Annotated in this window: 48 protein-coding genes, 3 tRNA genes and 3 pseudogenes (2 of these 54 cut by a window edge); 18 read left to right on the forward strand and 36 right to left on the reverse strand. The window is 35.3% G+C overall.

The annotated features are described in order from the left end of the window. The 3 genes in view from FYC62_RS07515 to FYC62_RS17090 are tightly spaced (at most 25 nt apart) and all read left to right on the forward strand, a layout consistent with a single transcriptional unit that may run on beyond the window. On the forward strand, window positions 1–531 hold the 3' end of the coding sequence (locus FYC62_RS07515; RefSeq protein ID WP_039450572.1) for an ABC transporter ATP-binding protein. The gene continues 1,296 nt to the left of window position 1, outside the view; only the last 531 of its 1,827 coding nucleotides appear in the window; its start codon lies beyond the left edge, outside the window; the stop codon is at window positions 529–531. 25 nt (window positions 532–556) lie between these two features. Continuing rightward, window positions 557–1,960 carry an MBL fold metallo-hydrolase RNA specificity domain-containing protein gene (locus tag FYC62_RS07520; RefSeq protein WP_149074511.1) on the forward strand — a complete coding sequence of 468 codons (1,404 nt, stop codon included), beginning with the start codon at window positions 557–559 and terminating at the stop codon, window positions 1,958–1,960. 14 nt (window positions 1,961–1,974) lie between these two features. Continuing rightward, a complete protein-coding gene (locus tag FYC62_RS17090) occupies window positions 1,975–2,121 on the forward strand; it encodes a hypothetical protein (protein ID WP_168199408.1) in 147 nt (48 codons plus the stop codon). Between the two features lie 82 nt (window positions 2,122–2,203). Here FYC62_RS17090 and FYC62_RS07525 read toward each other — a convergent pair whose 3' ends face one another. The 4 genes from FYC62_RS07525 to rpe all read right to left on the reverse strand — a co-directional run bounded on the left by FYC62_RS07525 (window position 2,204) and on the right by rpe (window position 7,563). Next, window positions 2,204–3,151, reverse strand: coding sequence for a D-2-hydroxyacid dehydrogenase (locus FYC62_RS07525; protein WP_149074512.1), 948 nt, complete (start codon window positions 3,149–3,151; stop codon window positions 2,204–2,206). Between the two features lie 111 nt (window positions 3,152–3,262). Then, complete coding sequence (serC, locus tag FYC62_RS07530) at window positions 3,263–4,330, reverse strand: 3-phosphoserine/phosphohydroxythreonine transaminase (protein ID WP_149074513.1); 1,068 nt, start codon at window positions 4,328–4,330, stop codon at window positions 3,263–3,265. 145 nt (window positions 4,331–4,475) lie between these two features. Continuing rightward, complete coding sequence (locus FYC62_RS07535; RefSeq protein ID WP_149074514.1) at window positions 4,476–6,899, reverse strand: TonB-dependent receptor; 2,424 nt, start codon at window positions 6,897–6,899, stop codon at window positions 4,476–4,478. Next, the gene (gene rpe, locus FYC62_RS07540; RefSeq protein WP_039450561.1) at window positions 6,892–7,563 is read right to left on the reverse strand and encodes a ribulose-phosphate 3-epimerase; all 672 of its coding nucleotides are present in this window, start codon (window positions 7,561–7,563) and stop codon (window positions 6,892–6,894) included. The genes FYC62_RS07535 and rpe overlap by 8 nt, the downstream gene beginning before the upstream one ends. An 82-nt stretch (window positions 7,564–7,645) precedes the next feature. Here rpe and FYC62_RS07545 point away from each other — a divergent pair, with 82 nt between their 5' ends. After that, complete coding sequence (locus FYC62_RS07545; protein WP_052176840.1) at window positions 7,646–8,191, forward strand: YceI family protein; 546 nt, start codon at window positions 7,646–7,648, stop codon at window positions 8,189–8,191. Window position 8,192: 1 nt separating this feature from the next. Here FYC62_RS07545 and FYC62_RS07550 read toward each other — a convergent pair whose 3' ends face one another. Both FYC62_RS07550 and pnp read right to left on the reverse strand, forming a co-directional pair. Then, the gene (locus FYC62_RS07550; protein WP_149074515.1) at window positions 8,193–9,497 is read right to left on the reverse strand and encodes a Gfo/Idh/MocA family protein; all 1,305 of its coding nucleotides are present in this window, start codon (window positions 9,495–9,497) and stop codon (window positions 8,193–8,195) included. A gap of 215 nt (window positions 9,498–9,712) precedes the next feature. Further along, window positions 9,713–11,872 carry a polyribonucleotide nucleotidyltransferase gene (gene pnp, locus FYC62_RS07555; RefSeq protein WP_149074516.1) on the reverse strand — a complete coding sequence of 720 codons (2,160 nt, stop codon included), beginning with the start codon at window positions 11,870–11,872 and terminating at the stop codon, window positions 9,713–9,715. A gap of 247 nt (window positions 11,873–12,119) precedes the next feature. Between pnp and FYC62_RS07560 the strand changes: the two genes are divergently transcribed. Then, the gene (locus tag FYC62_RS07560; RefSeq protein WP_149074517.1) at window positions 12,120–13,817 is read left to right on the forward strand and encodes a T9SS type A sorting domain-containing protein; all 1,698 of its coding nucleotides are present in this window, start codon (window positions 12,120–12,122) and stop codon (window positions 13,815–13,817) included. 171 nt (window positions 13,818–13,988) lie between these two features. On the opposite strand, the gene FYC62_RS07565 is transcribed toward FYC62_RS07560, so the two are convergent. The 25 genes and pseudogenes from FYC62_RS07565 to FYC62_RS07685 all read right to left on the reverse strand — a co-directional run bounded on the left by FYC62_RS07565 (window position 13,989) and on the right by FYC62_RS07685 (window position 40,586). Continuing rightward, a complete protein-coding gene (locus FYC62_RS07565) occupies window positions 13,989–14,675 on the reverse strand; it encodes a DUF4397 domain-containing protein (protein ID WP_039450552.1) in 687 nt (228 codons plus the stop codon). 171 nt (window positions 14,676–14,846) lie between these two features. Continuing rightward, entirely contained in the window at window positions 14,847–16,478 is a 1,632-nt protein-coding gene (locus tag FYC62_RS07570) for an ATP-binding protein (RefSeq protein ID WP_168199409.1), read from the reverse strand. A gap of 290 nt (window positions 16,479–16,768) precedes the next feature. After that, window positions 16,769–17,112: pseudogene (rplT, locus tag FYC62_RS07575) on the reverse strand (50S ribosomal protein L20). Between the two features lie 74 nt (window positions 17,113–17,186). Continuing rightward, a complete protein-coding gene (rpmI, locus tag FYC62_RS07580) occupies window positions 17,187–17,387 on the reverse strand; it encodes a 50S ribosomal protein L35 (protein ID WP_081987616.1) in 201 nt (66 codons plus the stop codon). Window positions 17,388–17,418: 31 nt separating this feature from the next. After that, complete coding sequence (gene infC, locus FYC62_RS07585) at window positions 17,419–17,964, reverse strand: translation initiation factor IF-3 (RefSeq protein WP_039450546.1); 546 nt, start codon at window positions 17,962–17,964, stop codon at window positions 17,419–17,421. A 33-nt stretch (window positions 17,965–17,997) separates the two neighbouring features. Further along, window positions 17,998–19,923, reverse strand: coding sequence for a threonine--tRNA ligase (gene thrS / locus FYC62_RS07590; RefSeq protein WP_149074520.1), 1,926 nt, complete (start codon window positions 19,921–19,923; stop codon window positions 17,998–18,000). A gap of 517 nt (window positions 19,924–20,440) precedes the next feature. After that, complete coding sequence (locus FYC62_RS07595; RefSeq protein WP_149074521.1) at window positions 20,441–21,247, reverse strand: glycerophosphodiester phosphodiesterase; 807 nt, start codon at window positions 21,245–21,247, stop codon at window positions 20,441–20,443. A gap of 152 nt (window positions 21,248–21,399) precedes the next feature. Continuing rightward, window positions 21,400–21,888, reverse strand: coding sequence for a cupin domain-containing protein (locus FYC62_RS07600; protein ID WP_149074522.1), 489 nt, complete (start codon window positions 21,886–21,888; stop codon window positions 21,400–21,402). Window positions 21,889–21,913: 25 nt separating this feature from the next. Further along, window positions 21,914–23,521, reverse strand: a complete 1,608-nt coding sequence (locus FYC62_RS07605; protein ID WP_149074523.1) for an MFS transporter — start codon at window positions 23,519–23,521, stop codon at window positions 21,914–21,916. Window positions 23,522–23,551: 30 nt separating this feature from the next. After that, the gene (locus FYC62_RS07610; protein ID WP_149074524.1) at window positions 23,552–23,905 is read right to left on the reverse strand and encodes a hypothetical protein; all 354 of its coding nucleotides are present in this window, start codon (window positions 23,903–23,905) and stop codon (window positions 23,552–23,554) included. A 413-nt stretch (window positions 23,906–24,318) separates the two neighbouring features. Next, window positions 24,319–24,405: transfer RNA gene (locus FYC62_RS07615), tRNA-Ser, on the reverse strand. 7 nt (window positions 24,406–24,412) lie between these two features. After that, the gene (locus FYC62_RS07620; RefSeq protein ID WP_149074525.1) at window positions 24,413–24,655 is read right to left on the reverse strand and encodes a GIY-YIG nuclease family protein; all 243 of its coding nucleotides are present in this window, start codon (window positions 24,653–24,655) and stop codon (window positions 24,413–24,415) included. 162 nt (window positions 24,656–24,817) lie between these two features. Beyond that, on the reverse strand, window positions 24,818–26,827 hold the full coding sequence (locus FYC62_RS07625; RefSeq protein ID WP_149075876.1) for an HD family phosphohydrolase: 2,010 nt from the start codon (window positions 26,825–26,827) through the stop codon (window positions 24,818–24,820). Between the two features lie 220 nt (window positions 26,828–27,047). Then, window positions 27,048–27,677 (reverse strand): hypothetical protein, encoded by a 630-nt coding sequence (locus FYC62_RS07630; protein ID WP_149074526.1) that lies wholly within the window; start codon window positions 27,675–27,677, stop codon window positions 27,048–27,050. Between the two features lie 23 nt (window positions 27,678–27,700). After that, complete coding sequence (gene ruvB / locus FYC62_RS07635) at window positions 27,701–28,723, reverse strand: Holliday junction branch migration DNA helicase RuvB (RefSeq protein WP_149074527.1); 1,023 nt, start codon at window positions 28,721–28,723, stop codon at window positions 27,701–27,703. Window positions 28,724–28,938: 215 nt separating this feature from the next. Next, window positions 28,939–30,012 (reverse strand): SGNH/GDSL hydrolase family protein, encoded by a 1,074-nt coding sequence (locus FYC62_RS07640; RefSeq protein WP_149074528.1) that lies wholly within the window; start codon window positions 30,010–30,012, stop codon window positions 28,939–28,941. Continuing rightward, on the reverse strand, window positions 30,009–30,746 hold the full coding sequence (locus FYC62_RS07645; RefSeq protein ID WP_149074529.1) for a polyprenol monophosphomannose synthase: 738 nt from the start codon (window positions 30,744–30,746) through the stop codon (window positions 30,009–30,011). The genes FYC62_RS07640 and FYC62_RS07645 overlap by 4 nt, the downstream gene beginning before the upstream one ends. A 78-nt stretch (window positions 30,747–30,824) precedes the next feature. Continuing rightward, window positions 30,825–31,379, reverse strand: coding sequence for a peptide MFS transporter (locus tag FYC62_RS17790; protein WP_149074530.1), 555 nt, complete (start codon window positions 31,377–31,379; stop codon window positions 30,825–30,827). Next, window positions 31,376–32,323, reverse strand: coding sequence for a peptide MFS transporter (locus FYC62_RS17795; RefSeq protein ID WP_149074531.1), 948 nt, complete (start codon window positions 32,321–32,323; stop codon window positions 31,376–31,378). Before FYC62_RS17795 ends, FYC62_RS17790 begins: the two co-directional genes overlap by 4 nt. A 71-nt stretch (window positions 32,324–32,394) precedes the next feature. Next, complete coding sequence (locus FYC62_RS07660; RefSeq protein WP_149074532.1) at window positions 32,395–34,173, reverse strand: peptide MFS transporter; 1,779 nt, start codon at window positions 34,171–34,173, stop codon at window positions 32,395–32,397. A gap of 220 nt (window positions 34,174–34,393) precedes the next feature. After that, window positions 34,394–35,290: a hypothetical protein gene (locus FYC62_RS07665; protein ID WP_149074533.1), complete on the reverse strand. Its 897-nt coding sequence runs from the start codon at window positions 35,288–35,290 to the stop codon at window positions 34,394–34,396. After that, window positions 35,291–36,469: an acetyl-CoA C-acyltransferase gene (locus tag FYC62_RS07670; protein ID WP_149074534.1), complete on the reverse strand. Its 1,179-nt coding sequence runs from the start codon at window positions 36,467–36,469 to the stop codon at window positions 35,291–35,293. Window positions 36,470–36,753: 284 nt separating this feature from the next. Beyond that, window positions 36,754–38,391, reverse strand: coding sequence for a phospholipase D-like domain-containing protein (locus tag FYC62_RS07675; RefSeq protein WP_149074535.1), 1,638 nt, complete (start codon window positions 38,389–38,391; stop codon window positions 36,754–36,756). A gap of 178 nt (window positions 38,392–38,569) precedes the next feature. Further along, the gene (locus tag FYC62_RS07680) at window positions 38,570–39,277 is read right to left on the reverse strand and encodes an RloB family protein (protein ID WP_149074536.1); all 708 of its coding nucleotides are present in this window, start codon (window positions 39,275–39,277) and stop codon (window positions 38,570–38,572) included. Beyond that, window positions 39,252–40,586 (reverse strand): AAA family ATPase, encoded by a 1,335-nt coding sequence (locus FYC62_RS07685; protein ID WP_149074537.1) that lies wholly within the window; start codon window positions 40,584–40,586, stop codon window positions 39,252–39,254. Before FYC62_RS07685 ends, FYC62_RS07680 begins: the two co-directional genes overlap by 26 nt. A 416-nt stretch (window positions 40,587–41,002) precedes the next feature. Here FYC62_RS07685 and FYC62_RS07690 point away from each other — a divergent pair, with 416 nt between their 5' ends. The 11 genes and pseudogenes from FYC62_RS07690 (at window position 41,003) to FYC62_RS07740 (ending at window position 51,993) form a co-directional block, all read left to right on the forward strand. After that, complete coding sequence (locus tag FYC62_RS07690; protein WP_149074538.1) at window positions 41,003–41,803, forward strand: type II toxin-antitoxin system antitoxin SocA domain-containing protein; 801 nt, start codon at window positions 41,003–41,005, stop codon at window positions 41,801–41,803. Beyond that, complete coding sequence (locus FYC62_RS07695) at window positions 41,787–42,143, forward strand: hypothetical protein (protein WP_149074539.1); 357 nt, start codon at window positions 41,787–41,789, stop codon at window positions 42,141–42,143. The genes FYC62_RS07690 and FYC62_RS07695 overlap by 17 nt, the downstream gene beginning before the upstream one ends. Before the next feature lie 84 nt (window positions 42,144–42,227). Continuing rightward, a complete protein-coding gene (locus tag FYC62_RS07700) occupies window positions 42,228–42,350 on the forward strand; it encodes a DUF2188 domain-containing protein (protein ID WP_149074540.1) in 123 nt (40 codons plus the stop codon). A 1,609-nt stretch (window positions 42,351–43,959) separates the two neighbouring features. Then, window positions 43,960–45,047: pseudogene (gene mnmA / locus FYC62_RS07705) on the forward strand (tRNA 2-thiouridine(34) synthase MnmA). Between the two features lie 18 nt (window positions 45,048–45,065). Beyond that, window positions 45,066–45,743 (forward strand): hypothetical protein, encoded by a 678-nt coding sequence (locus FYC62_RS07710; protein WP_149074541.1) that lies wholly within the window; start codon window positions 45,066–45,068, stop codon window positions 45,741–45,743. A 99-nt stretch (window positions 45,744–45,842) separates the two neighbouring features. Next, window positions 45,843–48,404, forward strand: coding sequence for a type I DNA topoisomerase (topA, locus tag FYC62_RS07715; protein WP_149074542.1), 2,562 nt, complete (start codon window positions 45,843–45,845; stop codon window positions 48,402–48,404). Between the two features lies 1 nt (window position 48,405). Then, entirely contained in the window at window positions 48,406–48,813 is a 408-nt protein-coding gene (locus tag FYC62_RS07720) for a hypothetical protein (RefSeq protein ID WP_039447263.1), read from the forward strand. A gap of 237 nt (window positions 48,814–49,050) precedes the next feature. After that, window positions 49,051–49,755, forward strand: a complete 705-nt coding sequence (locus FYC62_RS07725) for a 3'-5' exonuclease (RefSeq protein ID WP_149074543.1) — start codon at window positions 49,051–49,053, stop codon at window positions 49,753–49,755. Between the two features lie 72 nt (window positions 49,756–49,827). After that, window positions 49,828–51,062: pseudogene (locus FYC62_RS07730) on the forward strand (nucleoside recognition domain-containing protein). Between the two features lie 13 nt (window positions 51,063–51,075). Further along, window positions 51,076–51,441: a methylglyoxal synthase gene (locus FYC62_RS07735; RefSeq protein ID WP_039447270.1), complete on the forward strand. Its 366-nt coding sequence runs from the start codon at window positions 51,076–51,078 to the stop codon at window positions 51,439–51,441. A 93-nt stretch (window positions 51,442–51,534) separates the two neighbouring features. Next, a complete protein-coding gene (locus tag FYC62_RS07740; RefSeq protein ID WP_039447272.1) occupies window positions 51,535–51,993 on the forward strand; it encodes a PA2169 family four-helix-bundle protein in 459 nt (152 codons plus the stop codon). Window positions 51,994–52,140: 147 nt separating this feature from the next. Here the strand turns inward: FYC62_RS07740 and FYC62_RS07745 are convergent, their stop codons facing one another. Further along, window positions 52,141–53,532 carry an alpha-L-fucosidase gene (locus FYC62_RS07745; protein WP_240534858.1) on the reverse strand — a complete coding sequence of 464 codons (1,392 nt, stop codon included), beginning with the start codon at window positions 53,530–53,532 and terminating at the stop codon, window positions 52,141–52,143. Window positions 53,533–53,862: 330 nt separating this feature from the next. Here FYC62_RS07745 and FYC62_RS07750 point away from each other — a divergent pair. Further along, a tRNA-Lys gene (locus FYC62_RS07750) sits at window positions 53,863–53,938 on the forward strand. A gap of 52 nt (window positions 53,939–53,990) precedes the next feature. Then, window positions 53,991–54,066: transfer RNA gene (locus FYC62_RS07755), tRNA-Lys, on the forward strand. Window positions 54,067–54,151: 85 nt separating this feature from the next. Here the strand turns inward: FYC62_RS07755 and FYC62_RS07760 are convergent. From FYC62_RS07760 to FYC62_RS07775, 4 genes are all read right to left on the reverse strand, one after another. Then, on the reverse strand, window positions 54,152–55,192 hold the full coding sequence (locus tag FYC62_RS07760) for a hypothetical protein (protein ID WP_149074544.1): 1,041 nt from the start codon (window positions 55,190–55,192) through the stop codon (window positions 54,152–54,154). Between the two features lie 120 nt (window positions 55,193–55,312). Next, window positions 55,313–55,639 (reverse strand): metal-sulfur cluster assembly factor, encoded by a 327-nt coding sequence (locus FYC62_RS07765; protein ID WP_052176701.1) that lies wholly within the window; start codon window positions 55,637–55,639, stop codon window positions 55,313–55,315. Continuing rightward, complete coding sequence (locus FYC62_RS07770; RefSeq protein ID WP_149074545.1) at window positions 55,626–56,915, reverse strand: hypothetical protein; 1,290 nt, start codon at window positions 56,913–56,915, stop codon at window positions 55,626–55,628. Before FYC62_RS07770 ends, FYC62_RS07765 begins: the two co-directional genes overlap by 14 nt. Further along, a protein-coding gene (locus FYC62_RS07775; RefSeq protein ID WP_149074546.1) for a DUF2249 domain-containing protein crosses the window boundary here: on the reverse strand, window positions 56,908–57,671 show its 3' portion. 61 nt of this gene lie beyond the right edge of the window; the window shows 764 of its 825 coding nt (coding positions 62–825); the start codon falls outside the window, past its right edge — the gene reads right to left on this strand; it ends in the stop codon at window positions 56,908–56,910. The genes FYC62_RS07770 and FYC62_RS07775 overlap by 8 nt, the downstream gene beginning before the upstream one ends.

The raw sequence follows: 57,671 nt of genomic DNA on the forward strand, positions 1-57,671 counted from the left end.
GCCAACAATTATGCTTTAACAGATATAAGACAACAGGTAGCTATTGTTCCACAAGATGTAATTTTATTTGGTGGAACTATATTAGAAAACATAGCTTATGGTAAGCTAAATGCTACTAAAGACGAAATTATTAAAGCTGCACAACAAGCTAATGCCCACAGGTTTATTATTGGTTTTCCAGAAGGTTATGATACTGTTGTGGGCGAAAGAGGCGTAAAACTATCTGGCGGACAAAGACAAAGAATTGCTATAGCTAGAGCTTTATTAAAAGACCCTGCTATATTAATTTTAGATGAGGCTACTTCTTCTTTAGATTCAGAGTCTGAAAGACTGGTTCAAGAAGCCTTAGAAATATTAATGAAAGGTAGAACATCCATCATTATTGCCCATAGGTTATCAACCATAAGAGAGGCTAATAAAATTATTGTTTTAGACCAAGGCAAAGTTGTAGAAAGTGGTTCTCATGAAGAACTTATTAAGAATGAAGAAGGTTTATACAAGCATTTAAGTGCACTTCAGTTTGAAGTATAAACCCCTTTAAAGCAAGCTATTATTTATGAAATTAACTGTTTGGGGTGCTGCGCAGCAAGTTACCGGGAGCATGCATTTGCTTGAGGTAAATAACTATAAAATCTTGATAGATTGTGGTTTAGATTATGAAAATGATGTTAACCTGCTAGAGAATATAAATTTTCCTTTTTTACCCTCAGAGATAGATTTGGTAGTGCTTACACATGCACATATAGATCATTCTGGTAATTTACCTACTTTAGTGAGGTTAGGCTTTGAAGGGCAAATTTTATGTACACCACCAACAGCAGATTTAACACAATTGCTCTTAGCAGACTCTGTAAATATATTTTTGGGTAAACTAAAGAAAAAACCTTTTAAAAAACGCTCTAAAAAATATCACCACGATAACCAGCAGCAGCAGCCTTTATATCTTCAAAAACATGTCATGGATACGACCGATAGGATGGTAACCATTGGTTTTAATAAACCTTTTCAGATAAGAGAAGATATAGAGATACAATTTATCCCTACCGGGCATTTGTTGGGTGCTGCAGCTGTACATTTTAAAGTAACAGAAGCTGGCCAAACAAAAACCATAGCCTTTACAGGCGATATAGGCCGAAAAAATTATCCGGTACTTATCAATCCAGAAACTTTACCAGAAACAGATTTTCTGGTAACAGAATCAACCTACGGAGGGCGTTTACATACAGCAATAGAAAGTATAGAAGAAACCCTCATTAAGGTAATTAAAGAAACCTGCATTAACCAACCTGGCCGTTTAATTATTCCGGCTTTTAGTGTAGGCAGAACTCAATCTTTGGTTTATACGCTGAATAAAATCTTCTCAAAAAACTTATTACCACCAGTGCCAATTTTTGTGGATAGCCCTATGGCAATTATGGCTACTGATATTTATAGAAAACACCAGCGTTATGTAAATGATGATGCTAAATCTTTTTACCAAAAAAATGGCGATGAGTTTGAATTTGCCAATTTATCTTATGTAAAAGAGCTTAAAGAAAGTAAAGAAATATCTAACCACTTTGAGCCATGTATCATCATTTCATCAGCAGGGATGCTTGAAGGCGGCAGAATACAAGATCACCTGTTCTATAATATCCAGAATTTTTATGCCACCATCTTATTTATAGGTTATTGTGCTAAAAATACTTTAGGTTATCGCTTACTCAGAGGCGATGCTGTTGTAAGGTTAAGAGGAAGAGATTTATCTGTTTTTGCTACCATTAAGAAAACAGACCAACTGAGCGGACATGCAGACCATAAGGGTATTATGGAGTATATCAAAGCGGTTCCAAAGGAAGGACTTAAGAAAATATTCTTGGTACATGGCGAGCAGGAAAGTATGCTAGCCTTGCAAAGCGCTTTAGAAGATGATGGCTATAAAGCTGTAATTCCAGAAAAAGGAATGATATTTGAACTTTAGAAGAAAAATTTGAGATGAAGAAAAGATTGTTTCAAACACTCAACAAATTAAATAAACTTGTTTTACCTAGTTTATATAAAAAAGATCCATCTAAACTAAGCAAGTTTGAACAGGCTCTAACAGGTTACAGGTATTGGGTATTGTTAAAAGCTTTAGATTAAATCCTTTATGTTCATGCCTAGACATAAAAAAGCCAGATATTTCAAAAATATCTGGCTTTTAACTTTATGATAAAAAAGGATTTTATCCTTTTAAAACATCAATAACTAAATTAGCAAGTTCTACCCCTATTCTTTCTTGAGCCTCGTTAGTAGAAGCACCAATATGTGGAGTTAAAGAGATTTTTGCATGTTGTAAAATAGAAGCTCTTGGCGTAGGTTCATTATCAAAAACATCTAAACCAGCAAAAGCAACTTTACCACTATCAAGCGCTTCAATTAAAGCTTCTTCATCTATAGTACCACCTCTAGAGCAGTTTACAATACCTACACCTGTTTTCATTTTCTCAAACTCTTCTTTTCCTAAAAGAGGTTTCTCTATGAAAGGTGTATGGATACTGATGAAATCAGCTTCAGCAATTAAAGCTTCTAAACTTACTTTTTTTACAGGAACTTCAACTTTGATATTTCCAGAAAGCTCTAAAGTTAAAGAGGCAGGCACATCGCTTAAATCATAAGCTAAAACATCCATACCTAAACCTAAAGCAACTTTAGCAGTTTCTCTACCAATTCTACCAAAGCCTATGATACCAATGCTTTTACCTCTTAACTCGCTACCTTTTGCATAAGCTTTTTTAAGGTTATTAAATTGAGTAGCTCCCTCAACAGGCATTTTACGGTTAGCATCGTAAACAAATCTTACACCATTGAAAAGGTGAGTAAATACCAACTCGGCAACAGATAATGATGATGATGCTGGCGTATTCACTACTGCCACACCTTTGCTTCTTGCATATTCTACATCAATATTATCCATACCAACGCCACCACGACCAATAACTTTGATGTTAGGACAAGCATCAATAAGCTCTTTTCTTACTTTGGTTGCACTTCTTACCGTGATACCATCATAAGCATTTAATTTAGCAGCTAATTCTTCTTGTGGGATGTTTTGGGTGTCAACTTCAATTCCGGCTTCTTCCAGTAGTTTTTTTCCTATTGGGTCTATACCATCATTTGCTAAGATTCTCATGTTGTTTTTATTTTGGATTTGAGTTTTAAGATTTGATTATTGAGATGTGAATTAGGATAGCTGAGACCATTTAAGAACCTCAAATACCTTATCTCACATCCCAAATCTATTTTATTTATGCTTTTCAGCAAATTCTTGCATAGCCTCTATCAATACGTGAACGCTAGTAATAGGTAAAGCATTGTAAATGGATGCTCTAAAACCACCAACGCTTCTATGGCCTTTGATACCTATACAACCTTTTTCTTCTGCAAGCTTTAAGAAATCTTTCTCTAATTCTGGATTTTCCATCACAAAGCAAACGTTCATTCTAGAACGGTCTTCAACTGCTGCTGTTCCTTTAAAGAATGGGTTTCTATCAATTTCTTGATATAAGGCATCAGCTTTAGCGATATTTTCTTTTTCTATTGCAGCAATACCACCTTTAGATTTTAACCATTTTAAGTTCAATAAAGAAACATAAATAGAGAAAACGGGCGGCGTGTTGTACATAGACTCTCCTTCAATATGTACTTTATAATCTAACATAGAAGGAATAGTTCTGTTAACTTTACCTAAAATCTCGTCTTTTACAATTACCAAAGTAGCGCCAGCCGGACCAATATTTTTCTGAGCACCAGCATAGATCAAATCAAAATCTGCAACGTTAATATCTCTGCTGAAGATATCAGAAGACATATCGCAAATTACAGGAACATTTGTTTTTGGAATATCAAAAAGCTCTGTACCATAAATGGTATTGTTAGAGGTGATGTGGAAATAAGCCGCATCTTCAGGGATACTGTATCCTTTAGGGATGAAATTAAAGTTAGCGTCTTTAGAAGATGCCACAATTTCTACCTCACCAAATAATTTAGCTTCTTTAATTGCTTTTTTAGCCCAAACTCCAGTCTCTAAATAAGCAGCTTTTTTACCTTCTTGAAGTAAATTCATAGCTACCATGGCAAACTGTAAACTTGCGCCACCTTGTAAGAAAAGAACCGAATAACCTTCCGGTACATTCATTAATTCTTTAACAATTTTAATAGCATCTTCTGATACAGCAATAAACTCTTTACTACGGTGTGATATTTCCAGAATAGACAAGCCTGTATCATTAAAATTTAATACTGCTTGTGAAGCTTGTTTAAATACTTCTTGTGGTAAAATACATGGACCAGCGCCAAAGTTATGTTTCATTTGTTTGAGTTGTTTGTTTGGTTTTTATATCGGATTCTAAAATTAAACACCGCTTTAAGCAATGTGTTTAGAATTAAGTTTCATTTTTATTCTTAACGTTTTAAGGCTCAAATTTAAAACAATAAAACGTTTCTGCGGTGTAAATTTAAAATTTTGCAATAATCTTAAAATTTAGCTGTCTAGATGTTAAAAAATTAGGAATTGCGTAACGGTTATTATTCACATCTGTTAACCATAAGTAAGAAACTGTATTATTGATATTGAGTAAGTTAAATACCTCTGCATAAACGATGAAAGAATTGAAATAGGTATCAAACCATTTAAATCTTTTAATACTTTCTTTATCTAAAATATCCTTAGAAAAACCTATGTCTACCCTTCTGTATGGTGGTATGGTAAAATTTGTGGTAAAATTATTGGTTCTTGGTGGCCAGCTTGGTAATCTGGAACCATAAAGTAAGCTTAAATGTACTTTATAAGTTGGGCTGTTGAATAGCCTATCCTGAAAAAATATAGAGAAATTTACGCGTTGATCTGTTGGTCTTTTGATAAAGCCCGGAAAAACAACTTGCTGATTTCCATTGGCATCTGTTTTGGTGAAAGAATCGCCATTGATATCCTCTTCTGTTTTCATTAAAGAAAGTCTAAAAGAGGATTCTAAATCTCTCACAAACTCGCCGCTGATTGAGAAATCTAAGCCCGCAGCATAACCTTTTGAGGTTAAACCGGCATTGTATCTTACGCGAAGATTTTCTAATTCGTATGGGGTAAGCTGCAATAAAGCTTTATAATACACCTCGGTATTAAACCTCAGATTGGTTCCCATAGACTTAAATTTATAATCTGAAGAAGCTATAAAATGTAAAGATTTTTGAGATTTAACATCGGGATTTATCTGACCATTAAAACCTCTTAACTCCCTGTAAAAGGGCGTTTGAGCATAATAACCACTGGCAAACCTATAAAGGATGTCTTTTTCTTTTTTAGGGTTATAAGTTAACACTAACCTTGGGCTAGGTAATAACTCTTTAGTAAAACTGTTATAATTAAACCTTAAGCCACTTGCTAAAGTAAAATGCGCACCAATATCAGAGGTATTTAAGATATAACCAGAAATTCTGTTGGTAGTTAAGGTATTACTTGCGTTACGATAGTCTAATATCGGAAAGCCATTTGCCTGATTATTGGGTAAGGTATAGCCGGCAGAATCTAAGTAATTGAATTCTAAAAGTTCATCCTTAATAAAATCTTGCTGAAATCTTAAACTGGTTTCCCAATGCGAATTGTTTTTAGAAAAATAGTATTTAATATCACTAGCTATAACACGGGCATCCATTTGGTTTCTGCCATAATCTTGAAAGGCACCTATACCGCGGTTTGCTACCACGTTACCAAAGCCTCCTCCTAAAAAATCAGTTTCTACTTCATCAAATAAATAAGAACCAGTTATATCAAAATTTTCTCTTTCAGACATGATAAAAGCAGAGTTTATCCATTTTAACTTAGCTTTATCATTAAGCTTATAATTAAAAGTAAGTGCCCCAACCAGATTGGTATATTGGTCTATTTCCTGACCTTCGTAGTTTACCCTTAACCTTAAAGTTTGCTGTAAAGTACCAAAAGTAGTTTCTCTAGATTGTGGAAATAAACTAAACTCGCTGCTGTTGGCAATACCTAAAAACTCTACATTTAAACGCGTACTTGCTTTATAGTTGATGAGGGTTTGCAAATCATAAAAACGTGGATCATAACTTCCCCTAACAGGCTGGGCATTAAGTACAAACCTATTTCTCTTATTTCTAAAACTAACCGCTACATTAAACTTTTTCTGCGCAAAAAAAGTACTTGCAGATACGCCATTGGTACCTACGCTAATCACACTTGCAGCCGTATCTCTTGTTTTATAATTTACGTCTAAAACGGATGATAATTTATCACCATATCTAGCAGAGAAACCTCCTGCGGAAAATTTTACATTAGCTATTAAATCTGGATTAATTAAGCTTAAACCTTCTTGTTGGCCATTTCTAACCAGATAAGGTTTAAAAATTTCTACATCATTGATATAAATGAGGTTTTCATCAAAATTACCCCCACGTACAGAGTATTGCGAGCTTAATTCATTATTGGTAGAAACGCCGGGTAATTGTTTTAACATGGCCTCAAAACTTTGGGCTACATTTGGCGAAAGCTCAAAATTACGGGCATTAATGCTGGTCATCCCTTCTACCCTAGCGCTTTGGTCGTTCACTACAACAAGATCTAGCATTTGCTTATCTTTTACCAAAACAACGTTAAGAACCGTATTTTTATCTAATTTAAGATAAGAAACATTTGGATTATATCCTGATAATGAAAAAGTTAAGGTATAAGTTCCGGGTTTTAGATTGATGGTATATTCTCCTTTAATGTTAGATACCTTTTTGATATCTGCATCTTTTACGCTAATCTCTACACCGCTTAAAGATTCTGATTGTGCATTACTTATTTTTCCAGAAAGCCTTAAGGTTTGCTGTGCAAAGACATTTACAGAAAACCCTAAAAGTATAGCTAGAAGAAAACTACGCATGGAAAGTATCAGGAGATATATGCTTTAATTCTGCTATAGCATGTAATGGATCTTCGGCTGCAAAAATAGCATTACCTGCTACCAGAACATTGGCACCAGCCTTTAATAAGGCTAAAGAGTTGTGATTGCTTACGCCACCATCTACCTCTATGTATAAGTCAGGATTTTTCTCATCGGCCATAGCCCTTAACTGCTGTATTTTATGATAACTGTTAGCAATAAATTTTTGTCCGCCAAAACCCGGATTAACCGTCATGATTAAAGCTAAATCTAATTCCTCAATGACATTCTCAAGCAAAGAAACTGGCGTATGTGGATTGATAGCAACACCCGCTTTACAACCCAATTCTTTAATTTTATGGATGGTTCTATCCAGATGATCACAAGCTTCATAATGTACAGTAATCACATTGGCGCCTGCTTTTTGAAAATCTTCCAGATAACGGTCTGGATTGGTAATCATCAAATGCACATCTAAAGGTTTTAATGCATAGTTTTTAACCGCTGCAATAACTGGGAAACCGAAAGAAATATTGGGCACAAAAACGCCATCCATAACATCTACATGTATCCAATCTGCATCGCTATTGTTAAGCATTAAGATGTCTTGTTTTAGATGAGCAAAATCTGCTGATAAAATAGATGGTGCAATTAAATGATTCATGATTCAAATATAATAAATATGCTTTCTTATAAAACTTTAATCATGAGCTAAACGTATTTATAAAAGGAAAAAACATCCAATCATGAAATATCTTGCTATCACCCTTAGCTTTCTTTTTTCACCCTTCTTGCTTAAAGCACAAAGCTTCAAGACAGATAAATTATCAGTACATTTTTTTGCCGCCGCCCCTGTTGCAGATATTGATGCCCTTACAAATTCTGCAAATGCCATTTTAGATATAAAACGTAAAGAAATAAAAGTGAACATACCTATAAGCGCTTTCAGTTTTAAGAAAGCTTTAATGCAACAGCACTTTAATGAAAAATATATAGAAAGCGACAAATATCCCTCAGCAAGCTTCAAAGGTAATTTTAAAGATGATTTAACCCATAAACCTGACGGAACCTATCTTATTTACGTAGAAGGTAAATTTAACCTTCATGGCGTAGATGTTCTGCAGGTTATTCCATGCAAAATTACCATTCAAAAAAATGTACTAACTGTAAATAGTAGCTTCGTATTAAATACCAAAGATTTTAAAATTGAACCACCTAAAATCTTAACCAAACCTATTGGTGAGAAAATAGAAGTTACAGTTAACGGAAATTTAAATAAAGCTATAAACTAGTTTAGCTTAATTTAAAACCCTTTTTTAAATCTCTGCCTCTTAATTGATTTGCTTCTTGGTCATTAGTAAATAATTCCTTTTCGGGATTCCATTTAAGAGGTCTTTTTAGCTCATAAGCGATATTGGCGATATTACAAACACTTGCCGTTCTATGTCCAATTTCAACATCACAAATAGGTTTACTTCTATTTTTAATGGCCTCTAAGAAATCTTGATAATGATTGGTACTATGATAAATACCTAGGCTTTTGGCATCAATTACCGTATTTTGCAAAGAAGCAGGATTCACTTCTAATTTTTTTCGCTGCACCATAATGCTACCTTCTTTACCATTAAACTGAATGGCATTACCTATTCCGAAGTTTTCATGCGTCATTTTTAACCCATTGGCATACTCAAAGGTTAAAAATTTATGATTTTCATCTGGTGGAGTTACAGCTACAGGTCCGCTATGATCCATATTTAAAGCCCATTGTACAATATCAAACATGTGCGCACCCCAATCTGAAACCATACCGCCTCCAAACTCTTTATAATCTCTCCATTTTGCCCAAAAAGAGTTGATATCTGGATTTAATTTATCATTGAAATGGCTATAATTTTTATTAGGTCCTAACCATTTCTCCCAATTTAAATCTGCTGGTACTTCTTCTTTAGGTAAATTATAAGCTAGTGGTGGCGGACCAACACTTACTTTAATGTTATCAAGTTCGCCAATATAACCTCCTCTAATTAAAGCAACTGCCTGTCTAAACTCGTCCCAAGAACGCTGCATGCTTCCTGTTTGAAAAACACGATTGTATTTTCGGGTTGCATTAACCATGGCTCTTCCCTCTTCAATAGTGAGCGATAATGGTTTTTCGCAATAAATATCTTTACCTGCTTTAGCTGCTGCAACTGCTTGTACAGCATGCCAATGGTCTGGGGTGATGATGACTACAGCATCAATATCTTTTCTTTCAAGGATTTGCTGGTAATCTTCATAAACATCGCAGCCTTTATATTGGCTTGCACCCTTTTTATCAGCATAAAACTTATTTGTTTCTTGTGCAAAAAAATCAAGTTTTCTTTTGTAAACATCACTTGCCGCTACGATTTGTGCTTGTTCCTGACCAGCGAATGCTCGTCTCAATGTAATCGATTGCTTTCCGGTACCAATAAAACCTAAATTAATCTTATCACTGGGTGCTACAAATCCTTTACCTAATACAAAACGAGGCACAATCATAAAGGCTGATAAGGTAGCTGCGCTGGCTAGAAACTTACGTCTAGAAACGTTTGAAACTTCTTTTTCTTGATCTTTCATTTAATCTTTTTTTAGGTTTGATGATGCTGATATCAATGATGAAGCTTCGCTTTTTTGATATTTATAGTCATCAAACGTAATGGTTTAATAATGGCTGATGTCTAATATATAAATTATTAAAATAAATTCAACCCACTTATTACAAGATTATTAAAATAAAAAAACCCGCTCTATTAAAACAGAGCGGGTAAAAAATCAAAAAAAATATATTTTTATTAAGCCTGCGGCGCTTCTTCTGCTGGTGCAGCGTCTGGCTTAGGCGGACGAGGTAATAAAGCTTTTCTAGAAAGTTTTAATTTACCTTGCTTATCAATGTCTAGTAATTTAACCCTTACTTCATCTCCTACTTGGAAAATTCCGTCCATAGTTTCGTAACGTTTCCAATCAATCTCAGAAATGTGCAATAAGCCATCTTTACCTGGCATAATTTCTACGAAAGCACCAAATGGCATAATAGACTTCACTTTCCCTTCGTAAACTTCACCAACTTCTGGCTTAGCTACGATGTTTTTGATTCTTCTAACGGCTTGGTCTATAGCGTCTTTATTATCAGCAAAAATCTGGATAACCCCTTTATTGTCTTTTTCTTCAATAGAGATGGTAGCACCAGTTTCACGTTGCATTTCTTGGATGATTTTACCACCGGGACCAATTACAGCGCCAATAAACTCTTTGTCTATCGTCATGCTGATGATACGTGGAGCATGTGGTTTAAAATCTTCACGAGGAGCAGACATGGTTTTTTCCATCTCGCCAAGGATATGTAAACGACCTTCTTTAGCTTGGTTTAACGCTTCTGTTAAAACCTCATAAGATAAACCATTAACTTTTAAATCCATTTGGCAAGCGGTAATACCATTTCTTGAACCTGTAACTTTAAAGTCCATATCTCCTAAGTGATCTTCATCTCCTAAGATATCAGATAAGATAGCGTATTTACCAGTTTTATCATCAGAAATTAAACCCATAGCGATACCAGAAACTGGTGCTTTAAGTTTAATACCAGCATCCATTAAGGCTAAAGTACCAGCACAAACAGTTGCCATTGAAGAAGAACCATTAGATTCTAAAATATCAGAAACTACACGGATGGTGTAAGGATTTTCCTCATCACCAGGTAATACTTTCTTAATAGCCCTCATGGCTAAGTTACCATGACCAATTTCTCTTCTACCTACACCACGGTTAGGACGAGCCTCACCTGTAGAGAAAGCAGGGAAATTATAGTGTAATAAGAATTTGTTATAACCGTTGATGAAAGCACCATCAATTAACTGCTCATCATCTTTAGCACCTAAAGTAACGGTAGTTAAAGATTGTGTTTCGCCACGTGTAAATACAGCCGAACCATGAGCAGAAGGCAAATAACCAACTTCGCTCCAGATAGGACGAATTTGTTTTGTATGACGTCCGTCTAAACGGATACCTTCATTCAATAATAAAGCTCTTACAGCATCATACTGAACATCATGGAAATATTTCTTAGCTAAAAACTTAGTAGTTTCTGTAGCATCTTCACCTAAAGCTGCTAAAACTTCGTCTTGTAATGCCTTAAAAGCAGCAGAACGATCGTCTTTACCTGCACCAGATTTTGCTACAGCATAAACTTTATCATAAGTATCAGCAGTAATTTTAGCTTTTAAGTCTAAGTCGCTATTCTCGTGAGAATAAGTTCTTTTTACAGTTTTACCAACTAGCTCTCCCAACTCTACCTGAGCCTGAACTTGAACTTTAATAGCAGCATGTGCAAATTGTATCGCTTCTACCAATTCAGCTTCCTGAATTTCGTCTGCTTCACCTTCTACCATGTTAATATCCTGAGCAGAACCGGCAACAATAAATTCTAAAGTTGCTCTTTCTAAATCAGAACGAGAAGGATTAATAACCAATTCGCCATCAATTTTAGCTACACGAACTTCTGAAATTGGGCCATTGAAAGGGATATCAGAAACTGCAAGAGCTGCAGAAGCTGCTAAACCTACCAATGCATCAGGCATGATATTTTTGTCTGATGAAATTAAGGAAATCATTACCTGCGTATCTGCATGGTAATCTTCAGGGAATAATGGGCGTAAAGCTCTGTCTACCAATCTAGAAATTAAAACTTCATAATCAGATAATCTAGCCTCGCGACGTAAAAAACCTCCAGGGATACGACCAGCTGCCGCATATTTCTCCTGGTAATCAACGGATAAAGGAAGGAAGTCGACACCTTCTTTTGCATCTTTATTTGAAACAACAGTGGCTAAAAGCATGGTATCACCTTGTTTCACGACTACTGAACCATCAGCTTGTTTAGCTAATTTACCAGTTTCGATCTCAATGATACGGCCGTCGCCTAAATCAATCGACTTTTTAAAAACATTTAAACTCATATGTATTATTTAATCGGCACAAAAATAGTCTTTTATATCTGTTATTCAGTGAGGTGTAAGTTTTTTTTATGTTACAAGATGTTATTTCAATTTTCAGAATCTGTTATACTCTTTTAATATTCATCAGGTTAATCCTATTTGAGGGTTAATCTTGCTTTTTCAGACTCTACTGTTATCCTATCAGGATGACTCAGGTTGCCGCACATATCTTTCTCAAGTATTTTCATGGCAACCAAATTATAAACACATGAAAAAAACTTTACTTTCTTTAGGACGACTTGTCCTTTTATCTTCTTTAACTATACTACCTTTTATATCTCAGGCTCAGGTTGAGGGAGAATTTAGGACAAGATCTACTTACAATGCTAGTTATACAAGCACTTCTGGTTGGCAAATATTTAATGCTGCAACAGGCTGGACAAATACATCAAGCGTACCTGGAACTGGATCTATAGTTACCATTAGAGATGGAGTTGTAATGACTTCTAACTTTGGTTCTACTAACATTTCAACCACTCCCCCAGGTATCTTAGGGAGTATTTTAAATATTGGGGAAGGTAATGCGGCAGCTATTACTTCTACTATTGATGGTGCTGGAGCTGTTACAGGTTTAACTATAGTAAATCCTGGTCGTTTATCTAGCAAGCCTAACACAAGCGCTACAGCTCACTCAGGCTTAGTTTTTGCCGGCTCCACACCTACAACCCCAGCCGCAGCAATAATAACAAGTTATACCATAACAGGGTCAGCTATTAATTTCGGAGGTAGCGGTTATACTAATGCAACAACGGTCACCTTTGCTCCACCAGCTGCAATTGCAGGGCAACAAACTTCTGCATCTCCACTAGTAACTGCTACTGGGGAAGCTATAATTTCAGGAGGAGTTATTACTGGCATTAACATTACTAATCCAGGTTCGGGATATACAAATTTCCCCGCCATTACAATAACTGATACTGGTGGTGGAACAGGAGCATCTTTTAGCGCTCAATTAGGTGTACAAGAAGTGTTTATTTCTACTGCAGGCTCTGGTTATGCTACAGCACCAGAAGTTATTGCGGGCAGTTCCTTTATGGTAGGTGGTGGTTCAAATAGATTTTTATTGGTTGAGAATCAATTAAATTTTAGAGCAGGTGCAAAATCTATAACTAATAATCCAGTAGGCACATCTCAAACACTATTTATAGGTGGAAATTTAACAGCTGTTACACCTATCAGTTTTAGAACTGTGAATGCAACTTTTACAGGCAATACCAATGTTACTTTCAATAAAGCGGGTACTTCTACTGCAACTGGAAATTTTACTTTTAATAATTTAAGCGTAAGTGCTAATACAACTGTTAATGTGGTAGGCAGCTATACTGTTCTAGGTACCACCAATTTAAATGGAAGCGGAGTATTACCTGTAGATTTAATTTCTTTCGATGCTAAAAAAGAGATCAATAAAGTAAATATTAATTGGCTTACTGCTTCTGAAGTTAATAATGATAAGTTTGAGATTTTAAAATCAAGCAACGGTAAGGACTTTACCTTATTAGCTACTGTTAAAGCTAAAGGGGCTTCTAGTTATACTGTTGTAGATAATTTCCCTTTTAATGGTAGCAACTATTATAAATTATTGCAATATGATTTAAATGGCAAAGTAAATGAAAAAGGGATAAAAGCTGTTAATTTTGATTTAGGAAATCAAAAAGATGCTTCAACAATTTATCCTAACCCAATTGCAGCATCTGGTACAGCTACAATTAAATTTAGAACAGATTTAAAGCCTAAAAAATTAAGTTTAATATCCTCTCAAGGTCAGGTTGTTTATGCTGAAACGCTTAAGCAAGAAAGCGGAGCATCTACATCATTGCAATTAAAAGACCAGCTAACACCTGGTGTTTATTTCTTAAATATGGAGGGAGATTTTTCAAAAGAAGTTTTAAAATTAATCGTACAATAACTACGGATAAATAAAAGCTATAAACAAGTAGAGGCTGTCTCAAAAATAGTATCTGTCACATTGAGCGGAGTCGAAATGTTCTCTGATATGCTTAGAAAAGGCTTCGGCTCCGCTCAGCCTGACACGAAATGGTAATTTGAGACAGCCTCTACTTGTTTATTAAAAACGCTCTTAATTATGCGTAATTTGTCTTACAGTTATACTTTGCGTTGAAGAACCAGTAACGTAAACCGTATAAATTCTACCTTCAGCAAAAGAGCTTAAATCAAAACTACCTAAGTTTTGAGTGCCTCCAGCAGCATAAACTTGTAAAGAAAGTATTCCGGGTTCTATATTCATAAAGTTACTCGCATTATCTTTAGCTAAATTGGCTGCTAAATTAGCACCTGAAGAACGTCTGATATCGACATTTGCAGGAGCTGCATCACTTAAATGAACAAATCTTACTTTTGCTTGTCCGCCAGAAGGGGCAGCTAAATCATCCTTATAAAGTTTAACTCTGGCTTGTTGCCCATCCCCTGCTAAGAAAGCCGTATATGAACTCCCATTATCAACATCAAATCTTCCACTTGCGTAGGCTGTGCTAGCGCCTTCATTTCTAAATTCTAATTGCAGATTATTTCCAGAATTTGTGGTGATGTAATCAGAAGAATTGTTAAAGGCTAAATCGCCTTGAACGATAGCGCTATTGGCTAAAAATACACTCTGTGGTGTTGAAGTAGAAGAAGCATTAACCACTTTAATTCTTGCTGAACCGGTTTCATCTACATCGTCTTTTTTACAAGAAGTAAAACCTGCGGCAACTGCTAAAAGCAATGCTCCGCTTAAAATCTGTTTTAAAAAATTGTTCTTTTTCATGTTCGTTAATTTATTTGTTACAAAGCATTGCCAAACAAATAACGAACCCCTATTCAAATTAAGACTTGATATTAACCTAAGGATGAATGTTTAAATTGATAATTAGCTTAATGATTAGTGTTATAGAAATTTAAGCTAAGCTAAAAAACAGGTGTTTCCTTTTTTAGACAACTACAACCAAGTTATAAGTTTTTGATAAAGTTCTATAGGCTTAAAAGGTTTAGATAAATAATCGTTCATACCTGCCGCTTGTATATCTGCTAATAAATTTTCTGAAACCGTTGCCGTAAAAGCTAAGATAGGAATTTGCGATTTTCGGCTATCTTGCATCGCTCTTATATGCTTTGCCGTTGCATAGCCATCTAGCTCTGGCATGTATAAATCCATCAAAACAATATCAAAACTGTCTTCTCTAAGCTTTTCTAAAGCTTCTCTTCCATTTTCTGCAAATACTGGCGTATTATTCCATTTATTTAAAACCTTTTGTAAAAGTAACCTATTCATGACATGATCTTCTGCTACAAGAATCCTGATTTCACTTAAATCTTTATCTAGCAAATCAAGCTCTATGCTCAAATCATCAGTACTTTGGTCTATCAATAAGTTTAAATTAAAATAAAAATTAGAGCCTTTATAGGGTATACTTTCTAAATGTATATCGCTATCAAAAAGGCTGAGTAATTTTCTTACAATGGCAAGGCCTAGTCCTGTTCCTCCATAATTTCTAGAAATACTTGTGGTTGCTTGCCTAAACGGTTCAAAAACCACTTGCTGTTGTTCTTTACTGATTCCAATTCCTGTATCCGCTACAGAAAAAACAACGCCAATTTGCTCAGTATCCTGATGAACTACTTTAAGACTAACAGTGACGCTACCTTTTGCAGTAAATTTAAGTGCATTTCCAATTAAGTTATATAAGATTTGTGTTATTCTGGTAGCGTCTGATAGTACAGGCAAGTTCTGTAATTGCTCATCTATAGAAACCTTTAAATCTATATGCTTTTGCTCAAACTGAAACTTCATGGTAGAACAAACATCACTTACCAATTCGTAGAGGTTGACTTTTTGTAGGTCAAGATTGAGTTTATCCGAGCTTAATTTATTAAAGTCTAAAATATCATTAATTAAGGCATGTAGGCTCATGGAAGAAAATTTCAAAATTCGAAGATTTTCTTCGTTGTCATCACTCTTAGGGTTAGCCAAGAATAAATCTGTTATACCAATAACTGCATTAAGTGGAGTTCTTAGTTCATGAGACATGGCAGATAAAAAGTCTGATTTAGATTGTGCTGCTTGATTGGCCTCTTTTGCCGTAATCTCTAACTTTCTATTGAGTTCTATTTGTTTGGCAATATTAGCCGAAAATGCCTGATTGAAAAAATAATGAGCTACAATAACAGTGAGGAAATTTAAAGCCACCAAAATTTCATAGCCTGGAGAAGCTAAAGGAGCAGAAACGTATTCATTTAAGACCCATTTAATATCATAAACCAGATTAATCATGATGGGTAGACAAGCTAATATAGAAGCTATAATAGCTACTCTAGAGCCTATCAAATAAAAACTGCTCATGATAAGCATAAAAGTAAACTGTATGGCTACCAAATTTAAGCTCCCAGATACCATCAATACATTAGACCAAATAACGATTAAGCCCATCCAAACCATCATATGACTTATTCTAGATAAACTAGTTTTTCTGGATAGTAGCAGTTTAAGAAGTAAAAAATAAATAATACCAAAAAAAACAGACCTGTTTAACTGAAAATCTTGTTGATAATACCAAGCGGTAAAGAGTACCACAAGTACCTTACTTAAAGATAGTACGAGTAAGGAAAATAAAATTTTTATTTTAACTCTTTCTAAGGAATCTGATTCCGTAGATAGTAGTTTTTTTAAGGACAGGTTTAAAATTGAGAGATTGTTCATGAGCGCTACCCACGAATATAAGTATTTCTCAAATTAAGAAAATAACATTTTAGAAATATAGTTAATCATTTAACTAAAAAGCGAGAGCGAAAATTTCATTCCAAAAAAAAGAAACCAAATAAATTTGATTCCTTTTTCTTTAATCCCTAAAACGTGATCTTTTTTTATTTTACTGTATCAACAATAGCTTTGAAAGCTTCTGGATGATTCATTGCTAAATCAGCTAAAACTTTTCTGTTTAAACCTATGTTTTTTGCAGCTAATTTCCCAATTAATTGAGAATAAGAGATACCGTACTGACGGGCTCCAGCGTTGATACGCTGAATCCATAAAGCTCTGAACTCTCTCTTTTTAACTTTTCTGTCGCGGAAAGCATATTGCAAACCTTTTTCAACAGTATTCTTCGCAACGGTGTAAACCTTGCTTCTTGAACCCCAGTAGCCTTTGGCTAAACCTAAGATTTTTTTCTTCTTCTTCTTGACGCTACTGCGTTAACCGAACGTGGCATATTTTAAATGATTTTGATAAACGGCGATTCGTGTCTCAGAATTCTTACTACCGGATACCTGGTTAATAAATTAATTACTTTCCGATACAAAGCATACGTTTAACATTTCCCATATCTCCATCATTTACATATGTAGTTTGAGTTAAGTTACGTTTTTGCTTTGTAGTCTTCTTAGTTAAGATGTGACTTTTGTAAGCACTCTTTCTTTTGATTTTACCTGTTCCAGTAAGCGAAAAACGCTTTTTTGCACTAGAATTGGTTTTCATTTTTGGCATAATTATGCTTTTTAATTTAACCTGTGGATATTTATTTTTTTAACGTTTTAGGCGCAACTGTTAAGAACATTCTCTTCCCTTCTAATTTAGGAAGTAGTTCTACTTTTCCACAATCTTCTAAAGCCTGAGCAAATTTCAATAATAAAATTTCTCCCTGCTCTTTGTAAACTATAGCTCTACCTTTAAAGTGAACGTAAGCTCTTACTTTTTCACCAGCTTCTAAAAAGCTAACGGCATGCTTTAATTTAAATTGAAAATCATGATCACTGGTATTAGGACCGAAACGAATCTCCTTAATAACAGTTTGTTTTGCATTTGCTTTGATTTCTTTAAGTTTCTTCTTTTGCTCGTAAACAAACTTATTGTAATCAACAATTTTACATACTGGCGGATTTGCATTAGGTGAAATCTCAACTAAGTCGAGTTCCAACTCTTCTGCCATCTGCAATGCTTTTTCTATAGGGTACACGCCCTGTTCAATATCCTCGCCTACTACCCTAACTTCCCTGGCTCTAATACGTCTGTTGATATTATGAGCCGGCTCTGTGGTTCTTCTGCTTCTGTTATTCGGATTCAATTTTGGTCTAATAATAGTCCTCCAGTTATTTATTTAAATAATGATTTCTTGTTGAAGATGATTTTGGAACTCTTCTAAAGTCATACTTCCTTTATCTCCCTCGCCATGCTTACGTACAGAAACCATGCCTTCTTGCATTTCTTTCTCACCTATAATAAGCATATAAGGTAGTTTTTTGATTTCAGCATCCCTAATCTTCCTTCCAATTTTCTCATCCCGCAAATCAATCAAACCGCGAATATCGGAATTATTTAAAGATTCTAAAACTTTTTTACCATAATCTTCAAATTTTTCTGAAATAGGCAAAACTATAAATTGCTCTGGTGTAAGCCATAATGGGAAGTTTCCGGCACAGTGTTCTATCAAAACAGCCACAAACCTTTCTAATGAGCCAAAAGGTGCTCTGTGAATCATCACTGGGCGGTGTTTTTGATTGTCGCTTCCGGTATACTCTAACTCAAACCTTTCAGGTAAATTATAATCTACCTGTATGGTTCCTAGCTGCCATTTTCTACCCAAAGCATCTTTCACCATAAAGTCTAGTTTTGGTCCATAAAATGCAGCCTCGCCTAGCTCTACCACGGTTGGTAAGCCTTTTTCTTCCGCAGCCTCAATAATAGCTTGCTCTGCCAAGTGCCAATTTTCATCAGAACCTATGTACTTGGTTTTATTTTCTGGATCTCTTAAAGATACCTGTGCGGTATAATTCTCAAAACCCAAAGCTTTAAAAACATATAAAACTAAGTCGATAACCTTTTTAAACTCTTCTTTAACCTGGTCTGGTCTGCAAAATAAGTGCGCATCATCTTGTGTAAAGCCCCTTACCCTAGTTAAACCATGTAACTCGCCGCTTTGCTCATAACGATAAACGGTTCCAAACTCGGCCAATCTTACTGGTAAATCTTTGTAAGATCTAGGTTTAGATTTATAAATTTCGCAATGGTGTGGGCAGTTCATCGGTTTCAAGAAGAACTCTTCACCCTCTTGTGGGGTTTTGATGGGCTGGAAAGAATCTGCCCCGTATTTATCATAATGCCCAGAGGTTATGTATAAGTTTTTATGCCCAATATGTGGGGTAATCACTTGGTCATACCCTGCTTTTTGCTGCGCCTTTTGCAAGAAATTAACCAATCTTTCTCTTAAAGCAGTTCCTTTTGGCAACCATAATGGTAAGCCCATCCCTACTTTTTCTGAGAAAGTAAACAGCTCTAATTCCTTACCTAACTTACGGTGATCTCTTTTCTTGGCTTCCTCAATCATATGCAGATACTCGGTAAGCTCGCTTTGCTTAGGAAAAGTTACGCCATAAATACGGGTTAGCTGCTTTCTGCTTTCATCACCTCTCCAATAAGCGCCTGCAACGTTCATCAGCTTTACAGCTTTGATGAAACCGGTATTAGGTATGTGTGGACCACGACATAAATCGGTAAAATTACCCTGTGTATAGAAAGTGATTTTACCATCCTCAAGGTCTTTGATTAAATCTAATTTATATTCATCGCCTTTTTCTTCAAAATACTTTAAAGCATCTGCTTTAGAAACAGCTGTTCTGCTATACTCCGACTTTGTTTTGGCAAGTTCAATAATTTTATCTTCTATTTTCTTAAAGTCGTCAGAAGAAATCTGATGATCTCCGAAATCAACATCATAATAAAAACCTGTTTCTATAGCCGGGCCAATACCAAATTTTGTTCCTGGATATAAAGCTTCTAAGGCCTCTGCCAACAAGTGAGCAGATGAATGCCAAAAGGTAGATTTTCCATCAGTATCATTCCAGGTTAATAATTTAAGAGACGCATCTTGCTCGATAGGTCTTGAAGCATCCCAAACTTCGCCGTCTACCACGGCAGCTAATACATTTCTGGCTAAGCCTTCTGAAATAGATAAGGCAATTTGATGAGCACTGGTTCCTTTTTCATATTCCCTTACAGAACCATCGGGAAGTGTAATTTTAATCATGTACAACTATGATTGATGTTTGTTAAAAATAATATGCAAAACACTTATACAATGAAGTGTTATAAGGCCGGCAAAATTATTGTTTTTTATTGATAAAAGATTGATTTTTTTGAGGTAAAATAAAGTTAAAAAACTAAGTATAGAATTGAAAACCGAAACATCAACTAAGAGTATATAGAGAGTTTTTAGGATTTGCAATTTAAAATCTTATTTGGTTTTCATTAACATGGGATACGCAATTTGCCGAACTTTGCGGGCTTTTGCGGGCATTTACGAGCTTTTGCGAGAAAAACAAGAGACCGCTTCGAGGCTTCTTCGAGAGTTGTTCGAGAAATACCCCTATTTTATCGAAGGATTGTCGAACGAGTCTCGAAGAAGGTTGGGTGTATTGTCCTGAAAATACTGCTCTTACAATTAATTTTTCTACCTCCTCTATAAGGAGGATACCTCGCAAATAAATTAGGATTACAATTTTAGAAAGTATTAATATTACTATCTAGAAACAGAAATAAAAAAATTATTTCTCCGCCAACACCTTTATCAGTAACTCGGGTTCATCTGTAGTGATAAAGGCTACTTTTTGTGCTATCAAGTTTTTCATATCCATGGGATTATTCACCGTCCAAGCGTTAATGGTTAAACCTAACTGATGAGCATCATTTATCCAAGTAGGGTTCTTTTTATATTCTGAGAAGTGATAATCTAAACCATCAATACCATCTTGCTTTAGTTGTTGTGGAGCTATGCCTCCATTTAAATAGGCTACTTTTGCTTTAGGAAGTAGATCTTTTATCTTCGTAAGGGCATCGTAACTAAAAGAAATATACTCCACCATGTTTTCTGCTTTTAGCTTTTTTATCAATTTCACCACTCGCTCTGCCGCTTCTAGCGTTCTCTCCTTTCCTAATTTGGATGGTTTTAGTTCTAAGATAAGCTTTGTTTGTTTTTGCTTTAAACCTGCTTTTAAATAAGCTTCTGCTGTGGGTATAGACTCGCCGTTACTTAATTTTTTCGTTAGTAATTCTTCATAAGTGACTTGTTCTATGTTGATACCAAAAAAGTCATGATCATGGTTAACCACTAAAATATTGTCTTTGGTGAGATGCACATCAAACTCAGACCCATAACATTTTAAGGCGATGGCTTGGTTTAAAGATGCTATGGAGTTTTGCGGTAATTGTAAAGCTTTCCATGCTCCGCGATGAGCGATTACAGGGTTGTAAACCGATGATTGAATTTCTGAATTACGGTTTAACATAGCACAAGAAGTCATGGTAAAAACGATAATGCCTAAAATTAAAGTAGATATGATTGATTTTTTCATGGAAACAAAGGCTTTTAATGATGGCAAGTTCGGGATATTTTACAAGAATTAGGAAAAGCTTCTCGAAAAAATAATATAAGACGATGAATAGTGGATTTATAAACAAAAAAAGCAGCCTTTACAGCTGCTTTTCGATAACATAATTTATAGCATTACCTACCAAAATCATCTTGTAGTCTCACGATATCATCTTCATCAGAAGGTACGTCTTTATCTGTATGTTGCCATATTTCGGCTATGATTCCCCAATCATTTAAACCTACTAAACGGTGTCTTTCTCCTTTTTTAAGGGTAATTGTTTCTCCTGGATGATAGCTTTTTAATTCGCCTTCTTCATCTGTATCGCTGGTAACCACACCTACGGTTCCGCTTACTACTCTCCAAATTTCTGCTCTGCGGAAATGGTATTGCCATGATAAGCGTTTTTGTGGCTCTACAACTAAGATTTTAGGACTTAATTTACCTGCAATTTGAAGTTGCCCTACCTGCTGACCGTTAAAATAAGTATCAGCAAATTTTTGTGCTTGTGCTTCGTTGATTACAAAAAAACCTCCCCAAGGGCGGGTAGCATCGTAATTTGCAATTTCAAAACCTTGTTCTGTTAAATCTTGTTCTATGTTCTTAAATATTTCTGTTTTCATCTATTAACTCTTCGTTTTTTTATAATTAATGACCGCCTTCTGCTTCAATTTTATTCACGTCAAAGCCTTGTTTTTGTAGCTCTTTACTTACTTTCCATGCAAAAAACAATAAGTAAGCAAAGCAAATTACCGGGATGATATAAGATAAATGGATGCCGCTGTTATCGGCAAAAATACCTTGTACTGGCGGAATAATAGCGCCTCCTAATATCATCATGATTAAAAATGAGGAACCCTGACTGGTGTATTTACCTAATCCTGTGATGGATAAAGAAAAAATACAAGGCCACATGATAGAACAACATAAACCGCCGCTAATGAAAGCATAGGTAGCCGTTTGCCCGGTGGTTAATAAACCTATCAGCATAGCTACAACACCTAATACGGAAAAGGTAGCCAAGGTTTTGGCTGGTTTTTCCTGACTGTAGAAGAAGCCTGCTATCAATACCACAATGCAAACTGCATAGATATATAAATTGCCAATATCTGTACCGCTGATGTGGTTAAAACCTAATATCACCGCAAAGGCAATAAAAGGCACTACAATAGTTAAGATATTTTTTACTGATTTACTCAGGTTAAAAGCCGATATAGCACCTGTCCAACGGCCTATCATTAAACTTCCCCAGTATAATGATATAAAAGGCGCTATTTCTGCCTCTGGATAAGAACCAAATTCTGGTGTATTTAACAAGGCTCCAAAATTACTTTGTATACTTACCTCTACCCCTACATAAGTGAAGATGGCTAGCATCCCTAAAATCAATTGAGGATATCTCATAGCTCCCCAGCCTTCGGGCTTTTTGCTTGCTGCTGTGCTTGATAAGAATAAGGTTAATACCACAATAAGTAAAGATGCATAAACATAAATAGCTGCTGATATACCTGTCATACTTGCTAGCGGGTCTGCAGCTAAAATCAATAAAAATGCGACCAACATAATGAGTAATGGACCATTGGTTTTTTTACTGGCTTCTATATGTTCATCGCTGGTTACTTTTGGCAGTTTAGAGATGGCAAAGAAAATTGCTACTCCAATAAACAAAGCTCCCAAAATATAATACAAGGTATTGATAGAGGTAATTTCTACCGCTTTTGGCTCAGCACCTGCCGCAGTTCCAAATAAAATTATACTTACAATAATAGGCCCTAATAAAGAACCAAAGTTATTTACTCCACCGGCTAGGTTTAACCTATCGGCACCGGTTTCTGGTGTACCTAAAGCTACTGCAAAAGGATTGGCTGCCGTTTGTTGTAGGGAGAAACCTATAGCAATCACAAAAAATGCAGTTAGGATTAATCCGAAAGAACCTATATTAACCGAAGGAACCATCATGAAAGCTCCTAAAGCAGAAATTACCAAACCTACGATAATCCCATTCTTAAAGCCCATCTTATTTAGAATATCTACTTTAATGAGTTGTGAAGCAAAATATAAAATTAATGAGCCTATAAAATAACCTCCGTAAAAGGTAAAATCTATCAGTTGTGATTCAAACTGAGTTAAGTTAAAATGAGTTTTACAAAATGGAATAAAAATACCGTTAGAGGCGGCCACAAAGCCCCAGAAAAAGAAAACGGTTACTAAAGTATACAATGCTGATGTATAACTTTTTTGTGTTGTTGATGTCATGTATATAGTTTAATTTAATTTGGTTTAATATTATTCATTCCAGTTATCTGTACGAAATGGTACAGCCGGCAAATTACTTTTATTTTGGAAATTAGTTACAGAATAATTGTGAAAAGCATAACGTACTGCTACAGGATGTTTAACCTCGGCTGCAAAAACCACAACTTTATCTCCTTGAATACGAGCTTCTGCAGGGTAAAACTTTTTATCCTCGTCGGCAATTAAAAAAACAATATTTTTAGCTTTCAGCTGCATTTGATGTAAGTTATCTAAATTAGTATGAGGTAGCTTAAACGAAAATTCTCCGTTTTTATGGTCTTCCATTTCATAGGTTCTACCCTTAACTGTAAAGAACTTTCTTTCGGTGGCATCAGCCCAATACAAAATATGAATAGGTTTATTTCTTTATAAAATCATTCCTTTACTTAAACAGCAGGCTTTCAACATCAGCGAAAAAAGAAAAAATAGTTTATAAAAAAATGGATAATAAACTCTATACATTAATTTTCTATAAAATTTTTGTATTAATCATAAACATCTACGTAAACTAACACTGCTTCTTCTTTTATAATTTCACAATAATACGCGTTTAGAAGATTATCTATTTTATACTTTAGTTTCTATAGGGTGTACAGGAGTCTCAATTATTCAATACATCGGTATTAAAAAGACCTAACAAGAGAAATTTTGCTTATTCTTTTTGAAAAATAATGAAGTACCCTATGATAAGATAGTTAGGATATAGAACAAGATAGAAACAAAAAAAGCAGCTTTAAAAGCTGCTATAATGAGGTTTGCGGAGAGAGCGGGATTCGAACCCGCGGTACCGTTTCCAGTACGACAGTTTAGCAAACTGTTCCTTTCGGCCTCTCAGGCACCTCTCCGTTTTTATTAAATGATATTATTTTGTTTCAACCAAATGTAACCATCTATTGATTTAAAATAATACTCTCTTTTTTGAGTTTCTGACCTCGTCTCATATTCCTCTTTAGAGATGAGTTCAAATGGTATTCTGCTCTTTGTAGACTTGACTTTGCCACTATTGTGAATAGTTAATCTTTTGTCCATATCTCCACAACTACCATAATAATATCTACCGTCTTTAATAGATTTTAAAATGTAAGTGATATACATATCTTATCACAATTTTTGTTTAGCTCCGAAGGAGTACCTTTGAGACAAACTGTTCCTTTCGGCCTCTTTCCGAGGGAATCCCTTCGGGACAGGCACCTCTCCTTCCCTATTGGGTCTGCAAATATAACAATCCGTATATATCTACAAAAAGAAATTTTAATTCTATTGTGGGTAATCTATCCTAACATGGTAGATACCCATCAGCATTGTTTTGAAAATCAGCTTAATAGTCTCAATTTCCTTCAATGTAATATTACTATCATTTAATTGATCTTGCTCTAATTTATAATCAATAATGCGTTCTACCAGGTTATTGATGCTCTCTGCATCGGGTTCTTTCAAACTTCTTGATGCTGCTTCAACAGAATCTGCTAACATCAATACCGCAGTTTCTTTACTAAAAGGAATTGGGCCAGGGTAACGGAAAGTATTTTCATCTACAATCTTCTCTGGAAAATTTTTCAAGAAAGACTGGTAAAAATAATCTACCCTAGTATTGCCATGATGCGTTCTGATAAAATCTATAATCACTTCTGGCAGATTATGTCTACGAGCAAGTTCAACACCGTTTACCACATGTCTGATGATGATTTGGGCACTTTCCTCATAAGGTAATTTATCATGCGGATTTAAGCCTTTATTTTGGTTCTCAATGAAAAACTGTGGATTTTCCATCTTTCCAATATCATGATAAAGCGCTCCTGCCCTTACCAACAGGGCATTTCCTCCTATTTTAAAAATGGCAGATTCTGCCAAATTAGCTACTTGCAAAGAGTGCTGAAACGTACCAGGCACTTTATAAGCTAACTCTCTTAATAAAGTAGAGTTGGTATTGGTAAGTTCCATTAAAGTAATGTCTGAGGTGATGCCAAACATCTTCTCGAACAAATAAATTAAAGGATAAGCCAATAAAGACAGTAATACACTAAAAATAAAAGGCAAGAATTTGAGCCATTCTACAGATGCCAAAGCTCCTTCTCTAATTAAAGATATACCTAAATAAGAAATAAAATAGGTAAGTAATATCAACAAGGCGCTAATTAAAAATTGCTCTCTACGTACCAGATTTTTAATACTATAAATAGAAACCATACCAGCCGAAATTTGCAAGAAAGCAAACTCGAAGCTATTAGGTACAAAAAAACTTGCTATCAACACCACTAATAAATGGATATTCATAGCTAAACGGGTATCAAATAATATCCTGATGATGATAGGAACAATACAATAAGGAATGTAATACAAACTTGGCAACTTCATCCGGATAGACCAAGAAAGGAAAAACAGCATCCCGGTTACAACCAATAAAATTAAAGAGATTTGCCTATTATCCTGAAAAATATCTTTCCTAAACAAATAAAGAAAAACCATTAGTAAAGAAACGATAAGCGCAACCAGTAAAAACTGACCTAAAAGCACCAAATTTCTATCTCCGGTAACGCGGGCATTCTCTTCATAAGCCAAACGTAAGGATTCTAATTTTTGGTAAACTTCATCATTAATGGTAGAACCATTTTCAATAATAACCTCACCTTTTTGTACCATGCCTCTGGTAGAGGAAACATTTTCTATAGCTTGTTTTTGTAGGCTCTCTGTAAAGCGTTCGTCTAGTAAAATATTGGGTGTTATCCTGTCTTTTAAAACATTTACCAGAATATCAGTCCTCACTTTTTTATTTTCTACAACACGTTCGCTAGCCAAAGAAAAAGCTGAGGTTGTGGTTAATAAAGTTGCCGTACTTACCTCTGTTTTGATATTGTTTTTCAACAACATCATTAAATAATTGGCATTATCTTTTTCTTTCTGATAGCTCTTATTTAAGCCTATAACGCCTTTTTGATAAATATTTTTGAGTAGCTCGAAACCAAATTCAAACGTTCTTTCTTTGTAATCATCATCAGGTAATCCTGCCGAACGCCATTTGGCTTCAAAATCTGCCTGATACTCACTTAACTGAACTTCTAAAACTTTTTCATCTAAACGGTAAACAGGTAAAATAGACTTTAAAATATTGTCTTTATCAGATTTTATTTCTTGTGTAGTTTTTCTAATTGCAAAATTATAGGGAGATATTAAATCATCATGCATCCAAACTATACCCTTTTCAAATTCATATTTGAATCTAGCTTGTTTGGGTAGTATAGCAGTGATAAACAGGATGCTAAGCACCATTAAAACATATTTAAGGGCATAAGCATATTTCCTGTAAATAATTTTATGCGAATCTCTGTTGATAGTAGCCACTTGTATAATTTGTTCAAAAATAGGATATTAATTATAAAATACCGATTTACATTTTAGAAGAATATCAGCATTATTGATGCTTTGATGCTAACAAATGCCAAGCCTGTTTTTCTTAAGCATAAAAAAACCCGCATTTGCGGGCTTCTGATTATATTTTTTCTCCTTTGGCTAATTTCTCTTTTCTGTGGTCTTGCCATAAGTAATGCATCAGGGTATTCAAAACTACTGCATTCCAATCGTGGTGTAAGCTTAATTTCACTTTTTTACGCTTATCGCTGACGCTATCCACATGTAAAATACCTTTATTTAGGTAGTATTTAATATCGTCCCAATGCACCAACTCGGTTTTAACTTTACCCCAAAACCAAGTTTTGTAAGTCATCATAAAACCTTGATTACTTATGGTTGTATTCCCGATATCAAAAGTTTCACCCTCATTTAAAACTTCAATAAAATGGCTCACCAAATACTTTTTAACGTATTGCCACAAGCCAGACATGATATAATAATAAGTATGGTCTTCTTCTAAAAGCTCTTCAACCTTACTACTACTAAATTTTATACTGATGTTTTTTCCATCTTTAGCCTGCACATCAATGGTGTACTCCTTTTTTTCGGGCTTTTTTGCAGAGCCAATTAAAGAAACGCCATAACGTATAGCCGAAACATCTGCGCAAGCTATAGTACTTTGGTTAACCTCAATAAATTCTTTATTGATTTTTACTTTTTGTTTAGATGAAGGGATGACGATATCAACGTCAAAATTGTGTTGCTGCATGCCTCGAATATAATAATTATGAATTAAAAAAGCGTTCCGGTGCCTCCGGATTTTAATTTACCTAAATGATGATAAGCAGCTTCTGTAGCTTCTCTTCCTCTTGCAGTACGCATTAAATAGCCTTCTTGTATCAAAAAAGGCTCGTAAACCTCTTCTATCGTACCTTCATCTTCGCCTACCGCAGTTGCAATTGTTTTTAAACCTACCGGCCCACCCTTAAACTTATCTATAATGGTTGATAAAATTTTATTATCCATCTCATCTAAACCATGCTCATCCACGTTAAGTGCATTTAACGCATAACGGGCTATTTCGGTTTCAATTTCTCCATTTCCTTTTATCTGCGCAAAATCTCTGGTTCTTCTTAACAAAGCATTGGCTATACGTGGCGTACCTCTACTCCTTCTGGCTATTTCGAAAGCACCCTCTTCTGTTATAGGTGTTTTTAAAATATCGGCAGAGCGCATCACAATAGAGGTTAATAATTTAGCATCGTAGTATTGTAATCTAGAATTGATACCAAATCTTGCCCTTAAAGGCGATGTTAACAAGCCAGACCTTGTAGTGGCCCCAACCAAGGTAAAAGGGTTTAAAGATATTTGTACCGACCGAGCATTGGGCCCAGTTTCTAGCATGATATCTATTTTAAAATCCTCCATGGCCGAGTATAAATACTCTTCTACCAAGGGACTTAAACGGTGTATCTCATCAATAAATAAAATATCGCCGGTTTCTAAATTGGTAAGTAAACCAGCTAAATCGCCAGGTTTATCTAATACTGGGCCACTGGTTATTTTTATGCCCACGCCCATTTCATTAGCTATGATGTGTGAAAGCGTGGTTTTACCCAAACCCGGAGGGCCATGCAACAATACATGGTCTAAAGCTTCGCCTCTTAAGCGAGCAGCTTTCACAAATATTTTAAGGTTTTCTAGAATTTTATCTTGTCCGGCAAAATCTTCAAACTCCTGCGGACGTAACACTTTCTCAACCTCTTTATCTGTAGGATTTAATCGATCTTTATTAGGATCAAGATTTTCATTCATGGGGTTGAAGTTAATAAAAACACTTCTGGTTTAGAATAAGTGTAGAAGATTTTTTAGAAAGCAAATGAAATACAGTTATTTACCGCTAGTCCTGCTAAACGCTCATACGCCTACAAGGCATTAAGCTCGAGGCCGGTATCCGCTTATATCAGGTTTAGGATGGCAAAGCCTGTAGAAATATTAAAGTTTTATTTTCAATAATTCTTCATAAACATTTACCAGCTCAACTCTTTTTCCAAAAATTCAATCAAACTATTGGCTAAATCTTGCTGCTCTTTGATACTAGGATGCCCACCCGAATTCTTGTAAGGAATAAAATGTGTATAAATCTTTTCGTCTTTTAAACCAGCTACCGCTTTTTTAACATAAGCAGGCCAAGGCGAGCCCTCTCTGGTGATATCCATATTACCTAAAATACAAACCAGCTTAGCTTTAGGATATTTATTTCTGATGGATGTTAAGAAATTCTGATAGGATTTGATGATGAAATCTTCTGTAGGTGCTTGCGTTCCAAAAGTAGTTTTAAAGCCCTCGGTATTGGTTTTCTTTACTAGCCAAGAATCGTTCTGAAACAAATTAACCACCACAGCCTCTGGAGTATACTGCTTAAAATCCCATTTACTTGAAGCATTGTTAGGATTTAAACGGTCATACATCTGTGGCATAATCAAAGGAAACCAGCTGATCATGATACCTATACCACTTCTACAAATACTATGATATTGTGCATCAAAATGCTTTGCTGTTAAATGAGCATAACTCAAATAAGCATTGGTAAAAGTACTATCAGGAGAATCTTTACCAGAAAAATCTTCAACCGCATAACCAGCAGTGATAGAATTTCCATAAAACTCAATTTTCCTACTTTTAGGCTTATCAGCAGGTAAAAATTTAGCATTCTGAGGCAACTCAAAACCATAGAATATGGTTTTACCCCTTGTCCATTCTGTTCTTTTAAAAATTTCTATTTGATGTTTACCCGGCTTTAAATTTTGAGCAAGGATATAAGTCTTCTTTACTTTTTCTGGTCTAAAAATATAGCTGCTATCACCATCTATGATGATGTTATAGTAATTGTTCCCTGTTTCGTCTTGAAAGGTTGCTGAGATTCCACTCCCTTTAAAATTAAGCTTTACACTTGTAGCCGACCAATACAAATCAGCCATAGCTTTATCTTTTTTAATTCTTCCTTGGTAAGTAATAGCTTTATGCTGAGGATTTAATTTTTGTTGCGCAAAAGAGGTATAGCTAACCAGCCAAAAGATGAAGAACAGAAAGTGTTTTTTCATGCTGATTTCTTCTTATAGGTTCTAAACCAGCTTCTTATTTTCATTTCGATAACTCCTAAAAAAGCTTCTCTGAAGATTTTAGTCGACATTTTAGACGTTCCTTCTGTTCTATCCGTAAAAATGATAGGAATCTCTATCACATTAAAACCGTGTTTAATGGCCGTAAATTTCATTTCTATTTGAAAGGCATAACCCACAAATTTTATCTTATGAAATTCTATAGTTGCTAAAACCTGCTTACGGTAACATTTAAAACCAGCGGTAGCATCTTGTATATCAATACCTGTAATTAAACGCACATATACTGATGCAAAGTAAGACATCAAAACCCTGCCCATAGGCCAATTTACCACATTTACACCTTTGATATATCTTGAGCCTATAGCAACATCAGCCCCAGCTAGGCAAGCTTCTCTTAGTCTAATTAAATCATCAGGGTTATGAGAGAAATCGGCATCCATCTCAAAAATAAATTCATAATGATGGTTTAAAGCCCACTTAAAGCCATGAATATAGGCAGTACCTAAACCTTGCTTTCCGCTGCGTTCTTCAATAAAAAGCCTTTCGGGATATATGCTTTGCAAATGTTTTACGATAGAGGCTGTACCATCTGGCGAGCCATCATCAATAATTAAAACATGAAAAGGCTGAGCTAATGAAAAAACCTTGTGAATAATTTTTTCAATATTCTCTTTTTCATTATAGGTAGGAATTATAACTAAGCTATCAGACAATTTGTAAATTTTTAGCTTCCAAAAATACATTTTTTGGAAGCTTATACATACATCAATTCTTATTCTCTTTTTATCGCATTAATGCGCTGTTGGTGCAAGACCTTCTTCTGCACCATGTGTAAGTCTTTTTAAAGGTTTAATGATTAAGAAAACCAATAAACCAAAGAGCATACAAAAGATGGCAATACCTGTAAATATGGTAAGTTCGCCAGCCTCAGCAGATGCTTCTGATAAAATACCAGCAACTTTATTTCCTAAACCGGTAGCGGCAAAATAAGCTCCCATCATAAAAGCTACATACCTTTCTGGCGATAGCTTGGTGATGAAAGAAAGTGCCACCGGAGATGCGCAAAGCTCGCCAATGGTATGAAATAAATAAGCTAAAATGAGCCAATGCATAGCAGATTTACCAACTTCTTGATATTCTAAAGCGGCAGCTGTCATAAACAAAAAGCCCGAGCCCATGATGATCACCCCAACGGCCATTTTAAAAATGGAAGAGGCTTCTTTACCTGCTTTAGCCCATTTTATCCAAAAAGTACCCACTAGGGTAGCAAAAAGTAAAATAAAAATAGCATTCACACTTTGGAACCAAGATGCTGGAATTTCTGGCAAGAAACTTAAACCTATCATACGGTTGGTTTTTGGTCGGCATAAACATTCATTAAACCACCTGCTTGTTCAAAAGCTCCCCAAAAAACAATAATGATTAAAAAGGATAGAAAAACAACTTTCATCCTATCTTTTTCTATTGCATTACACTCGTTATACATCACCATAGCAACACCTACGGCAAAGCTTAAACCCATAATTAACAAACCATATTGCCAGCTAGAAGTTGCAAAAACAATTAATCCTAAAGCTAAAACTGCTAGGGTTGAGAACAGGGAGTTTTTCTTTTTAAAGATGTCTAAAAACAAATTTTGTTGAGGCTCGCCAGAAGTTTTATCTACCACAACCAAATCCCCCACATGGGTTAAATATTTTTGTCCGTACAGGTATACCATTTGCCCTAAAGCCATACCCACACCTGCCATCCCAAAGCCATAATGCCAGCCATAAGTTTCGCCAACATAACCAACGGCCAAAGCAGAAATAGCAGCACCAAGATTTATCCCCATATAAAAAATATAGAAACCCATATCTTTTCTTCTATCACCATTGGCATATAAACCGCCTACCATGGTAGAAATATTTGGTTTTAAGCATCCTACACCGGCAACAATTAAAATTAAACCTGTATAAAAAGCCCACATTTGCTCTATAGCTAAAATACCATGCCCCGCTACCAGCAACCAACCGCCCAGCATGACCGATTTCTTTTGCCCTAAATATTTATCAGCTATGATACCACCGGGAATAGAGGCTACATAAACAAACATGGTATACCAGCCATAAAGGGCATAAGCTTCGCCTTCTGTCCATCCTAAACCTGCATTTAAATCGCTTGTTTTAGCTACTAAATAAAGTACCAAAATGGCCCTCATGCCGTAGTAACTGAAGCGTTCCCACATTTCTGTAAGAAACAAGATATATAGCCCTATGGGGTGGCCAAATAATTCTTTTTGCTTTTCCATTCAATTTGTTTTGTTAGTGTGTTTTGAAAGATATTGAATTTAGCTGGATTTTTACAAATATTAAAAGCCAATTACTTTACGCCATGCATTAATTTCTTCAATAATGGTGTTAGTAAAATGATAAATACCCCTAAAGCAACCGGAATAATGGTAAAGATTAAGAAGAATGCCGACATAGAATAGTTTGCTGTAATCTGGTCTATCATGCCTCCCATGGTACCTGCTATTTTATTACCAATAGCAATAGCTAAATACCAGATACCAAACATAATGGCTATCATTCTGCCCGGTACCAGTTTACTTACGTAAGATAAACCTACTGGTGATATACAAAGCTCGCCCATGGTATGGAAAAAGTATGCTAACACTAACCACATCATGCTTACCGCTGCTGTTTGTGCCCCTTGCGGGATATCACTAGCACCATAAGCTAAAACAGCAAAACCGGTTCCTAATAACATCATCCCTACACCGTTTTTAACGGTTGCAGGCGGGTTATACTTACTTTCCCAAACCTTAGAAACCAAAGGTGCGCAACTGATGATGAATAAAGAGTTTAAAACGCCAAACCAAGTTGCCGGAACTTCAGATTTTACATCGCTATACTGCTGAGATAACATGTAAATAACAATTACCCAAATGATGATAAAACCTGTAGCCAAGATGATATTTCCTAAAGCATATTTTTTAAAGGTATTAGCAAAAAGCTTAAATAAAACATAAGATATGATGATTAAAGGCACTACCGTAATGAGGGTATTGGCAATATTAAAAATCAATTTATAATCGCCTGTTAAAACACGAGCAGTATAATCACTAGCAAAAATAGTCATAGAACCACCAGCCTGCTCAAAAGAAGCCCAAAAGAAAATGGTGATGAAAGCTAAAATGATAACAGCAATCATTTTATCTCTTAATACAGGTGTGTATTGTGATATTCTTTTGATGAGGATGAATAAGAACAACACCAAGGCTGTTATAATCATGAAATTGCTACCGCTTAAACCAGCAAACTCAAAATTAAAAGCATTTACACTGGTAATTTTTGATACCGGATCATTGATAACCCACGTTAGGCCGATGATAGATATCAAGCCTATAATCGCTAAATCAAATTTAGAGAATGGATTCAGTTTTTCATCATCATTTACCACTGCACCAGCTATATTTGAGGCGTCTTCTTTTATCGGCTTTAAGCCAATATCACCAAAAATATTTTGTGTAAAGTAAAATTGCAGCATACCAATCAGCATGAAAATTCCGGCTAAGCCGAAACCATAGCTCCAACCCCAATCCGGACTTTCGCCTATATAACCGCATAAAAGCATCCCTAAAAAGGCTCCAGAATTTACACCCATATAGAAAATGGTATAAGCACCATCTTTCTTTTCAGGATGATTTTTATACATCTGCGCTACAATAGAAGTCATATTAGGTTTAAAGAAACCATTACCAAACACCAATAAAGCTAAGCCCAAGTACATAAAAATTGGGTCTACCTCTATCGCCATAGACAAATGGCCTAAAGTCATTAGTAAAGCGCCAACAACTACGGCCCAGCGATAACCAATAATTCTATCGGCAATATAACCACCTAAAATGGGTGTGAGGTAAGCAAAAGAAGTATATGAACCATAAATGGCTAAAGCATGTTCACGTGGCCAGCCCCAACCTGGGTTATCACCCATGATAGACGAGGTTAGAAATAGTACCAATAAGGCTCGCATTCCGTAATAAGAAAAGCGCTCCCACATTTCGGTAAAAAAGAGTACAAAAAGCCCTGCCGGATGCCCTAAAACTTTAGATTTAAAAAAATCTTCTTCTGAAGATTGAAGATGCGTACTAGCCATAAATATCTAAGGATAATTTGAAAAAGATGATATCTCAAAATTGCTTTTGTCACATTGAGCGGCGGAGGAATGTATCCTAAGCTCCTCAAAAAAGGCTTCGACTCCGCTCAGCCTGACAATATAGTTGCTTTGAGACAACCTCTATGAATTCAATATTAATTAATTGCTATGTAATTGTATAACTTGTATTCTTGAGAAACGAAAATATTACAAATTTGACTTACTTCTGCTGATTAACAGGCGGAGCCAATTTTGTAGGGTCTATAAACAGTTCATCACTAATATCAGGGCTATTTTGCAACTTCACATTTTCCTGCAATTGCCATTTACCATTTTTAAAACGGTATGCATCGTAACTTAAATCGGGCCCATACATAGAGGCTATGCCAGAGGCCTCTTCATTTGGTGCTGCCAAATGGTCTAAAACAATCAATTTATCGTCTTTTACATAACGTAATAGCATAGAAACGCTACTGCTATAATCAAATACTTTACGGTTTAAGAAAAGTTTACTTTTCGCATCATCCTGTAAAACAGGCTTTCCAAAAACAGCATCTTTTCCACTGAAAGATAGTATCTCTATTACTTTAGATGAAGTGGTTAAAGATTTCCCCTTCCATCCTAACAAAATATAATAAGGGTCTTTGATACCCAAAACCGGTATAATTTGATAATAAACCGCTCCGTACCATTGCTTATTAGATAAAATCAGACTGTTATCAAGTATTTCCGAAGTGTTATCTGTTAGCGGGATAAGTTCTAACTGATTAGGATTATTCAGTTGTATAGCGCCATAATACCTAAAAGAACCATCATCTAACATCAAAAACCAAGTGAAGAGCTTAAACTTTTTATCATCAGCAGTTTTTACTGTGATGTAGGTGGATAGACTATCAAATGGATAAGAAAAAGAATTTTTTTCTTTTAAAGCGCTAATTAACGTTCTTACAAATTGGTAATTCGCTTTGATGCGATTTTGCTCTAGCGAATCGTTAGTCATCACTTCCCCTAACTTTTGAAGGCTAAGCTCGTAACTCTGCATCGTTTCTGGCTTAAGCTGAGCAAAAAGGCTATGAAGCCCTAAAAATAAGACAGTTAAAATACTGTAAAACTTCATTTATGTATGATTTTGAATAACTATAGCACTTGCACCACCACCGCCGTTGCATATACCAGCAACACCATAACAAGCATTATTTTGTTTTAATATATGGATAAGCGTTACCAAGATACGAGCGCCCGACGCCCCCAGTGGATGCCCCAAAGATACTGCCCCACCTTTAATATTTACTTTATTTTCTGCTAAGCTTAAAGCCTGATTATTTGCTAAAGCCACCACAGAAAAAGCTTCGTTAATTTCAAAAAAATCAATATCTGCTATTGTTAAATTTGCCTTTTGTAATGCTAAAGGAATTGCTTTTGCCGGAGCTGTGGTAAACCATTCTGGACTTTGCTGCGCATCTGCAAAAGAAACAATCTGTGCTAAAGGTGTTAAACCTAATGCTAATGCTTTTTCTTTGCTCATTAAAATAAGGGCTGCTGCACCATCATTTAAGGTAGAGGCGTTGGCAGCTGTAACCGTACCATCTTTTTTAAATACTGGTTTTAGGTTAGGGATTTTATCAAAAAATACTTGAGAAATTTCTTCATCTGTAGCTATAGCTATTTCATTCCCTTTTTTATCTGTTAGCTTTATCGGGATGATTTCATCAGTAAACAAACCATCAGCAGTGGCTTGTTGAGACCTTTTATAAGATTGTATGGCATAAGCATCCTGCTCTTCCCTACTGATGTTACATTCGCTAGCGCAAAGTTCTGCTGCGCTACCCATGTGGTAATTGTTATAAACATCCCACAAACCATCTTTTACCAAACCATCTGTCAACTGGCCATGCCCCAGTCGATAACCATTTCTTGCTTTATCTAAGTAATACGGCACATTACTCATGCTCTCCATACCGCCTGCCACAACAATATCTTTATCTCCTGAGGCTATGGCTTGTGCAGCCAACATCACCGCTTTCATACCCGATGCACATACTTTATTGATGGTAGTTGCCGGAATATCTGGCAAGCCTGCAAATTTTGCCGCTTGTGTAGCCGGTGCTTGCCCAATATTGGCAGAAAGCACATTGCCCATATAAACTTCTTCTACCTTATTGGCCTCTAAACCTATTTGGTCTAAAGCGCCTTTAATGGCAAAACCACCTAACTGGGTAGCGGTAAAGCTTGCTAAACTCCCTCCGAAACTTCCTATTGGCGTTCTTACTGCCGAAACGATGACTACTTCTCTCATGCTTATAAATTGGTTGAAGCAATTTAGTGATATTATTATTGATTTTGAATGATGTGTGGAGAATTAGAGGAGGAAGAAAAATTCAAAAAGAAAAATTAAAAATACATTAGCAAACCCAATTCAGGATTAAAATGATTTGTAAACCAAGAGTAGGATTAATCAATTAAACTGTAAACTTTTTTTAGGACGAGTCAATCTTTGATAGAAGCACAAAGCTTGATTTACCCACTGAACCGCCACTTTTGGGTAGGTGCTGTTGGTGGCTGGCATTCTTGTCTTCCTTTTCATTGTTGGTCTTCTTTTTTAGGTAATTCCATACCTGCGTTAATCAAAATTAGTCTTTTTTGGTCGTCCCATTTCTTACTTCTGTATCTTGCTTGTGAAACCCTGTCTTGATATTTTTTTCTTTCGTCTGCTGTCAGTTTTTCAAATTCTTTTGGGTCTTGATATTTTTTAAATTCTTCAGCTAAATTCTCAAGTGCTTCACGTTCTTTTTGTTTTTGCCATTCCCATTCAACTCCATTTTTAGATAAAACTTCACCTAAAAGTTCTTCTCGTAGTGGGTTGAGATATTTTTTTACCTTACCACGACTTCCGGTCAGTTTTAAAGTGATGTTTTCATTTAACCACTTTCCTAATTTAGTATTTTGATGTGGTATCGTCTTGAAATTATTTTTGTCCTTGTAGTAACTCTCTAATTCAAGTAACTTTTCATACCATCTTTCATCATCAGGTTCACTACCAAGATTTGGAACGTCCCACAAAAAGTTAATGGCTTGCATTTTTTCTTCTTCGTAATCTGTCCAAATTGGTGGTTGATTTCCTTTTCTTCTTTGTTTTTGTTGGGCACACCAAGTACCAAGCGAATAATAAGGATGATTTTTTTCTTTGAACTGAGGAACGTGAGTAACTTCACTTTCAGCGTTGAACATTTTTTTATACTCAAGTAGCTGTTTATACTTGCTGTCCCATATCATTATTCGAGTTCGTTCCCATCCGTCACCGATTGGAAAATCGACATCAATAAGTCGTAAAAGTAAGTCATCAGGCATTGCTTCGTGTCTGATAAGCTCTTTCATTCTCATATACCAACGAAGCAATTCCTTGTCGTCCGTTGTTTTAGTTACTACACCCGATGAACGTACATCACGTTTGTAGACAATGTATCGCTGTAGAAAGTATTCAAAATTGTCATAGTCATTTTGGGTTGCTTCGACAATCTTATCATAATCAGGCGTTTCTGTTGGGTCAAAACCGTCAGTCAAATCAACTTCTGGCAGTTTTACTCTCTTTGTTTTTTTCTTTCCGTTCTCTCCGTCTGTCGGTTGTGTTTCGTCTTTGTTGTTGGAATAAAACTGGTTGTAAAGCAAGTCAGCTTCTTCGTATTCATCAATTAGTTCTCTTGTTAATTTTCGAGTATGTAAGTCTGTGTTTTCTATTAACTTCTTGTAGTATTCTTTGATTTCCCGAATGAGTTTTATTCCTTGCTTGTCGGTCTTTGTATTAAAGTCAAGTTGTATTGATGCTTCGATATTGGTTAAAAAGCCTGAACTTGTCAGGTTTGATGAGCCAATAATTACCCTCGAAAATTTCTCACCTTCAAAAAGAAAAAGTTTTGGATGATAAGTGACATATTCTTCGTCACGGTGATAGATGTATGTTTCTATTTCATTTTCAAGTAGTTTTTCAAGTGCTTCTTTAGATGTTCCTTTATTGTCTACACCAACATAAAACTTTAATGTCTTGAATTTTTCTTTAGAAACTTTAATTGAAGGCAGAATTTTGTCTACACCTGTCAATGCGACAAATGCAACAAACCCAAAAAAATTGTCGAAATACTTGTTCTCAAAAGAGTTCACTAATTGTTTTCCAACATTGTATTGGTTGTTTTCAAGTCCGTGTCCTAAAAATGTTACTTGCATTCTCTATCGTGTCTGTTCGTTATGCTTGCCACCAACGTTACGTTTTGGCGCTTGGCGCAGTGGCGGATTTCGGAGCACAAAACTGTCAATACACCACAAAAGTTGATGCGAGGTAGAATGTTCAATTAACCACTTCACCCGCCATTGAGCCAAACGCCTGTTACCGGCTGGCGTTCTATCATTGCACATATTTCAGAAGTTCTCTAACTAGTCTGAACACAGTCGTTGATGATTCTTCTCTAGCTGGATTTGTATTGTCAAAATGATTGTAATTTCTCTCTGCTCTATCGATTGCAAGTTCAGCTCTTTTTCTGCTCGTTTTGTCGTCTATGCCGTCAAGTAATTCAAAAAAATCTTCTTCAATTAATTTAGTCCCATTGCCATCATAAATTACTTTGAATGGTTTGAGGTGTTCGTTTATTTTATCGTTATAGCTATCTCTGTGCATTCCACCACCTTGATGGTCATTAAAGTGTAATATCAGCCAATATTCGAACGATTGATTTGAATAAGCGACTCCAAAGTTATTGGCTTCTGCTATTTGAATTGCAGAGTTGAAATCATTGTCGTTAAAATCGTCTTTGTCAAAAACACACCAAACTTGGTCATAGTTTCCTTGTTGGGATAAAGCAAGAGCTCTATTCACTAACGAAACGGTATTATAACCTTCACCAACTGATTTGACTTTTGCTGAAGTAATTCTGAATTGATTGAAATATGAGGGTTCGGTATTTTCACCTTCACAAACAATAAGAATAGAAGGTTTTTCTGTTAATTCAGCAATAGGTCTTTCTAGGCTCGGTTCTTTTCTTCGTTGAGCCTTTAATTGTTCTAGGTGCTTTTGCTTAGCTGCTTTTTGTTCAGCTTTTTTGTCCTTCATTTTCATTTTCTGTCAATAAAAATTTTAGGTTATCAAAAAAGCCAAGAAATGGAACTGCACCATATTTTCCCCTGATGTAGTTTTCTTCAAAAGGCTCTGTTTTTCTTACTTCATCTGATTTAAAGTCAGCTAAGGAATAAAGTTTTGCTTCTCCGTATTTATTTTTGTTTGTAAACCAAATTTGGTCTCTTCTGAATAGACCTGAACTTAATAAGTTTGTGTCGTGTGTATTGAAAATCAATTGTGCGTTTTTCCTGTTAAACTCTTTAGAGTTAAAAAGCGAAACGATTTTACAAACCAAATTTGGATGAAGTTTTGAGTCTAGCTCATCAACGACTAGAGTGTAACCGTTCTCAATAACATCGAGAATTGGTCCTGTAAGAGCGAAAAACTTTCTAGTTCCTGACGATTCATCATCTTCTAATGAAAAGCTAATGTTTCCTACTGCTTTTAAATCTTCGTTATATTTTTTATGCTTTGTCAACACGTCAGATACATATTCCTTTTTTTCTTCTCGCACTTCTCTAATTAACTTATCCTTGAGTTCCTTGGGCATTCCCTTTGGAAGGCTTTCAATGTCAAGTTTTTGTAGTTCAATATCTTGAATTCCTAAATCAGCGGCTTTCAATAATTCAAGAATTTTCACTTTGTGTTTAGGGTCTTCTGTTTTACCCATAGTAAAACCTTGGTAGCCTGATTCTTTTAATCCTGATAAGGTTTTAAGTCGTTTGAACCAATCTAAAACATTGATTGCAGTCTTTTCATTGAATTGAGCAGCTACAGAAATTAATAAAGCATTATCTCTAACAAGTCCTTCCTTAACAACAGTATTGCCTTTGGTGAAACTTCGTTCGTGAGTATTGAAGGTGCTTCCTTCTCTGTAAAATAGTTCAACTTCTTTTGTTTTTGGTTTATGATAAAGCCATTCAGATACAATTCTTTCAGTTGTCGCTTCAAAGCCATACCGATAAAGCACATTTTTGTAAACGAAAATGATTTCAAATTCAGATGGTTCGTTTTCTGTCTGTGTACTTAGTTTAAATGGCTCAACTTCAATAATCTCACCTTTTTGGCTCTCCTTAGAACTATTGATTACGAAATATCGCATAAATGCAAATGCATCAAGCAACTTGCTTTTACCACTCGCATTTGCACCATAGATAACTGCACCTTTGAGAAGTCTCAGTCCAAAGTTTTCATTGATTACGATATTTTCGTGTTCTCTGGTGTCTTTGTCATAGTTAGAAGCAATAAGGCTCAAAGTCGCTTTGTCCTTAAATGTCCTAAAGTTTTTAATTGAAAATTGCAGAAGCATCTTTCTGTCTGTTTTTGATTAATTGTCTGCAAAGGTAGTCTTTATTTTGTAATTAAAAGCAAAATAAAAGTTGTTTTTGTTTGTTTTGGCTCGAAAATATGGTTTATATTGCGTTTTTTACGCTTGCCGGTAACTTATATATATGTATGGTTTTACTTCCGTAATACACCCAAAACTGGTTGTATTACGGAAGTTTTGTTTATTTTTCATACAAAGAATAACTTATGAAATAGCTTAAAAACAATTATCTCCAATATCCAATTCCACAGGCATTTTCATATTTAGATTTTAATTCTAAGTAAGTAAATATTTATTGAAAGTCAAAAATTAAAAATGTTTCAATACAAAACAATCATTTGTTTTATATTTAAACAATATTTATATTTATCCCGCTAAACAGCGAAACATAAATTGATATGAACATACAATTGTCACAAAAGCAAATAGGTCAGAGGATAACCGAACTTCGTAAAATGAAAGGGTTGTCTCAGGAAGATTTGGCTAAAAGTGTCAAAATTTCCCGACCGTCTTTGGCTCAAATTGAGTTAGGAAATAGAAGTGTTGATATACTCGAATTGCAAAAACTATCATTGGTTTTAGGGTTTTCATTAGACGATTTTATGTCTAAGGATTTTTCTACAAGTAAAGATGTTGATGTAAAAGAAGAAAAAAAGGTAAAGAAAGAACAAGAGCGTATCTCAGTACCAACCTTACAAGTCAATAAATTTAAAAATGTATTGTTATACATACTTGAACGCTGTGCAGGTAAGCCAAATGTTGGCGAAACGGTTCTTTATAAATTACTCTATTTCTCGGACTTCAACTACTATGAATTGTATGAAGAACATTTAACAGGCGCAAAATATCGCAAGTTACCTTATGGGCCAGTTCCGCAAAAATTAGATATAATCATTGGTCAAATGATTGAAAAAGGTCTGTTGCAAAGAATAAAAACCGAATATCACGGTTATCCTCAAACTCGCTATCTACCTTTAGAAAAAGCAGATTTAACTGAATTAAAGGCAAGTGAAAAAGAAATCATTGACAGGGTAATAGAACAGATGAGTGATTGGTCTGCTGCAATGCTTAGTAACTATTCTCACGGTGATAAACCTTGGAAAGCATCAAAAGATGGTGAGGAAATAAATTATGAATTGGCTTTTTACAGAAGGCCACCTTATTCAATTAGAGTTTATGAAGATGATGAACCATATTGAATTTGATGAACTTTCAGAGTTTAAAAAGGATTTGAAGAATCTTTTAAAAAAATACAGAACACTCAAAGAAGACTTGGAAGTAGTTAAATTGGATTTGAATGACGAACCGGGAGAAAGTCCTCCTTTTAGTTATCGTATTGACAATTTGGGCTTAAAAACATGTATCATAAAGGTTAAAAAAATTGCCTGCAAAGCATTAAAAGGAAGAGGAGTAAATTCAGGTTTGAGATTAATTTATGCTCACTTTCCTGAAGAACAAAAAATTACCTTTATTGAATTGTACCATAAGAATGACAAGGAAAATGAAGACAAAAAAAGAATAACAGATAATTTCAAATAGGTAAATAATGGCAAAAAGGTAAAAATCAATATGTTGTGCCAACCAAAGATGATTTGGGCGTAAAAGGTCAAAGAAACAAGAAGTTTGACTGTAAAAACCAACACTAAAGTAGATGCTTTGAAAATTGGAAAAAAGATTGCAAAAAATCAACAATCTGAATTAACCATTCTGGGTAAAGATGGTAAAATTCAAAATAAAAATAGTTAAGGAAATGACCCATTTCCGCCAAGGATAATAAACATTAAGCTATATACAATTAGCTTTTCATATTTCCATCTCTTTTTGTTTTATAATACCTTCTATATTTATTATGTTTGTTTAACCTTTTCTACAGCAATCTATATCATCAAGAAAATTTATTAACACAAGTCCACGTATAGCCCACCTATACCCCACCTTTTATCCACGTTTTATCCATACTTCCTTCGGTACTTCTCCAAGACTTCTTCGTAACACCTTCGGAAAAATGGGGCTATTTCCCGAACAAGTCTCGAACATGGTACGGAGAAGGTTTAAAGCGGAAGGCTTGTCTTGTCCTGAAAAAACTTTACTTTATTTGGTTAATACTGTTCTGGCTTTACACTGTTTTTTTTATTCCTGCCATCACTTTACATGTTTTACAATCATCATACAGAGCTTGATTTTTATTCTTTTATTTTACCGATTCTTCATACCAGAAGCTTATAATTATTTTAACCACGGAAAGGTCAAAGTTCACAGAGAGCTTATATAAGTCTCCACCCAGCTTTGTGTCCTCTGCGTACTCTGTGGTTGATTTTAAATTCAAAAGGTAAAATTAAAAACTCAAAAACAGGAAAGTCATCACCCAGAACTGGAAACTCAAAACTGGAAACCGACAACTGATTCAAAATTCAAAAGGTAAAATTAAAAACTCAAAAACAGGGAACTCTCCACCCAGAACTGGAAACTCAAAACTGGAAACCGGCAACTGATTCAAAATTCAAAAGGAAAAATTAAAAACTCAAAAACAGGGAACTCTCCACCCAGAACTGGAAACTCAAAACTGGAAACCGGCAACTGATTCAAAATTCAAAAGGAAAAATTAAAAACTCAAAAACAGGAAAGTCATCACCCAGAACTGGAAACTCAAAACTGGAAACCGACAACTGATTCAAAATTCAAAAGGTAAAATTAAAAATTCAAAAACAGGGAACTCTCCACCCAGAACTGGAAACTCAAAACTGGAAACCGGCAACTGATTCAAAATTCAAAAGGAAAAATTAAAAACTCAAAAACAGGAAAGTCATCACCCAGAACTGGAAACTCAAAACTGGAAACCGACAACTGATTCAAAATTCAAAAGGTAAAATTAAAAATTCAAAAACAGGGAACTCTCCACCCAGAACTGGAAACTCAAAACTGGAAACCGACAACTGATTCAAAATTCAAAAGGAAAAATTAAAAATTAAAAAATAAGAAACTAATCAAAATCTATCAATCTCTCATTCAAAAATCAATCAATCAAAAAAGCTAAACGCGGAAAGCTTCAATCAATTATTCTCTGATTCAAAATTCAAAATTCAAAAGGAAAAATTAAAAATTAAAAAATAAGAAACTAATCAAAATCTATCAATCTCTCATTCAAAAATCAATTAATAACACTAACCACCCAGAACTGGAAACCGGCAACTAACAACTAACAAACCAACAAACTAACCACCTAACCAACAAACTAACAAACCAACCACCTAACCAACTAACCACCCAACCACCTACATATTTACATCCTCCTGACTACACACATTCTGCTCATCAAAAAATAAAAAATTATCTTTGCAGCCAGAAATAATTAAAAATGAGTAAACACGGAAGAATATTAGTAGCCATGAGTGGTGGTGTGGATAGTTCTGTTGCCGCAGTAATGCTACATGAACAAGGGTATGAGGTGATTGGCTTAACCATGAAAACGTGGGACTATGCTTCTTCTGGTGCTAATTCTAAGGAAACCGGCTGTTGCAGCTTAGATTCTATCAATGATGCCCGCTCTTTAGCCGTAGGATATGGTTTTCCGCATTATATTTTAGATATCAGAAACGAGTTTGGCGATTTCGTGATTGATAATTTTGTGGATGAATACCTGGCTGGCCGTACACCAAACCCTTGTGTACTTTGCAATACGCACATCAAATGGGAAGCTTTACTTAAAAGAGCAGATAAACTAGATTGCGAATTTATTGCCACAGGTCATTATGCTAATATCCGTCTGCAAGACAATGGCAGGTATGTTATTTCTAAAGGTAAAGACGAAAATAAAGATCAATCTTATGTTTTATGGGGCGTTTCTCAAGAAAATTTAGCTCGTACTAAATTCCCATTAGGTTCTTTTACCAAAGCAGAAATTAGACAAATGGCTTTAGATATGGGCCAAGAGGAATTAGCAAAAAAAGGCGAAAGCTATGAGATTTGCTTTGTTCCGGATAACGATTACAGAGCCTTTTTAAAACACCGTGTACCAGCTCTAGAGCAAGATGTTGATGGTGGCGATTTTGTTTTAACCAATGGCACCAAAGTGGGTAAACACAAAGGCTATCCTTTTTACACCATAGGGCAAAGAAAAGGTTTGGGCGTTGCTTTTGGTAAACCTATGTACGTTACCCAAATTTTACCAGAGAGTAATACTGTTGTTTTAGGCGAGGAAGAAGAACTACAAAAACAGAAGCCAGCGTAAGAAATTTAAACTTGGTGAAATATGCGGCTATTCCTGAACCTTTAGAAGCGATTACCAAAATCAGATATAAAGATGCTGGTACTTTTAGTCATATCCACCAAGAAGGTAATATCATGAAAGTAAACTTTCACCATGCTGTTTCTGGTATTGCACCGGGGCAATCGGCAGTTTTTTATGAAGGTAATGATTTGCTAGGCGGTGGTTTTTTAATGTAATTCTATTAAATTAGATGCATGAAAAAATTAGGCTATGCAGTTTTAATATTTGTGGTGATGCTTGCTTCAAGCTGTACCAAAGAAAAAAATGCTGCTCCTAAATCTTTTCAGTACGAGTATTACCCCCTAGCTAAAACTAAAGTATGGGTTTACGATGTAGACTCTACCCATATTGACAAATTCAATAATTCGAGGGTGACCAATTTCAAGTTTCAAATAAAAGATTCTATTGCCGATTTTTTCATTGGCCTTAGTGGAGATACTATTTTTAGGGTAGAGCGTTACAAAAAACAAAATAACAGCAATATTTGGGTTTTCCAGAAAAGCATAGCCAGAAGCAAAAGCATCAGAGCGGCAGAAGAAACCTTAGATAACCAAACTTTTGTAAGACTTATTTTTCCACCAGAATTTGGAGCACAATGGAACGGCAATAGCCGAAATAATATAGGCGAACAAAGCTATACCATTACAGATTTTGAAGTAGCAAAAGAAGTAAATGGCATAAATTATCCCACAACACTTTCAATAACTCAAATAGACGTAAACAACCTCATAGAAGAAGATTTTGCTACAGAGACTTATGCTAAAGACATTGGCTTGATTTACAAAGAAGTTAAGAATATAGAGAAAGATATTTCCTCTGGAAGAATTTTAGATGGCTTTATATATTCTTTTAAATTGAGAGCCAACAATTAGTCAAAAATCCTGTTTCTATAAATAATTTAATGTGTTTTTAATCCTTTTTTTTGGGATAAAACATATATTATCCTTTATTTGCGGTAAAATCAATTTTTAATGGCGAAAAACTTACTGATTGTAGAGTCTCCGGCGAAAGCCAAAACTATAGAAGGATATTTAGGTAAAGACTTCCTGGTGAAATCCAGTTATGGCCATATCCGTGATTTGAAGAAAGATGATGGAGCAATTGAAGTTGATAACGATTTTAAACAGCACTATGAAATTCCTGCCGATAAAAAACAGGTCGTAGCCGAGTTGAAGAAGTTAGCAAAAGAAGCAGAAATGATTTGGCTAGCATCCGATGAGGACCGCGAGGGAGAAGCTATTGCATGGCATTTGTATGATTCATTAGGATTAAAAGAAAGCAATACCAAACGTATTGTCTTTCATGAGATTACCAAACCTGCTATTTTAAAAGCTATAGAAAACCCAAGAACTATTGATTATAATTTAGTAAATGCCCAACAGGCCAGACGTGTTTTAGACCGTTTAGTTGGTTTTGAGCTTTCTCCGGTACTTTGGAAAAAAGTGAAGCCTTCCCTTTCGGCTGGTAGGGTGCAATCTGTAGCGGTAAGATTAATTGTTGATAGAGAAAGAGAAATCAACCATTTCACGGCAGAATCTGCTTATAAGATTATCGCTATCTTCTCTACAGGTAAAGCAAAAGAAATTTTTAAGGCAGAACTGCCTCAACGATATGCCAATAAAGACGAGGCAGAGCAGTTTTTAAAAGATTGTATTGGTGCTGGTTTTAAAGTTAATTCTTTAGATACCAAGCCAACCAAAAGAAATCCGGCTCCGCCTTTTACCACCTCTACCCTACAACAAGAGGCTAGTAGAAAGCTAGGTTTTTCGGTTTCAAGAACTATGACAGTGGCTCAGAAACTATATGAAACCGGAAAAATCACTTATATGAGAACCGATTCTGTTAACCTTTCTGATACTGCTATTGAAGCTGCAGAAAGAGAAATTAACAGCGCATACGGTAATAAATATCATTTTAAAAGAACGTTTAAGACAAAATCTGCCGGAGCGCAGGAAGCTCACGAAGCTATCAGACCTACCCATTTTGAATGGCATAGTATTGATGGTGATGCCAGCGAAAAACGTTTGTACGAATTGATTTGGAAAAGAGCCATTGCCTCTCAAATGAGTGAAGCTCAGTTTGAAAAAACTACAGCTAAAATCAATATCTCCTCACGTAAAGAAGATTTAACAGCCAATGGCGAGGTGATGAAATTTGACGGTTTCTTAAAAGTATACCTAGAATCTGAAGATGAGGAAAGTGATGCCCATTTAGAGGATGAAAATAATGCTATTTTACCTCCGCTAAGCGTTAACCAAAGCTTAGAATTGGTAGAAATGAACGCTACAGAGCGCTTTAGCAGACCTCCTGCAAGGTATACCGAAGCTTCTTTAGTAAAGAAACTAGAAGAATTGGGTATTGGCAGACCATCTACTTATGCCCCAACCATTTCTACCATACAAAACCGTGGTTATGTAGTAAGAGAAGACCGCGAAGGAAAAAGTAGAAGTTATGGTGTTTACACCCTTAAAAACGATAAAATTGTTAATGCTACCAAATCTGAAGTTACCGGAACTGAAAAAGGGAAGCTTTTCCCTACAGATATTGGTGCAGTAGTAAACGACTTTTTAGTAGAACACTTTAAAGATATTGTTGACTTTAACTTTACTGCTTCTGTTGAGAAACAATTTGATGAAATTGCTAATGGCTTAAAAGAGTGGACTAAAATGCTTCACAATTTTTACAAGCCTTTCCATACAGAAGTTGAGGATACTTTAAAAAATGCCGAGAGAGCTAGCGGTGAGCGCCTTTTAGGAACAGACCCTGCTACAGGTAAAAATGTTTATACCCGTATTGGTAAGTTTGGCCCTATGGTGCAAATTGGCGAAGCAGAGGATGAAGAAAAACCTCGTTACGCCAGCTTGTTAAAAGCACAATCTGTAGAAACGCTTACTTTAAAAGACGCTTTAGAACTCTTTAAACTACCTTTTTCTTTAGAAGATTATGATGGTAAAGAAGTTGCCGTTGGTGTTGGCAGATTTGGGCCTTATGTTAAATGGGGAGAAACTTTTATCTCTCTACCTAAAAATGAAGATCCGTTAACGGTAAACCAAGAAAGAGCTATTGCCATTATTCAGGAAAAACTACATACAGATGCCCCTGTAGCGCAATACAGAAATCTGCCTGTAACCAAAGGTAAAGGCAGATTTGGACCATTCATCAAATGGAATGATTTATATATCAATATCCCGGTAAGGTATAATTTTGATAACTTAAGTCAGCAAGATATTGAAGAGCTGATTGGTGCTAAAATGGAGAAAGAAGCTAACCGTTACATACAGCAATGGGAAAGCGAGAAAATTGCCATTGAAAACGGCCGTTGGGGACCATTCATCCGCTTTGGCAAACAAATGTTAAAGTTAGGAAAAAACGCAGCTACCAACCAGAAATTTACGGCAGAAGATTTAGCAGCTATCTCTTTAGAAGATGTTAAAAAACTTATTACCGAGCAAATACCTGATGCTTTTGAGCCTAAAACAAAAAAAGCTACCAAAAAAGCTCCTGCAAAGAAGGCGGTAGCGAAGAAAAAGTAATATGAAAAAAGATTTACCAGAAAATCTGGTTGAAGATATTTTTATTGCAGTAGTGCTAGAAAATGAAACTCCTCATGCAAAATCATGGGGAGTTTATTTGATTAACCTCAAAGAAACAGCTATAGAAACCATTTTAGTAACTTCTAAAGGTTACGGTGAGCGTAATGGCGAAGAAGTTAAAACTTCTGTTTTAAGACATATGATTCCTACTTTAGAAGCCAAAAGCTTTGCTAAAATTGAAATGATAGACGAAGAAGTTTTTGGTTTAAGTAATGAATATTGGCTTTCTTACTATTTAGGTAAAGATATTTACGACAAGAAATTCATTTTCTTACCAGAAAGTATTGTGGAGTCTAACTTTATCAAAATCCCATTGGTTAATATGCCAGGGGTAATGATTGGGGCATAACCTTGCTCCTTTCCTACCATTTTATCTTCTCAAAAAAAATAACAATTAAGCTGAATAGATTAACTATTGAGCTTAATTGTCTTAACTAAATTTCTTGTTACTTGCAGGTATCAATGATGAATTGATGACATCGGGCTAAACCGATACTCTCTCCTCTTTATTTAATTGGCTACATCCCGGTTTAGTTCTTAACCCGGGATTTTTTTATTTTAGTAAAATCGATAAACAAGAAAACCTATGTTAGCTCAATTAGATTTACAAAACCTTTTAGTTTTAGATATAGAAACGGCTCCTCAGTACCCAAATTTTCATGAATTACCAGAAAACTTACAGTTACTTTGGGATAAAAAGACCCAATTTCAGCGTAAGCAAGATGAAAGTCCGGCTGAGTTTTACCCAAGAGCAGGTATCTGGGCCGAGTTTGGTAAAATCATTTGCATATCTGTAGGTGTTTTTAAATCTGATAGGCAATTACGTGTTAAATCTTTTTGTTGTGATGATGAAGTAGAAATTTTAAGAGATTTTATTCATCTTTTAAACAACCAGCCTAGCAACTTAATCCTTGGCGCTCATAATGGTAAAGAGTTTGATTTCCCATATCTATGCAGAAGAATGCTCATAAACGGTCTTTCTATACCCACTCAGCTTCAAATTGCGGGTAAAAAGCCTTGGGAAATTAACCATTTAGACACCCTAGAACTATGGAAATTTGGTGATTATAAGAACTATACTTCTTTAGCTCTTTTAGCTGCTATATTCAACATCCCAACACCTAAAGACGATATAGATGGCAGCATGGTTGGTGATGTTTATTGGAAAGAGAAAAACTTAGAAAGGATAAGTACTTACTGCCAAAAAGATGTAATCACCACAGCTCGTTTAATCCAAAAATTTAAAGGAATGGACATGGTAAAAGACGAGCAGATCACTATTGTAGCATAGAATTTTAAATTGCTAGCCCCATAAGGTTTAGAAATTCGGAAAAAATTATAACCTTTAGGCAGAAAAATCATTATGGCATTAAATTACGTTTGGATAGCATTCTTCCTGATTTCTTTTGTGGTTGCTTGTATAAAGCTTTTTTTCTTTGGCGATACCACCATTTTTACCAATGTGATGAACGGAATGTTTGAGAGTGCTAAAACCGGCGGAGAAATATCTTTAGGTTTAATTGGTATCATGACGTTTTGGTTGGGTATCATGAAAATTGGAGAAAAAGCAGGTATGATTACCTTATTTGCTAAAGGGGTAAATCCTTTCTTCAGCAAATTATTTCCTGGTGTACCTAAAAATCATCCGGCCAACGGCTCCATCATCATGAATTTTTCTGCCAATATGCTCGGCTTAGACAATGCTGCTACGCCAGTAGGCCTTAAAGCCATGCAAGAACTGCAAGAAATTAACCCTGATAAAAACACAGCTACCAATGCCCAAATTATGTTTTTGGTATTAAATACAGCTGGTATCACTTTAATTCCTACCTCAGTTATCGCCTTAAGGTTGGCCAATGGTGCTGCTAACCCAGCAGATATTTTTATCCCTTCTTTAATAGGTACTTTTATTTCTTTTATCTCGGGGATGATAGCCGTAGCCATTTATCAGAAAATAAACCTCTTTAAACTACCCGTATTATTATTTTTAGGCTTTTTTGTTGGCTTAATGGCTGCTTTATATTTTGGCTTAAACGGCTTGCCTCCTAAAGAAATAGAAAGTATTGCTGGCTTAATTGGCGGCTTGTTAATTTTCTCTATCATCATGCTTTTTATTGGTTATGGGGCTGTTAAAAAATTAATGTTTACGATGCTTTTATAGACGGCGCTAAAGAAGGTTTTTCTACTGCCGTGATGATTATCCCTTTCTTGATAGCCATTTTAGTAGCCATTAGCGCTTTTAGAAATACGGGTTGTATGGATTATCTGGTAAACGGAATTGGAAGCTTAGTTGCCCTTGCTGGCCTAGATACTTCTTTTGTACCTGCATTGCCTGTAGGCTTAATGAAAACCCTAAGTGGTGGCGGTGCCAGAGGCTTAATGGTAGATGTGATGACTACCTACGGCGCTGATTCTTTTCAAGGAAGATTAGCCAGTATTATACAAGGTTCATCAGAAACTACTTTTTATGTGTTAGCGGTATATTTTGGCTCGGTTGGGATAAAAAATACCAGACATGCTCTTGTTTGCGGCCTAATTGCAGATTTGGTAGGTCTTATTGCCGCTATATTTTTAGCTTACATATTTTTCGGATCATAAATTATACATATAAATGAAAAAACGTCTCGCTCTTATTGCCCATGATGGAAGAAAAGCAGAAATGGTAGCTTTTGTAAAAGATTTTAAAGAAATTTTAGCAGAAATGGATTTGGTTGCAACCGGTACTACCGGCGGACATATAGAAAGAACTGGTCTTACGGTAACTAAAAAGCTAAGCGGCCCCAATGGTGGCGATGCTCAAATTGCTGCTATGGCTGCCGAAGGTATGTTAGACTGTATTTTATTCTTTAGAGACCCGCTAGGCAAGCATCCACATGAACCAGATGTACAAATGCTTTTGAGAATTTGCGATGTACACAATGTGCCTTTGGCTACTAACCCTGCAACAGCAAAGTTCTTGCTTTTAGGTATTCAATAAACTTAAAAAGCTTTTTATTCTTTATATCCTGTGAAAGCCAAAAGCTTTGGAACAGTAATTGCAAACCTTGGTAAACATCTAATTTAAAATACCATGGAAACAATTGCAATGACAACAGAAATTCTGAATGATTTAGTACAAATCAATAACGACAGAATTGTGGGCTATGAAAGAGCCATTAAAGAATTAAAAGACGAAGATGCCGATTTAAAAATTTTATTTGCTGACATGATTAGAGAAAGTCATCGTTATAAAATGGCTTTAGCTACAGAATTAAGCGTATTAGGCGCTGATGTAGAAAGCGATACCACCACAAGTGGTAAAATTTACAGAGCTTGGATGGATGTTAAAGCTGCCTTTACCGGGCATGATAGAAAATCTATTTTAGCTAGCTGTGAGTTTGGTGAAGATGCTGCCCAGAAAGCTTATGAAACTGCTATCAACGAAGAGGATTTACCTAGTCATATCATGACCATGATTTCTGAGCAAAAGCAATCTCTAAGGTTATCTCATGATCAAATTAAAGCTTTAAGAAATCAACAAATTGATTAGTATTTGCTGATTAAAAGAAAGAGGCTGTCTCAAAAATCTTATTTGTCAAATCGACCATAGTCGACATGTTCTCTGATATATTCAGAAAAAGCATTGACTCAGCCTGGCAAAGAGCGATGATTTGAGACAACCTCTCTTGTTTTTAATCTATTTCAAAAACAATTCTATAACAGGAATTTCTGTATTTGGAGCTTGTACCGGTAATTCTAAAATAACATCATTTTCGCTAACCATTTCTGTTGTATGGCCTCCTGGTTTTATATCTTGCTTAAATTTGATTTCGGAACCATCATTTAATAACTGTGCATAAGAGAATTTATCTTTAAAATTCTTAAGATGTAAAGATTTGAAAGGCCATTGCAACACGTGAATGTATAATCGTTTAGTTTTTTCATTATAAGTTAACAAGCAATTAGCAGGCTTCTCAAAAGTTTCTGGTGCTTGCGTACAACCATAAATGGCTCTGCTATTGTATTTCATCCATTTGCCTATACCTTCTAAACGCTCATCTGCCCTATCATCAAACATTCCTCTGGCAGTTGGACCAACATTTAATAACAAATTGCCTCCTTTACTTACGGTTTCTATCAGCATGGCTATAAGCTGTCTGTTAGATTTCCATGAATATTCATCTCTGAAATATCCCCATGAACCAGAAAAAGTTTGGCAAGTTTCCCAAGGAACTTGTACACCATTTACGGTAGGCCATTTGGTTGGCATAAATTGTTCTGGCGTTTTATAATCCCATCCTGTTGGCGTATTGTTTAAATCTAAACGGTCATTAACAATAATATTTGGTTGTAATTTTCTGGTAAGCGCTAGTAATGCTTGCGAATCCCAATCATCTTTTCCTTTTCCGTTAACACCAGGGTATGAATAATCATAAAATATCAAATCTATTTTACCGTAATTGGTTAAAAGCTCAGTTACTTGATTTTTAAGATATTGTTGGTATTTTTTGATGTCTCTTTTCTGGTTAAGCTCTTCTATATTTTTTGCTTGACTTAATGGATGAATCCTGTCTATAGGAAAATCCGGATGATGCCAATCTATCAAAGAATAATAAAAACCAACTTTTAAACCTTGAGAGCGCAACTCTTCTACAAAAGGCTTTAGTAAATCTTTACCAATAGGTGTATTGGTAGCTTTATAATCGGTATATTTTGAATCCCAAAGGCAAAATCCTTCATGGTGTTTGGTGGTAATAACCACATATTTCATTCCGGCTTCTTTAGCTTTCCTCACCCACTCTTTAGGGTCATACATATCAGGATTAAACACTTCAAAATACTTCCTGTATTGCTCGGCATCCATTTTTTCTCGGCTCTGCACCCATTCATGTCTAGCAGCAGAAGCATATAAACCCCAATGAATAAACATCCCAAAACGGGCATTTGTCCACCATTTTAATCGTTCTTCTTTTGCTTGTGGTGTTTCTGTTGCAGTAATTGCCTTTGCAGATTGGGCTTGAAGTGCACCCATATTAAGGCTAAATAAAAAAACTGCACCTAAGCAGTAATTGATAAAAGTTCTTTTCATTATTTAAAATTGGTTTGGTTGAGTTTTACTTTGGTTGTTAAAACTGATGTAATTTATGGAAATAATTTTATTAATGATAGGATTTAAATGCAACAGTAATTATTAAACTGGCTATAAATAGGTATCAAAATTAAGAGGTTTTTTAGGCGTTTTGATATTAAAACATAGCCAAATTCTTTCTTATAGGAAGTAAGTTTTTAGGGTATAAACATTTTAATCCCTTAAAGTTCAATAGCTTCTAAAAAAAGGTAAAAATCATTTGCATGGTATAGCTTAGAAAGCTATCTTTGCACAACTTTCAAGAAAACGGTAAAACGAAGAAGAAAGTATGATTCCGTAGCTCAGCTGGTAGAGCATTACACTTTTAATGTAGTGGTCCTGGGTTCGAATCCCAGCGGGATCACCAGAAAATACACAAGCCTCAGCAAGTGAGGCTTTTTTTAATAAATCAAGAAACTGATTCCGTAGCTCAGCTGGTAGAGCATTACACTTTTAATGTAGTGGTCCTGGGTTCGAATCCCAGCGGGATCACCAAAATTAAAGCTTCTCTTATAGGGAAGCTTTTTTGGTTTATAGGCGGTTTATCATCCCTATCAAAATCACTTACAATTTCCTTCTTTTAAACCCTTAGCAGCCTCAATCTTAAATAATAAAACAAGCCTAAGCCAGCAAAAAGTACAGATATTATAAAAAGTAAATCCTGATAATAAGGAATAACAACTGCGTAAAGACCTAAAAAAGGCTGCAAAAAAAGTAGAAATACATAAGCAAAGCTCAATAGCAGATAAAACCTATTGAGTAATTCTGTCTGTATAGTTTTTAAGATTAATTGATGAAAGAGCACCGGAGTTATACATCCTAAAGTTATAAGGTGTAAATAACCAATAATTAAGTTTCTTTGAGACGCTACCCAAGAGGAAACCTCTGGCAAACAAATGATCACTTGAAAAAGTACTTTGAGAGATATCGCCAACACTACAAAATTGATGGAATAAGGTAATTTAGCTGTTCTTTTACGCAGCTTAAATAGCATAACAAACCAACTTATAGCATGCAATAAGGCGCTTAAAAAAGCGATGATATAAACATACTGAAGGGGCTTTGCCCATAATGTAAAAATGAAAAACAAAGGCAACGTAGAGCCTATAAATAACTTTAACCAGGTAGAAATGGGCTGATGGTTTTGATCTTTCAAAAACTCAAGAGCAATTAATCCTAATGCGGCTAACAACATCCAGCCGTTAAGCTGAAAGTGCAAATAAAAATAGATAGCGTTTTGATAAACAACTCCGCTATAGCCTAATACTTTTAAAAAACCTAAAGCAAAAGGACCAACAGAAGATAATATCAAGAACCAAATACTAGCTTTAATTAATTGTTTTGATACCAGCTGACCCATTTGCCGCAGCCGCCCTAATACCACATAAGCAAACCAATAAGTAACAAATAAGAATAAGGTAGACAAAATGATAGAAATAAGCTTATAGCCTTGTATGGAGAAACTAACAAGCATCCCGTAAGAAGAAAGAATAGTTAAAAGTGCTATCCAAGAAAAAGATTTTTGATGCTGTACAGGTAGTTTATTGGCGAAGATTAAAACAAAAGCTAGAAAAACCCATCCAGCGAAAGCGAAATGAGAATGTGCATGTAAAATATTCATGTAGTTTAGCTGGGGTATAGAGAAACTAATCATGTACCTCAGAACGACACCAAATAATGCCAAAACCACAAAATTGAGAAACACCCAATGCACAAAATTTATCTTAGCTATCCGTTTCATTTAGATACCCAATAAACGTTTTCCTTCTTCCGATATATTTTTATGAGACCATGCTGGCTCCCAAACTAAATTAACGGTGGTTTTATAATCAGGATAATGCTGCTCTAGGCAATTTTGCACTCCACCTACTATACTAGATCCCATTGGACAATGTGATGAAGATAAAGTCATCTCTATTTCAATTTGATTTTCTTTTACATAAACCGCATAAACCAAACCTAAATCTATGATATTTATTTCTAGCTCTGGGTCTATAACTAAACGTAGGGTTTCCATAATTTCCATCTTCAAGAAATTATCTTTTTCTGTAATATCAAACTGTTTCATGACTTATTCTTTTGGGTTTATGAAAAACAACCACCAATACATTAGCAACATACAGTAGCGCAGTTGATAAAAAACATATCAATCCTATTTTAACGAGTAAAGTAGATTTCACCATTAAGCCCACATAAAATATCAAGCAGAAAAGCGAAAAAACAACAAGTTGCACTTTAAGCAAACCATTGTTGTATAAGTTTGCGGGCAAAGGGATATTGCCTTTTCCTGTTAAGTGCTCATAATGTTTTACCCAAGCTATATAAGGTAAGGTTTTAAAGGTTTGCCCCAAAATAAGCGCTGTTATCCATCCCATTAATAATAAAGTACCATATAAATTAGAATTTCTGATGGCTAAGGGATTCTCTTTTAACTGATGATAAATGATAAATGGCAATACAATAAGTGCCACTACAAGCAAAATAAAAGATAAAAGCGTATGCCAAATAGGTAAATCTACAGTTTTACGCATTCTACTAAACACACATTCTAAAACATAGGCTAACCAAGCTGTAATTCCACAAGCAGCAATTAAAGCAATAAAATATGTTTTAAAGTTAATTCCGGCATAATAAGTATCTATCAAAAACAAAAGCAAACTAATATTGATGAGATAATAAGCCACATTTAGATATTTAACAGGTTGTTTGGTTGATACTAAAAACATAGGAATAAGTTTAGCACTAGCCCCCATAATGAGTAATAAAAACCAACCACCTATACCCATATGAGCATGCATTTTTAGAAATTGAAGATGGTCCTTAGGCAAAAACGGATATCGGAAATTAAATACCATTAGCAGTCCTAAAATAGCCGTTGCTAAAAGCCAAATGCTTGCTGTAACCATAAACTCTTGATATATATTTTGGTTTTTAACTTGTTTAGCTGTTAAAACCATGTTTAGCACAAAAAACACAATGCCTACTAAAAGAAAAACACTAGCGATTTGCATGATGATGCCGGGCTCAAAAATCCAAAAGGAGAACACTAAAAAAATTAAACCTATAAAGAATAAGCCTAAACTTAACCAGCTTAGTTTTATACTATACAAAGTGGTTTCTAAAATTACCGGGAGCAGTTGATAACAAGCACCAAAAATAATTAAAGTAGCCCATCCTAAAGCTGCTGTGTGGGTGATAGCCAATAATTTGGGATGAAAATAATGTCCGTTTAAATCCTCAGAAGCTATCCATAACATGACAGCCATAGCTAAAAAAGAACAAGCGGCTAGGAGATAATGCGTAACCACTAATTGATATAAGGATGATTGGCTTTGGTTAGTCATGATGGAAAATCAAAAGGTTTATATTTTTATCATCTACTCTTTGCATCAAGCATGTAAAACCACGTTCTTTTAGCTGCTCTAGAAGAATTAATGGAACCTTCTTGTGTTTAACATATAAAGCTTTAGCCTGAGGTAGTTTTTCTAGGCTTTGCAAAATGCTTACCATGGGTAAAGGCATTTCTAAATGCCTAACATCTTGTGTTATTATATCGTCACCAAAAACTTGCAGCTGTTGGTTAAACTCATCATGAGCGCTTTCAAACACATCATTTGTTTTTATTTTCTCTTTTAGCTGATCCTGTTCTTGCTTGGCAAACCATGTGATAACCAAATTGGGGTTTTGTCTTTCTACATGATGTTTAAAACCTTTTTTGGCTAGTAAATGAATTAAAGGTATGGGTTCAAAAGTATTGATAAGCTTTAAACACTGCTGCTGCTGGAGGTTTTCAATAGCATGAAGGATTTGCTTTAAAGGATCTTCCTGACGATTGATAAACGCTCTTACATCTAATGTTACCGGTTCTAAATCCTGAAAAGAAAAATCTTTAAGGCTTAATACTGTATTATCTTCTAAACGCTTAGCATCATCAATCTCAAAACCTATTTCAGACATTTTCTGCATAAAATCTTCTGGCTTGGTACCTGCAATTTTACAGGCATCGGCAATGCTAACTCTGCCTGCAAAAAGTTTCCTTAAAAGCGGATTTCTGAGTTTATTAAAATGAGGATTTAAATCTGCTAAAGCCTCTATCACAG

This window comes from Pedobacter aquae, from assembly GCF_008195825.1.
GTDB lineage: Bacteria > Bacteroidota > Bacteroidia > Sphingobacteriales > Sphingobacteriaceae > Pseudopedobacter > Pseudopedobacter aquae.

Coding starts and splice junctions, on each gene's coding strand:
- serC (WP_149074513.1), bottom strand. CDS start 4,330: ATGAAACATAACTTTGGCGCTGGTCCATGTATTTTACCACAAGAAGTA.
- FYC62_RS17795 (WP_149074531.1), bottom strand. CDS start 32,323: ATGGAAAAGCAAAAAGAATTATTTGGCCACCCCATAGGGCTATATATC.
- FYC62_RS07760 (WP_149074544.1), bottom strand. CDS start 55,192: ATGAATATTTTACATGCACATTCTCATTTCGCTTTCGCTGGATGGGTT.
- FYC62_RS07720 (WP_039447263.1), top strand. CDS start 48,406: ATGAAAAAAGATTTACCAGAAAATCTGGTTGAAGATATTTTTATTGCA.
- FYC62_RS07600 (WP_149074522.1), bottom strand. CDS start 21,888: ATGAAAACAGAAATATTTAAGAACATAGAACAAGATTTAACAGAACAA.
- FYC62_RS07625 (WP_149075876.1), bottom strand. CDS start 26,827: ATGGTGCTTAGCATCCTGTTTATCACTGCTATACTACCCAAACAAGCT.
- FYC62_RS07725 (WP_149074543.1), top strand. CDS start 49,051: ATGTTAGCTCAATTAGATTTACAAAACCTTTTAGTTTTAGATATAGAA.
- FYC62_RS07640 (WP_149074528.1), bottom strand. CDS start 30,012: ATGAAAAAACACTTTCTGTTCTTCATCTTTTGGCTGGTTAGCTATACC.
- FYC62_RS07765 (WP_052176701.1), bottom strand. CDS start 55,639: ATGAAACAGTTTGATATTACAGAAAAAGATAATTTCTTGAAGATGGAA.
- FYC62_RS07665 (WP_149074533.1), bottom strand. CDS start 35,290: ATGAAGTTTTACAGTATTTTAACTGTCTTATTTTTAGGGCTTCATAGC.
- topA (WP_149074542.1), top strand. CDS start 45,843: ATGGCGAAAAACTTACTGATTGTAGAGTCTCCGGCGAAAGCCAAAACT.
- FYC62_RS07595 (WP_149074521.1), bottom strand. CDS start 21,247: ATGAAAAAATCAATCATATCTACTTTAATTTTAGGCATTATCGTTTTT.
- thrS (WP_149074520.1), bottom strand. CDS start 19,923: ATGATTAAAATTACACTTCCCGATGGTTCTGTAAGGGAATATGAAAAA.
- FYC62_RS07545 (WP_052176840.1), top strand. CDS start 7,646: ATGAAATATCTTGCTATCACCCTTAGCTTTCTTTTTTCACCCTTCTTG.
- FYC62_RS07710 (WP_149074541.1), top strand. CDS start 45,066: ATGAAAAAATTAGGCTATGCAGTTTTAATATTTGTGGTGATGCTTGCT.
- FYC62_RS07535 (WP_149074514.1), bottom strand. CDS start 6,899: ATGCGTAGTTTTCTTCTAGCTATACTTTTAGGGTTTTCTGTAAATGTC.
- FYC62_RS07550 (WP_149074515.1), bottom strand. CDS start 9,497: ATGAAAGATCAAGAAAAAGAAGTTTCAAACGTTTCTAGACGTAAGTTT.
- rpmI (WP_081987616.1), bottom strand. CDS start 17,387: ATGCCAAAAATGAAAACCAATTCTAGTGCAAAAAAGCGTTTTTCGCTT.
- ruvB (WP_149074527.1), bottom strand. CDS start 28,723: ATGAATGAAAATCTTGATCCTAATAAAGATCGATTAAATCCTACAGAT.
- FYC62_RS07670 (WP_149074534.1), bottom strand. CDS start 36,469: ATGAGAGAAGTAGTCATCGTTTCGGCAGTAAGAACGCCAATAGGAAGT.
- FYC62_RS17090 (WP_168199408.1), top strand. CDS start 1,975: ATGAAGAAAAGATTGTTTCAAACACTCAACAAATTAAATAAACTTGTT.
- FYC62_RS17790 (WP_149074530.1), bottom strand. CDS start 31,379: ATGATAGGTTTAAGTTTCTTGCCAGAAATTCCAGCATCTTGGTTCCAA.
- FYC62_RS07680 (WP_149074536.1), bottom strand. CDS start 39,277: ATGAAAATGAAGGACAAAAAAGCTGAACAAAAAGCAGCTAAGCAAAAG.
- FYC62_RS07620 (WP_149074525.1), bottom strand. CDS start 24,655: ATGTATATCACTTACATTTTAAAATCTATTAAAGACGGTAGATATTAT.
- FYC62_RS07520 (WP_149074511.1), top strand. CDS start 557: ATGAAATTAACTGTTTGGGGTGCTGCGCAGCAAGTTACCGGGAGCATG.
- FYC62_RS07630 (WP_149074526.1), bottom strand. CDS start 27,677: ATGCAGCAACACAATTTTGACGTTGATATCGTCATCCCTTCATCTAAA.
- FYC62_RS07565 (WP_039450552.1), bottom strand. CDS start 14,675: ATGAAAAAGAACAATTTTTTAAAACAGATTTTAAGCGGAGCATTGCTT.
- FYC62_RS07660 (WP_149074532.1), bottom strand. CDS start 34,173: ATGGCTAGTACGCATCTTCAATCTTCAGAAGAAGATTTTTTTAAATCT.
- FYC62_RS07735 (WP_039447270.1), top strand. CDS start 51,076: ATGAAAAAACGTCTCGCTCTTATTGCCCATGATGGAAGAAAAGCAGAA.
- FYC62_RS07770 (WP_149074545.1), bottom strand. CDS start 56,915: ATGACTAACCAAAGCCAATCATCCTTATATCAATTAGTGGTTACGCAT.
- FYC62_RS07675 (WP_149074535.1), bottom strand. CDS start 38,391: ATGCAAGTAACATTTTTAGGACACGGACTTGAAAACAACCAATACAAT.
- FYC62_RS07525 (WP_149074512.1), bottom strand. CDS start 3,151: ATGAGAATCTTAGCAAATGATGGTATAGACCCAATAGGAAAAAAACTA.
- FYC62_RS07740 (WP_039447272.1), top strand. CDS start 51,535: ATGGAAACAATTGCAATGACAACAGAAATTCTGAATGATTTAGTACAA.
- FYC62_RS07560 (WP_149074517.1), top strand. CDS start 12,120: ATGAAAAAAACTTTACTTTCTTTAGGACGACTTGTCCTTTTATCTTCT.
- pnp (WP_149074516.1), bottom strand. CDS start 11,872: ATGAGTTTAAATGTTTTTAAAAAGTCGATTGATTTAGGCGACGGCCGT.
- FYC62_RS07605 (WP_149074523.1), bottom strand. CDS start 23,521: ATGACATCAACAACACAAAAAAGTTATACATCAGCATTGTATACTTTA.
- FYC62_RS07685 (WP_149074537.1), bottom strand. CDS start 40,586: ATGCTTCTGCAATTTTCAATTAAAAACTTTAGGACATTTAAGGACAAA.
- rpe (WP_039450561.1), bottom strand. CDS start 7,563: ATGAATCATTTAATTGCACCATCTATTTTATCAGCAGATTTTGCTCAT.
- FYC62_RS07745 (WP_240534858.1), bottom strand. CDS start 53,532: ATGAAAAGAACTTTTATCAATTACTGCTTAGGTGCAGTTTTTTTATTT.
- FYC62_RS07695 (WP_149074539.1), top strand. CDS start 41,787: ATGATGAACCATATTGAATTTGATGAACTTTCAGAGTTTAAAAAGGAT.
- FYC62_RS07690 (WP_149074538.1), top strand. CDS start 41,003: ATGAACATACAATTGTCACAAAAGCAAATAGGTCAGAGGATAACCGAA.